General features: G+C 61.7%; 37 protein-coding genes and 2 pseudogenes (1 of these 39 only partly in view). 27 read left to right on the top strand and 12 right to left on the bottom strand.

What is annotated here, in order from left to right; translation table 11 throughout:
* Positions 1-606: 606 nt before the first annotated feature.
* The 7 genes from rpmH to ggpS all read left to right on the top strand — a co-directional run bounded on the left by rpmH (position 607) and on the right by ggpS (position 9631).
* Positions 607-741: a 50S ribosomal protein L34 gene (gene rpmH, locus R5R73_RS19240; RefSeq protein WP_019019264.1), complete on the top strand. Its 135-nt coding sequence runs from the start codon at positions 607-609 to the stop codon at positions 739-741.
* An 11-nt stretch (positions 742-752) separates the two neighbouring features.
* Positions 753-1136, top strand: a complete 384-nt coding sequence (gene rnpA / locus R5R73_RS19235) for a ribonuclease P protein component (protein WP_083387420.1) — start codon at positions 753-755, stop codon at positions 1134-1136.
* A 105-nt stretch (positions 1137-1241) separates the two neighbouring features.
* Positions 1242-2930, top strand: a complete 1689-nt coding sequence (gene yidC / locus R5R73_RS19230) for a membrane protein insertase YidC (protein ID WP_071232453.1) — start codon at positions 1242-1244, stop codon at positions 2928-2930.
* 133 nt (positions 2931-3063) lie between these two features.
* Entirely contained in the window at positions 3064-4434 is a 1371-nt protein-coding gene (gene mnmE / locus R5R73_RS19225; RefSeq protein ID WP_322528411.1) for a tRNA uridine-5-carboxymethylaminomethyl(34) synthesis GTPase MnmE, read from the top strand.
* A gap of 188 nt (positions 4435-4622) precedes the next feature.
* The gene (locus R5R73_RS19220; protein WP_322528410.1) at positions 4623-5702 is read left to right on the top strand and encodes a biotin/lipoate A/B protein ligase family protein; all 1080 of its coding nucleotides are present in this window, start codon (positions 4623-4625) and stop codon (positions 5700-5702) included.
* 208 nt (positions 5703-5910) lie between these two features.
* The gene (locus R5R73_RS19215) at positions 5911-7206 is read left to right on the top strand and encodes an MFS transporter (protein WP_110634862.1); all 1296 of its coding nucleotides are present in this window, start codon (positions 5911-5913) and stop codon (positions 7204-7206) included.
* A 142-nt stretch (positions 7207-7348) separates the two neighbouring features.
* Positions 7349-9631: a glucosylglycerol-phosphate synthase gene (gene ggpS, locus R5R73_RS19210; protein WP_322528409.1), complete on the top strand. Its 2283-nt coding sequence runs from the start codon at positions 7349-7351 to the stop codon at positions 9629-9631.
* Positions 9632-9736: 105 nt separating this feature from the next.
* Here the strand turns inward: ggpS and R5R73_RS19205 are convergent, their stop codons facing one another.
* From R5R73_RS19205 to rdgB, 4 genes are all read right to left on the bottom strand, one after another.
* Positions 9737-10591 carry a 23S rRNA (adenine(2030)-N(6))-methyltransferase RlmJ gene (locus tag R5R73_RS19205; protein WP_322528408.1) on the bottom strand — a complete coding sequence of 285 codons (855 nt, stop codon included), beginning with the start codon at positions 10589-10591 and terminating at the stop codon, positions 9737-9739.
* An 87-nt stretch (positions 10592-10678) separates the two neighbouring features.
* Positions 10679-11356: an OmpA family protein gene (locus R5R73_RS19200; protein ID WP_322529626.1), complete on the bottom strand. Its 678-nt coding sequence runs from the start codon at positions 11354-11356 to the stop codon at positions 10679-10681.
* Positions 11357-11433: 77 nt separating this feature from the next.
* Positions 11434-12645 carry a radical SAM family heme chaperone HemW gene (hemW, locus tag R5R73_RS19195; RefSeq protein WP_416221205.1) on the bottom strand — a complete coding sequence of 404 codons (1212 nt, stop codon included), beginning with the start codon at positions 12643-12645 and terminating at the stop codon, positions 11434-11436.
* Positions 12642-13274 (bottom strand): RdgB/HAM1 family non-canonical purine NTP pyrophosphatase, encoded by a 633-nt coding sequence (gene rdgB / locus R5R73_RS19190; protein WP_110636449.1) that lies wholly within the window; start codon positions 13272-13274, stop codon positions 12642-12644. Before rdgB ends, hemW begins: the two co-directional genes overlap by 4 nt.
* A 438-nt stretch (positions 13275-13712) precedes the next feature.
* Between rdgB and R5R73_RS19185 the strand changes: the two genes are divergently transcribed.
* Positions 13713-14390 (top strand): LuxR C-terminal-related transcriptional regulator, encoded by a 678-nt coding sequence (locus R5R73_RS19185; protein WP_110636447.1) that lies wholly within the window; start codon positions 13713-13715, stop codon positions 14388-14390.
* 82 nt (positions 14391-14472) lie between these two features.
* Here R5R73_RS19185 and R5R73_RS19180 read toward each other — a convergent pair whose 3' ends face one another.
* From R5R73_RS19180 to R5R73_RS19160, 5 genes are all read right to left on the bottom strand, one after another.
* Positions 14473-16035 carry an AAA family ATPase gene (locus tag R5R73_RS19180; RefSeq protein WP_110636444.1) on the bottom strand — a complete coding sequence of 521 codons (1563 nt, stop codon included), beginning with the start codon at positions 16033-16035 and terminating at the stop codon, positions 14473-14475.
* 31 nt (positions 16036-16066) lie between these two features.
* Entirely contained in the window at positions 16067-17356 is a 1290-nt protein-coding gene (gene hemL / locus R5R73_RS19175) for a glutamate-1-semialdehyde 2,1-aminomutase (protein ID WP_110636441.1), read from the bottom strand.
* Between the two features lie 21 nt (positions 17357-17377).
* Positions 17378-18088 carry a thiamine phosphate synthase gene (gene thiE / locus R5R73_RS19170; RefSeq protein WP_110636438.1) on the bottom strand — a complete coding sequence of 237 codons (711 nt, stop codon included), beginning with the start codon at positions 18086-18088 and terminating at the stop codon, positions 17378-17380.
* Positions 18089-18090: 2 nt separating this feature from the next.
* Positions 18091-18918, bottom strand: coding sequence for a bifunctional hydroxymethylpyrimidine kinase/phosphomethylpyrimidine kinase (gene thiD / locus R5R73_RS19165; RefSeq protein WP_110636435.1), 828 nt, complete (start codon positions 18916-18918; stop codon positions 18091-18093).
* A 145-nt stretch (positions 18919-19063) separates the two neighbouring features.
* On the bottom strand, positions 19064-20815 hold the full coding sequence (locus R5R73_RS19160; RefSeq protein ID WP_244179953.1) for a chloride channel protein: 1752 nt from the start codon (positions 20813-20815) through the stop codon (positions 19064-19066).
* A gap of 285 nt (positions 20816-21100) precedes the next feature.
* On the opposite strand from R5R73_RS19160, the gene erpA reads away from it, so the two are divergent.
* From erpA to R5R73_RS19075, 17 genes are all read left to right on the top strand, one after another.
* On the top strand, positions 21101-21454 hold the full coding sequence (gene erpA, locus R5R73_RS19155; RefSeq protein ID WP_087720425.1) for an iron-sulfur cluster insertion protein ErpA: 354 nt from the start codon (positions 21101-21103) through the stop codon (positions 21452-21454).
* Between the two features lie 265 nt (positions 21455-21719).
* Entirely contained in the window at positions 21720-22481 is a 762-nt protein-coding gene (locus tag R5R73_RS19150; protein ID WP_244179952.1) for a transporter substrate-binding domain-containing protein, read from the top strand.
* A 140-nt stretch (positions 22482-22621) separates the two neighbouring features.
* Positions 22622-23290 (top strand): amino acid ABC transporter permease, encoded by a 669-nt coding sequence (locus R5R73_RS19145; protein WP_110636429.1) that lies wholly within the window; start codon positions 22622-22624, stop codon positions 23288-23290.
* On the top strand, positions 23287-24078 hold the full coding sequence (locus R5R73_RS19140; RefSeq protein ID WP_322528407.1) for an amino acid ABC transporter ATP-binding protein: 792 nt from the start codon (positions 23287-23289) through the stop codon (positions 24076-24078). The genes R5R73_RS19145 and R5R73_RS19140 overlap by 4 nt, the downstream gene beginning before the upstream one ends.
* Before the next feature lie 761 nt (positions 24079-24839).
* Entirely contained in the window at positions 24840-26735 is a 1896-nt protein-coding gene (mnmG, locus tag R5R73_RS19135; RefSeq protein ID WP_322528406.1) for a tRNA uridine-5-carboxymethylaminomethyl(34) synthesis enzyme MnmG, read from the top strand.
* Complete coding sequence (rsmG, locus tag R5R73_RS19130; RefSeq protein WP_322528405.1) at positions 26732-27379, top strand: 16S rRNA (guanine(527)-N(7))-methyltransferase RsmG; 648 nt, start codon at positions 26732-26734, stop codon at positions 27377-27379. The genes mnmG and rsmG overlap by 4 nt, the downstream gene beginning before the upstream one ends.
* Positions 27380-27507: 128 nt before the next feature.
* A complete protein-coding gene (locus R5R73_RS19125) occupies positions 27508-28275 on the top strand; it encodes a ParA family protein (RefSeq protein ID WP_071232470.1) in 768 nt (255 codons plus the stop codon).
* Positions 28276-28303: 28 nt separating this feature from the next.
* Positions 28304-29215 carry a ParB/RepB/Spo0J family partition protein gene (locus tag R5R73_RS19120; protein WP_322528404.1) on the top strand — a complete coding sequence of 304 codons (912 nt, stop codon included), beginning with the start codon at positions 28304-28306 and terminating at the stop codon, positions 29213-29215.
* Between the two features lie 232 nt (positions 29216-29447).
* Positions 29448-29858, top strand: coding sequence for a F0F1 ATP synthase subunit I (locus R5R73_RS19115; RefSeq protein WP_071232472.1), 411 nt, complete (start codon positions 29448-29450; stop codon positions 29856-29858).
* Between the two features lie 3 nt (positions 29859-29861).
* On the top strand, positions 29862-30728 hold the full coding sequence (atpB, locus tag R5R73_RS19110; protein ID WP_071232473.1) for a F0F1 ATP synthase subunit A: 867 nt from the start codon (positions 29862-29864) through the stop codon (positions 30726-30728).
* 73 nt (positions 30729-30801) lie between these two features.
* Positions 30802-31050 (top strand): F0F1 ATP synthase subunit C, encoded by a 249-nt coding sequence (gene atpE, locus R5R73_RS19105; RefSeq protein ID WP_011508579.1) that lies wholly within the window; start codon positions 30802-30804, stop codon positions 31048-31050.
* Positions 31051-31120: 70 nt separating this feature from the next.
* On the top strand, positions 31121-31591 hold the full coding sequence (locus tag R5R73_RS19100; protein ID WP_110636413.1) for a F0F1 ATP synthase subunit B: 471 nt from the start codon (positions 31121-31123) through the stop codon (positions 31589-31591).
* 11 nt (positions 31592-31602) lie between these two features.
* Positions 31603-32145 (top strand): F0F1 ATP synthase subunit delta, encoded by a 543-nt coding sequence (locus R5R73_RS19095; protein ID WP_322528403.1) that lies wholly within the window; start codon positions 31603-31605, stop codon positions 32143-32145.
* Between the two features lie 16 nt (positions 32146-32161).
* On the top strand, positions 32162-33706 hold the full coding sequence (gene atpA, locus R5R73_RS19090; RefSeq protein ID WP_322528402.1) for a F0F1 ATP synthase subunit alpha: 1545 nt from the start codon (positions 32162-32164) through the stop codon (positions 33704-33706).
* Positions 33707-33787: 81 nt separating this feature from the next.
* Positions 33788-34678, top strand: coding sequence for a F0F1 ATP synthase subunit gamma (atpG, locus tag R5R73_RS19085; RefSeq protein WP_322528401.1), 891 nt, complete (start codon positions 33788-33790; stop codon positions 34676-34678).
* 115 nt (positions 34679-34793) lie between these two features.
* A complete protein-coding gene (gene atpD / locus R5R73_RS19080; RefSeq protein ID WP_071232478.1) occupies positions 34794-36167 on the top strand; it encodes a F0F1 ATP synthase subunit beta in 1374 nt (457 codons plus the stop codon).
* Positions 36168-36194: 27 nt separating this feature from the next.
* The gene (locus tag R5R73_RS19075) at positions 36195-36620 is read left to right on the top strand and encodes a F0F1 ATP synthase subunit epsilon (RefSeq protein ID WP_322528400.1); all 426 of its coding nucleotides are present in this window, start codon (positions 36195-36197) and stop codon (positions 36618-36620) included.
* A gap of 266 nt (positions 36621-36886) precedes the next feature.
* Here R5R73_RS19075 and R5R73_RS19070 read toward each other — a convergent pair.
* A protein-coding gene (locus tag R5R73_RS19070) for an IS3 family transposase (RefSeq protein WP_416221204.1) occupies positions 36887-38016 on the bottom strand; the annotation gives its coding sequence in 2 pieces (ribosomal slippage) (positions 36887-37764 and positions 37764-38016; 1131 coding nt in all).
* A 73-nt stretch (positions 38017-38089) separates the two neighbouring features.
* Here R5R73_RS19070 and R5R73_RS19065 point away from each other — a divergent pair.
* A pseudogene (locus R5R73_RS19065) lies at positions 38090-38319 on the top strand (transposase); the annotation flags it as partial.
* A 366-nt stretch (positions 38320-38685) separates the two neighbouring features.
* Here R5R73_RS19065 and R5R73_RS19060 read toward each other — a convergent pair.
* Positions 38686-38887: pseudogene (locus R5R73_RS19060) on the bottom strand (IS3 family transposase); the annotation flags it as partial.
* 169 nt (positions 38888-39056) lie between these two features.
* Positions 39057-40055: a YeiH family protein gene (locus R5R73_RS19055; RefSeq protein ID WP_322528397.1), complete on the bottom strand. Its 999-nt coding sequence runs from the start codon at positions 40053-40055 to the stop codon at positions 39057-39059.
* Between the two features lie 121 nt (positions 40056-40176).
* On the opposite strand from R5R73_RS19055, the gene R5R73_RS19050 reads away from it, so the two are divergent.
* Positions 40177-40960, top strand: the 5' portion of a protein-coding gene (locus R5R73_RS19050) for a LysR substrate-binding domain-containing protein (protein ID WP_322528396.1). Its footprint extends 107 nt past the window's final position; the window shows 784 of its 891 coding nt (coding positions 1-784); its start codon is at positions 40177-40179; its stop codon lies off the right edge, out of view.

The raw sequence follows: 40960 nt of genomic DNA, 5'->3' as shown, positions 1-40960 counted from the left end.
ACGACCTCACCGAACGTTGAGAAAACGAGAATGGAAAAAACGGGCGCACATTGTAGCGTCGACCTGCCAGGTTATCCACACGAGGGTAAATTCGAGGCAATTGTGGATAAGTTGCCGTCCTTCAGGCCGAAATCTGTGGATTTTCTGGTGATAGCTGCGAATAACCTGTTGCAGGCGCTTGCCTTCATCTTCGAAGGCATCCATCCCGCCCACCGCTAATGCGCAACTTCCCCACAACCTGAATCAACACATAGGCCTTTGTTATAAAGGGGAAAAAACAGCTTATCCACAAACATTATCCCCGTTGTTAACCACATGAGCGACAAGCCCACTTCGGAAACGGTCATCCACGGTACGCCTCCAAGGCCGATCATCGCGGGGTCGCCCAGTTCGGATCCGTTGCGGCACGAGTATCCGACCCGACACGTCAGGGCCCGCGCTCGACCCGTAACAGGGTGTGGATAATTCACGGAAAAATTGCACCGGCACCGCGGATTCACTAGAATTCCCGCTCTTGAGTCGAGTGAGCCCGCTTCCTGCAAACGTGTCGGGCACCCCGCTTCAACCCGTTTTCTTTAGAAATCAACTAATTGGGAATTAGCAGCTATGAAACGCACCTTCCAGCCCAGCGTTCTGAAGCGTAAGCGCGTCCACGGTTTTCGCGCCCGTATGGCCACCAAGAACGGCCGTCAGGTCATTGCTCGTCGCCGCGCCAAAGGCCGCAAGCGTCTCAGCGCCTGATCGGACGCCGAGTGTCCGATCAGCGTTTTCCCCGGCAGTTGCGTCTGCTGAATGCCGGGGACTACAAGCACGTTTTCGACCACGCTCCTTACAAGGTCCATGGTAAAGGATTGCTGGCGTTGGCTCGTCCCAACGCGTTGGGCCATCCGCGGATCGGGTTGATCTTCAGCAAGAAGAACGTGCGTCGTGCCGTCGACCGCAACCGTCTCAAACGCCTCGTGCGCGAATCCATCCGCCATCAGCAGCATCGTTTACCGGCCGTGGATATCGTGATACTCGCTCGGCGAGGGGTACACGAGTTGGACAACGCCAGCGTCTCTCGCCAGCTCAATGGCATGTGGAAGCGCCTGGAAAAGTCCGCTCGTCAGACGCGACAAGACGCTTCGTCATCCTGATCGGACTCCCCCGCGCCGAAAGCCGGGGCGTACCGGCGAATTTTGCCGGTCGACTGCCGATGCCCGGCGCCCACTGACCCATTCCCTTACCGGGCAGACCTCTATATGGATTTGAAACGACTCCTTTTCGTGATTCCGCTGGCCGTGCTGGCCTATCTGCTGATCATGCAGTGGAATCAAGACTATGGTCAGAACGTCGTGAACAACCCGGCGCCGGAGATGGCAGCGTCATCGGGTAACAGCGACAATGGTGAAGGCAGCGCCCTGTCCGCACCGACGGACAGCAACGGCAATGCCAAGCCGATCCAGGATGACATGCCCGCCGGCGCCGATCCGGCCCGAGGCAGCAACCTGATTCAGGTCCAGAGCGACGTGCTGGATCTGCGCATCAATCCCAACGGCGGCGATATCGTCTATGCCGCGCTGTTCGGCCATGATCAGGCGCTCGATTCCAATACGCCTTTCGTTCTGCTCAGCGACAACAACGTGCGCAGCTACGTGGCCAAGTCCGGGCTGCAGATCGAGGGGCATTCGGGTCGCATCCCGTTCACCGCCGATCAGAACAGCTACCAGCTCAGTGAAGGTCAGGACTCGATCAACGTCGATCTGCACGGTAGCGTCAACGGTGTCGACATCATCAAGCGCTTCGTCATCAATCGCGACGATTACGCCATCAAGGTCGAATATCTGATCGACAACGAAAGCCAGCAACCGGTCACCGCACGCTTCATCGGCCAGTTGGCGCGTGATCAGAGCGAAGACCCCACCAACGGCTCCGGCGTCGGTATGCATTCCTTCCTGGGTGCGGCGTTCTCCTCTCCGGACGAGAATTACAGCAAGGTCGACTTCGAAGACATTCGCAGTGGCAACTTCCAGAACCGTGACGTGAAAGGCGGCTGGGTCGCGATGATCCAGCACTACTTCACCTCTGCCTGGGTTCCGGACGCCGACCAGCAGAACCTCTACTACGGCAGCGTCGACAATCGCGATCGCACGGTCGCCGCCTTCGCCGGCCCCAACCAGACCATCGAGCCCGGCCAGCAGGCGACACTCGCCGCGACGCTGTTCGTAGGCCCGAAGGTGCAGGATCGCCTCGAAGCCGTGGCGCCTCATCTGGAGCTGACCGTCGACTTCGGCTGGCTGTGGTTCCTGGCCAATCCGCTGTTCTGGCTGCTCGAGAAGATCCATGGCCTGATCGGCAACTGGGGCTGGTCCATCGTCCTGCTGACCGTCTGCGTCAAGATCGTGCTGTTCCCGCTCGCCGCCAAGGCCTACAAGTCGATGGCGCGGATGCGCAAGATGGGCCCGGAGATGCAGCGGCTCAAGGAGCAGTACGGCGACGATCGCCAGAAGATGTCGCAGGAAATGATGAAGTTCTACCAGAAGGAGAAGATCAATCCTCTGGGCGGCTGCCTGCCGATGGTCATTCAGATGCCGGTGTTCATCGCGCTCTACTGGATGCTGATGGAGTCGGTCGAGCTGCGCCATGCGCCGTTCATGCTGTGGATCAACGATCTCTCGGCCAAGGATCCTTACTTCATCCTGCCGATCATCATGGGCGGCACCATGCTGCTTCAGCAATTCCTCAACCCGACCCCGCCGGACCCGATGCAGGCGAAGATCATGAAGATGCTGCCGATCGTCTTCACCTTCTTCTTCCTGTGGTTCCCGGCTGGCCTGGTGATCTACTGGATCGTGAACAACAGCATCTCGATCCTTCAGCAGTGGTTCATCACCAACAAGGTGTTGAAGGAAGACGCCGGCGGCGGCAAGGCCGTGAAAGCCAAAGGCTGACGCTGACGTTCGTCGCACTTCCAGACCCCCGCCCCGGCGGGGGTCTGGCGTTTTGATACCTGCCCCCGGACAATACTCGGCCAGGCTTGCCGAACGGCAATGGCCACCCTCGATCCCCCGACCGGAGACTGCCATGAACATGCCGCTCTACCGACAGGACACCATTGCCGCCCTGGCCACGCCGCCCGGACGCGGCGGCGTCGGTATCGTCCGCGTCTCGGGGCCGTCGGCCAAAGCCTTGGCGGAGACCATTCTCGGGCATCAGCCGACGCCTCGCTACGCGCACTACGGTCCGTTTCATGGCGACGCCAGCGTCATCGACGAAGGCATCGCGCTCTACTTTCCCGGCCCCCACTCCTTCACCGGCGAGGACGTGCTGGAACTTCAGGGTCACGGCGGCCCGGTGCTGATGGACATGCTGCTGGAACGCTGCGTGCAACTGGGCGCGCGGCTGGCGCGGCCTGGCGAATTTTCCGAGCGCGCCTTCCTCAACGACAAGCTCGATCTGGCCCAGGCCGAGGCGATCGCCGATCTGATCGATGCCAGCTCCCGCGCCGCGGCGGAAAATGCCCTGCGCTCGTTGCAGGGCGAATTCTCGCAGCGCGTTTCACAACTGGTCAGCGAGCTGATCGAACTTCGTCTTTACGTCGAGGCGGCGATCGACTTCCCCGAGGAAGAGATCGATTTCCTCGCCGACGGCGTGGTCGCCGCCAAGCTGGCGACATTGAGGCAGACGCTGGAGACCGTCCGCGCCGCTGCCAACCAGGGCGCGCTGATGCGCGAGGGCATGAGCGTGGTCATCGCCGGTCGTCCCAATGCCGGCAAGTCCAGCCTGCTCAACCGCCTGACCGAACGCGACAGCGCCATCGTCACCGAGATCGAGGGCACCACCCGCGACGTGCTGCGCGAGCACATCCATCTCGACGGCATGCCGCTGCACGTGATCGATACCGCCGGGCTGCGCGACACGCCGGACGCAGTGGAGAAGATCGGCGTTCAGCGCGCCTGGGCGGAGATCGAGAAGGCGGATCGGGTGCTGCTGCTGGTCGACGGTCGCGAGACGGAGTCGCTCGACCCGGTGGAGATCTGGCCGGAATTCGTCGAACGCTTGCCCGATCCCGGCCGGCTGACCCTGGTGCGCAACAAGATCGACCAGAGCGGCGAAGGCAGCGACTTCGACTTGTCCACAACGCCTCCGGTCATCCGGATATCGGCGGAAACCGGCGCGGGTGTGGATAACCTGAAATCCCATCTGAAGGCGGTGATGGGCTTCGATGCCACCACGGAGGGGCGCTTCTCCGCCCGCCGCCGCCATCTCGACGCACTGGAACGCGCCGCCCAGGCCCTGGCCAACGGCACCGCACAGCTCGAAGGCGCCGCCGCCGGCGAACTGCTCGCCGAAGATTTGCGCGAGGCCCAGCAGTCCCTCAACGAGATCACCGGCGAATTCACCGCCGACGATCTGCTCGGGGAGATCTTCGGCAGCTTCTGTATCGGGAAATAAAGCCGCAGGTTGGTCGAATCCAGCTCGGGGCAGGCGGAAAGCCGGCCGATCCGCCTGCCCGGGCATCGAACCGTCACCCGGGCCCAACGTGAGTCCACCACCTTTCTGACAACGAGCGCCGTCACGTCAGGCGCCAGATACCTTGTGGCTATACTGTCGATATCGAACAGCTTGGCCCAGGAGACAGAATGGCGCAGTCGGATCATGATCGCGAAGCGATCCTTCATGGTGAATACAAGGTACCGGGCGGTAAATTGCTGGTGGCGGACGTCACCGTCCGAGAGGGTCGGTTGGCCTCGGTGCAGCTGTCCGGGGATTTCTTCCTCGAGCCCGATGAGGCGCTGGAGACGATCGATCGGGCGCTCGAGGGCGCGGCAATCGATGCCGATGCCAATACCCTGATCGCCAGAATCCAATCCGCGCTTCCGTCACAGACCGAAATGGTCGGGCTGTCCGTGCCGGCCATCGCTACCGTGATCCGTCGTGCCCTCTCGCGAACCTCGGATTGGCGGGATCACCGGTTCGGCCTGATTCACCGCGAGCCGGAATCACCGCTCCTTCACATGGCCCTGGACGAAGTGCTGACGCGCGAAGTGGCGGCGGGACGCCGTGGCCCGACACTGCGCGTGTGGGAGTGGGATCGCGCCGCGATCATCATCGGCGTGTTCCAGTCGCTGGCCAACGAAGTCGATCTCGATGCCGCGCGCGACGCCGGTATCGAGGTCGTTCGCCGTATCAGCGGCGGCGGCGCCATGTTCGTCGAGCCCGGCAATACGATCACCTGGTCGCTGATCGTGCCGGAAACGCTGGTCCAGGGGCTCACCTTCGTCGAAAGCTACGCCTTTCTCGACGATTGGGTCATTCAGGCGCTGGGCGACATGGGTATCAATGCCTGGTACGTGCCGATCAACGACATCACCTCGCCGGGCGGCAAGATCGCCGGTGCCGCCCAGAAGCGAATCAACGGCGCGGTGCTGCACCACGTCACCATGGCCTACGATATCGACGCCGACAAGCTCACCCGGGTGCTGCGGATTGGCCGCGAAAAGCTTTCCGACAAAGGCACCACCAGCGCCGGCAAGCGCGTCGATCCGCTCAAGCGCCAGACTGGTCTCGAGCGAGAGGAGATCATTCAGCGCATGATCGACTCGTTCGCCGCCCGTTTCACACTGATGTCGGAATCGCTCACGCAAGACGAGCTGGATGCGGCACACACCTTGGCGAAGGACACGTTCGCCAGCGAGGCGTGGACACGTCGCGTGTCTTGATTCGTCGCGGTCAGCACGGCGTCGGGCTGCTAAGCTGAATCGGGTCAGCTAGAGCGCACCATCCAGGTGCACGCCATCCAATAATATGGGTCATGGTTATAATCTTACTTCGATAATATCGTATTATAATAAATGTGATTTCCCCGAACGCCCCCGTGCCTGGCACGCTTACTGCATGGAATGACTCGGGCAACCGAAGGAGAAAGCCATGTGGTCGTTGTTACGACCCATCCGCGCGTTGCTGGGGAGCGTAGCGTTACTGCTGCTCGGCAACGGTCTGATCAATACCCTGTTGACACTGCGTGGCGCCGACGAAGGCTTTTCGACCAGCCTGATCGGCATCATCATGTCTGGTTACTTCATCGGCTTCATTGGCGGTACCTGGATCAGCGGCCGGCTGATCAAACGCATGGGCCACATCCGTACCTTCGCATTCTGTGCCGGGCTCTGTGCCTCGGCTGCGCTGCTTCACCTGATATTCATCAATCCCTGGGTGTGGCTGGGTCTCCGAGTGATCTATGGCCTTTCCTTCATCACCTTGATGACGGTGATCGAAAGCTGGCTCAACAGCCAGGCCGCCAGCCATCAGCGTGGCCGAGTGTTTGCCATCTACATGGTGGTCAACCTGGGCGCGCTGGCCATCGCCCAGCAGATCCTGCGCCTGGATAGCCCCGATGGCTTCCTGCTGTTCGCGCTCGCGTCGATACTGATCAGTTGGGCGCTGTTGCCGATCACGATCACCAAGCGCAGCCAGCCCGTCATCCCCGCCCGACCCAAGAGCAGTCTCAAGGCACTGCTGGGGTTCGCCCCGCTGGCCGTTGCTGCCTCGGCGATGTCAGGGCTTGCCATGGGCGCGTTCTGGACGCTGACGCCGGTCTACGCCCGCAGTGTCGGGTTCGATGTCGCCGGTGTCGGCGTGGTGATGAGCTGCGCCATCGTCGGTGGCGCCCTGCTGCAGATCCCCATCGGCCGGTTCTCCGATACTCACGATCGTCCCCGCGTCATGACCTATGTCGTGATGCTCGCCGCGATCGCTGCCGCTGCCATGCCGTTCGCGCCCAATCAGATAACGCTGCTCGGGCTATATTTCATCTGGGGCGGCTTGTCGTTCTCGATCTATCCGATTGCTGTCGCCCAGTTGATCGATCAGTTGCATCCCGACGAAATCGTGGCCGGCTCAGCTGATATGCTGGTCGTTCAGGGTGCCGGTAGCGCCGTCGCTCCGATCCTGGCCGGGGTGATCATGCACAACATCGGCGACCAGGGGTTACCGCTCTACATCGCCGCGATCATGGTTCTTCTCGCAGGCTACGCCATTTATCGCCGCCGCCGTGTTTCGGTTCTGGTCAGCGGCGACACGGCCCACTTCGAACCGATGACACCGACCAGTAGCCAGGCCCTGGAAATGATGTACGACGACATTCAGAAGGATCTGTTCGCCGACCCCAGCTTCTACGAAGAGCACGAACGCCAGCGAATCGTCGAGATGGCCGGCAAGGCCTGATCCTGAATCCAGGGTCTGTTGCCGTTTCATGCACGGTCGCGCCGGAACGGCGACAGACCCTATGCCAAGTCATTCGACGAACGCACGAACCGCTCGCGCAGGGAAAATCGCCCCGGCACCGAAGGCCGGGCAGGAGGAAAACATGCTACTTGCAACCGATCTCGACGGCACCTTTCTCGGCGGTGACGCCGAAGCCCGCCTGAGTCTCTATCAGACCATCGCCGCGCATCCGGACATCAAGCTGGCCTATATCAGCGGCCGCAGCCTGGAGGCGATTCTGCCGCTGTTGTCCGACCCCACGCTACCGCAACCGGACTATATCGTCGCCGACGTGGGCGCCAGCCTCTACTTCGGTGACAGCCTGCAGCCGATCCAGCCACTGCAGAACGAAATCGAAACCCGCTGGCCGGGCGAATCACGTGTCGCCAGCGCCATGCAACGCTTCCCGGACGTGGTGCGCCAGGACGAGCCACAGCTGCGCCGCTGCTCCTATTACTGCCCACCCGAGCGCGCCAGGGACGAAGCGCTGGCCGGGCTGGCAGCGGAACTGGGCTGCGAGATGCTCTACTCGGCCGGGCGCTATCTGGATTTCCTGCCCAAAGGCGTCAACAAGGGCAGCAGTCTGCAGAAACTGGTCGAATGGCTGGAGATCGACAGCGAGGATGTACTGGTCGCCGGCGATACCATGAACGATCTCGCCATGCTCACCGCCGGCTTCAAGTCGGTCTGCGTCGGCGGGTCGGAACCGCCCCTGCTCGAGCAGACACAGAATCAGACCCGCGTCATGCACGCCGAAAAAGCGGGCTGTGCCGGCATCATCGAAGCGTTCGCCCACTTCGGCTTCCTCGGGGCTCACGGCATGGCGGCGGAGAATCGTCGCGACGAGACGCAGACCGGCAAGGCCGAACTGGTGATGGTCTATCACCGGCTGCCTTACGAAGAGTACCGGGTCGATGGCAAGATCCAGCGCCGTCGCCCGACTTCCCCCAACGGCATCATCCCGACGCTGCTGAGCTTCTTCGCCAATCAGAGGGGCTCGTGGATCGCCTGGTCGATCCACGAGGAGGACGATGCCGAGGATTTCGTGACCCACACCAGTGTCGACGCCAAACAGTACCCACTGCTGACCGCCGCCCGCGTGCCGCTGACCAAGGTCCAGGTCGATACCTTCTACAAGCGCTTCTCCAAGGAGGCGTTCTGGCCGACGTTGCACACGTTCTGGGAACGCGCGCATTTCCGCGAGGATGACTGGGAAGTCTATTGCGAGGTCAACCGCGCCTTCGCCGAACGCACTGCAGAAGAGGCCGCCGAGGGCGCGCTGATCTGGATTCACGACTACAACCTGTGGATGGTGCCGGCCTATCTGCGCGAGATGCGTCCCGACCTGCGCATCGCCTTCTTCCATCACACCTACTTTCCTTCGGCGGATGTCTTCAACGTGCTGCCGTGGCGCCGCGAGATCATCGGCAGCCTGCTGCAGTGCGACTATGTCGCCTTCCATATCCCGCGCCAGGTCGAGAACTTCGTCGATGTCGCCCGCGGTGTCGTGCCGCTGAGCACGCTGTCCCGACAGAGCTGCGCGCCGCGGTTTCTGACCTACGGCTGCGCCGTCGGCCTCGAGACCATGACCACGGCCGTAGATACCGGCTCCCGCGTCGTCCGCCTGGGCGCGCATCCGGTCGGGCTGGATATCGATCGGATCAAGAATGCATTGAATCAGGAAGGCGCCAGCTCGCGCATGGCCGAGCTGCGAGAAGAGTTCAGCAAGGTCAAGCTGATCCTGTCGGTGGAACGACTCGATTACACCAAGGGCATCCTCGAGAAACTCCAGGCCTACGAGCTTCTGCTCGACGAGAACCCCGAACTACGCGGCAAGGTGACGCTGGTCAGCATCTGCGTGCCTGCCGCCCGGGAAATGACCATCTACAACGAGCTGCAGACCCAGATCGAGCAGACCATTGGCCATATCAACGGCCGCTTCGCCGACGTCGGCTGGACCCCGGTGCAGTTCTATTTCCGCGGCTTCCCCTTCGAGGAGGTGGTCGCCTGGTACGCCATGGCCGACGTCATGTGGATCACCCCGTTGCGTGACGGTCTCAACCTGGTGGCCAAGGAGTTCGCGGCGACCCAGGGGCTGACCCAGGGCTGTGGCGTGCTGGTGCTGTCGGAATTCGCCGGCGCAGCCGCCGAGCTGAAAGGCGCCATTCTGACCAACCCGCACGATCTCCACGATCTGGCCCGGACCTGTTATCTGGGCCTCAACCTGCCTCGCGCGGAGGCGGAGGCGCGGCTACGTCAGTTGAACGATATCGTCAGCTACAACGATATCCGCCGCTGGGGCAACGAATTCATCGCTGCCATCAAGGGCGAAGAGCCGGCGGGCACCGAAAGTCCGGTCAACCCCACGACTACCGGCCTGGTCTGACGCACCGCGAGCCGCGAAAAAACGGTGATCGCCACTTGCTGTCAATGCAAGTGGCGCCCATAGCCCGTAGCCCGTAGCCCGTAGCCCGTAGCCCGTAGCCCGTAGCTAGGAAGTCTCGGCCGTCCACCACTCGCCATGATGCCTAGCGCCATCGGCGAGCATCGGGGCCAGCGTGGAAAAGGCGCGATCAAGCTCCCGATCCAGCTGCCACGGCGGATTGAGCATCAGCAGGCCGCTGCCATACATGCCGCGGTCGGCGATCGGTTCCCGGATCTGCAGTTCGCTACGCCAAAGCTTGGGAATGCCAGCCTCTCGCAGTGTTGCCAGCATCGTCTGGTGGCGCCCCGCCGGCAATAGCGGATACCACACCAGCACCACCGCATGACGTACCTTGCGTACCACCTGGCGCAACGTCTCGGCGACCTCGTCATACTCCGCCTTGCGTTCGTAGCTCGGGTCGATCAGTACGCACAGCCGCGGCGTGGAGACCGGCAATCCTTTCACCAGCCCCTTGAGGCCATCCGCCTGCCGCCGCTGCACGGCGCTGTCGGTCGCCAGGGCCTGATCGGCCAGGTGCTGGTGTTCACCCGGATGCAGCTCGAACAGCGTCAGCCGATCCTGCGGACGTAGCGCCGAACCCAGCCACCAGGGCGAGCCGGGGTATCGGCTCAGCTCGGCACCTGGCTGCAACGTCGCCAGCGCCGCCAGCCATTCACCCACCGGCGAACCGGCAGGAATACCGCGACGACGCTGCCATAGCCGTTCGACGCCCTGGCGATATTCGCCCAGTTTCTGCGTCTCCGGCGCGGCCAGCGGATAGAGCCCCCGGCCGGCATGGGTATCGACGAAGCTGATGGCGGAAGACTTTTTCATCATGGCCAGGACGAGTTGCCGCAAGCCAAGGTGCTTGTGGACGTCGGCGAAATTGCCGGCATGATAGGCGTGCTGGTAGGCAAGCATGGGGATCCATCCATCAAAAAGGGCGTGGCTGTTGGCCACGCCCGGATTCGAGACCGATCATCGGCCGTCTCGGGACGGCCTTGGGTCTCAGGACTGCTGTGTCGGCGTCAGCGTGATCTCGACGCGACGATTCTGGGCACGGCCCGCCTCGGTGTCGTTGCTGGCGACCGGGTTCGACTCGCCGTAGCCGACAGCGTTGATGCGCCCGCCATCGACGCCACCCTGTTCGAGATAGGTCGCCACCGACTGCGCACGCCGCTCGGACAGCTTCTGGTTGTAGCTGTCGGAGCCGGTGCTGTCGGTATAGCCTGCCACGTTGATGCGCGTTTCCGGATAGGAGCGCAGCACCGCATTGACATCGTTGAGCGCCTGGCGTGCTGCCGTCTTCAGATCGCTGGCGTCGACGTCGAAAGTCACGCTGCTCGGCATGTTGAGGATCAGATCGTTGCCGTTACGCTCGACGCCGATGTCCGTACCGTCGAGGCGATTGCGCAGCTCTTTCTCCTGGGAATCCATGTAGGCGCCGACTCCGCCGCCGATCGCCGCACCGGCCGCCGCACCGATCAAGGCGCGATCCCGGGTGCTGCTGCCGCCGTCGCCGGTCAATGCACCCGCGACCGCCCCGGCGACCGCCCCAATGCCGGCACCGCTCCAGGTCTTGGTGTTGCCGCTGCTCTGCTGCTGGCCATCGGTACCGGTGGAAGCACAGCCGGTCACACCAACCGCCATGGCGAGCGGAATGGACAACCAGAACGTCTTTTTCATCATCTTCATGCTTGAGGAGCTCCTTGCTGGCAAATCATCACGTCTTACCTGTCGCCAGAAACGTGACGACGAATCCATCACTGCTCGGCCCTCGTTCGAGGATCGACGCCGTTGGTCGAATGCGCTTCATCGAACAGCGCGAGCAGGTCGTTCAAGAATAACAGGCCTTGCGGGGTCGCTTGCAGACGCGACGGCGTCTCCATCAACAGTCCTTTCTGTCGCGCCGGCTCCAGGCGAGGCGTCAGTTCAGACAATGCCCGACCGGTATGGTTTACCCAATCCTCGGCACTCACGCCTTCGGTCAGGCGCAAGGCGTTCATCAGAAACTCGAGCGGCAGTGCCTGGTCGTCCACTTCCTGACCACCGGCCACGAAGCCGCGCGGGTCGTCGAGACGGCGCAGGTAGGCGTCGGGCTGGCGCGTTTTCCAGCGACGTTCGATACGCCACTTCCCTGCCGAGTCGACCCGGGAAAGTTTGCCGTGCGCACCGGCGCCGATGCCGAGATAGTCGCCGAAACGCCAGTAATTGAGATTGTGGCGCGCCTGCCGCCCGGGCCGGGCGTAGGCGGAAATCTCGTAGCGGGAGAAACCGGCTGCCTCGATCCGTTCGTGGCCGGCGTCCTGGATATCCCACAGCCGCTCTTCATCGGGCAGCGCCGGCGGATGGGAGAAGAATTCGGTATTGGGCTCCAGCGTCAGCTGATACCACGACAGGTGCGTGGGCTCGAGCGCCAGCGCCGTCTCGATATCCCGCAGCGCCGTCTCCAGCGTCTGCCCCGGCAGGCCGTGCATCAGGTCCAGATTGACGTTGTCGAACCCGGCATCCCGAGCGCTGCGCATTGCCCGCACCGCCTCGTCACCATTGTGAATGCGACCCAATGCTTCGAGCTGTGCGGCGGCGAAACTCTGCACGCCGATGGATAACCGATTGATTCCCGCCCGGCGGTAGCCCTCGAAGCGGCCCTGCTCCACTGTGCCGGGGTTGGCTTCCAGGGTGATTTCGATATCCGAAGCGAAGGCCAGCCGCGCGCGCAGGCCATCGAAAAGGCGCTGGTAGGCCGCCGGAGAGAGCAGGCTTGGCGTCCCACCGCCAATGAAGATACTGACGATCTCGCGGCCCTGAACCGCCGGCAGGTCGTGATCGAGATCCGCCAGCAGCGCTTCGACGTAACGGGACTCCGGCAGCGCCGCGCCGTGACCCACGCCATGCGAATTGAAATCGCAGTACGGACACTTGCGCACGCACCAGGGCACGTGGATGTAGAGCGCCAGCGGCGGCAAAGCCATCATTCCGAAACCTGTCCCGATTCCTTGAGCTGCGTGATCAGCGACTGCAGCGCACGTCCCCGGTGACTCAAGCGGTTCTTCTCCTCGGCGCTGAGTTCGGCGACGCTCATGCCACACTCGGGTATCCAGAAAAGCGGATCGTAGCCGAAGCCGCCATTACCCCGCGGATACGCCAGGATGTCGCCTTTCCAGTCGCACTGGACGATCAGCGGCACGGGATCGTCGGCATGCCGCAGATAGACCAGCACACACCAGTAACGCGCCGTGCGTTCCCCTTCGGGAACATCCTTGAGTGCCGCCAGCAGCTTGGCATTGTTGGCCGCATCCTTGGATTCGCCGTTGTTCGATTCCCCGGCATAGCGGGCCGAGTAGATGCCCGGCGCCCCTGCCAGTGCGTCGACTGCCAGCCCGGAATCGTCGGCCAACGCCGGCAACCCGCTGGCACGGGCGGCGGCTCGCGCCTTGAGGATGGCATTCTCGACGAATGTCAGTCCGGTCTCTTCCACATCGGTCACGCCGAAATCCGACTGCGGTTGGACACGCAGACCGAGCGGGCCTAGTAGCTGCTGGAATTCAGCCAGTTTTCCACGGTTGCCACTGGCTACGACCAGGTTATCAATCTGCACGCTCATGGGCTCCTGTCAGAGTCTCCTGCCAAAAGCGGTCATTCTACGGGGCGCGGCGATCGGGGCATAGCGCCCCTTATTATTGCCATTGAAGTTCCCACTACCGCCGATGATGAGAAAACTCAAAAATTCGCCTATTGGTCATTCCTGTTTTGTAGAGAGGAAAGCGTGCTTTTTCTGGGAATGGAAACAATGTTTTTTAATTAATTGCCGCCAACATGACTATAAATCTATGATTTTTAGAGGAAATGTCAAAAAATTACAGAGTCCTTAATTGTTCCCGCGGTGTCACGGTTTGAAAAGTTAGATGCCCTATATTTACAACGCATGGGTTTTATTAACACTATTGGGCTCCAACAATCGCGGAAGGCAGTCGATTACCTAGCCAGGGATCACAACGAAAAGTGTAAAAGACTAATTAAAATCCTTCGAAGGGATCAGACCATGAACACTGAAAACACCGATATCGTACTTGTTACGGATTGTAACTCTCAGTCTGTACTATTTTTGGACTACATCCACCAGAAAACCGGCTGCCGTGTCTCGGCACTCAGCCCCCAGGAGCGTTTTCCGGTGGCTGAAGGGCGCCACGTTCTCGTCCTGTTGGATGGAGATCACGTTCAGGAAAAAGACTTACTGGCCTGGAATACCAGAGCCGAAGAAAATAACGCGATCATTCTGTCGGCCTTCAATGTTCGCGATAACAAGCAGGTCATGGAACTGTTGATCGGTATCCACCTGCGTGGCGTGTTCTACCGGCAGGACAATCTCGAGCTTATTTGTAAAGGTATTGTCAAACTAATGGAAGGCGAGCTGTGGATTTCTCGGCCGCTCTCCGCGATGTTGATAGACTTTTACCGTCGCCAGCAGGTCAATACCTATCGACCGGTGTGTGGCCTGACGCGACGTGAGCTGGAGATCGTTACCCTGCTGGTATCGGGTGCCAGCAATACGGAAATCGCAGAAAAACTGTTCGTGAGCGAACACACGGTCAAGTCGCATCTCTACAACTTGTTCCGCAAGATCAACGTTCACAACCGCATCCAGGCCACCAACTGGGCGCGACAGAATCTGGGCACGATTCCGGTCATGGCTTCACGTTACGCCAACGGACGCCGCTGAACGCAAGTAGCAATAGCAATAGCAATAGCAAGAACCTAATTTCAATCCACAGGGAAACCCTACCGGCTTCCCTGTGGATTTTTCAGTTCAGCCGCATGCGTTCCTGGATCAACGAAGCCAGCGTCAGATTGGCATCCGGCGCCGTCGTGTCGAGATGCACGAGATGGGTCGTCTCGTCGCTGGCAAACGGCTCGAAGCGTTCCAGTTGCTGTTCAAGAATCGCAAGGCTGCTTTCCGAAGGTTCTCCGCTACGTCTGGCACGCTTGACGATGCGAGCCCGCAGTGTCGCCCGATCCGCTTCAAAACTGACGATCAAGACGGGAAGCCCGCGCTTCTCGGCCTCGAACCGAAGCCGCTTGCGCTGTTCCAGCAACAGGCAGGTGGCATCGATACACGCCGGCAAACCGGCTTCGAGTACCGTGCCCGTCAATTCGGCGAGACGCCGATAGGTCTGGTCGGTGGCCTGCTCGCTGTAGACGGCGTCGGCATCGTCGGGTGCCGCCGTGAAGTCGAACAGACGCTTGCGCTCGACATCGGACCGGATCCGTACCCCGCCCAGACGCCTCACGATCTCCTCGGTGAACCGGCTCTTGCCACTGCCGGAGACACCGACCGCCAGGATCAGGTAAGGGAAGCGGAACTCGCTGTACTCCTGAGCCATGGACAGATAACGGCGGAAGACCTCGATGGGCTCGCCTCCGGGCAGGTCGTCGATCATGCCGGCGTCGTGATCCCTGACCAGTTCGATCCGTGCGCGCAACAGCGCCCGATAGCGCTTGTAGAAGTTGAGCAGGCGGACCGCCTGATAATCCCCGGACAGCTCGAGATATCGATTGAGCGCATAGTGCGCGAACTCGTTCTCGCCGCGGGCTTCCAGGTCCATGATCAGGAAGGCCAGTTCGCAGGCGACGTCGCACCAGCGCAGGCGATCGTTGAACTCGATGCCATTGAACAGGATCGCCTTGCCCTCGAAGCGGACCGCATTGCCCAGGTGAATATCACCGTGGCTTTCGCGAATGAAGCCGCCTTCCCAGCGTGACTCGAGAATGGGTTCGAGCCGCGAAAAACTCTCCAGCGTCAGTGTCCTGACCCTGGCCAGCTGCTCCTGATCCTGCGGCGATTCCAGCAGCGGCTCGATCGTCTCGAACTCGTTGACCAGCATGTCGCGAATGCTCGAAGGCGAGCCCAGCGGGTTATCGCCGGACACGCTGGGCGCCGACTCGTGCAGCGCCACTAGCTGATCGATCAGATCGTCGATCAGTTCCGCCGAGAGTTCACCGCTGGCCTGCAGCGAACTCAGCAGATGGCGGCTGCTGAACTGGCGCATCTTGACCGCGTACTCGATCGGCGCGCTGTCGTCGTTGACCCGCGGCGACGTCTCGGACCCCGAGATCGCGACGCAGCCGATATAGAGCGCAGGCGCCACGCGACGGTTCAGCGCGACTTCCTGCTCACAGAGGCGACGTCGCTTCTCCAAGGTCGAGAAATCGAGAAAACTGCCGTAATCCAGCGATTTCTTGATCTTGTAGGCGTAGTCGCCGGTCGATACCACCCAGGAGATGGGGGTTTCGAACACTTCGACGGCGCCGATCGGATGATCGAAACAATCACTCTCCTTGAGCGCCTGTATCAGCGTTCGGCTCATGCGTCGTCTCCCTGTCAGTCGCGTTCGTGTCTCATGGCTGACGCATGGCGGCGAACGCCCGCTCGCTGGCCAATAAGGTCGTCTGAATATCGTCGTGGGTGTGCGCGCTCGACATGAATCCGGCTTCGAACGCGGAAGGAGCCAGATAGACGCCGGATTCCAGCATGTGCGAAAAGAAATCGCGAAATGCCTGCGCGTCGCAAGCCATGGTCTGGCCGAAGTTGTCGACCCGCTGCTGCGCCGTGAAGAATAGCCCGAACATACCCCCGGCGCGCTGCGTGATCAGATCGATACCGGCATCGCGGGCACGCGCCTCGAGACCTTCACACAAGGTTTCCACGCGGGTGGAAAGCGCCTCGTGGAAACCGGGCTGACGTATCTTGCCGAGCAGGGTGATACCAGCCGCCATCGCCAGCGGGTTGCCCGACAGCGTGCCGGCCTGATACACCGGCCCCAGCGGGGAGATCTGCTCCATGATGTCGCGCTTGCCGCCGAAGGCACCGACCGGCATGCCGCCGCCGACGATCTTGCCCAGACAGGTCAGATCCGGCGTGATGCCGTAATGGGCCTGAGCGCCGCCCAGCGCCACGCGGAACCCGGTCATGACCTCATCGAAGATCAGCACGCTGCCGTGGTTGTCGCACACCTCGCGCAGCGCCTCCAGGAAGCCGGGCTGCGGCGGGATGCAGTTCATGTTACCGGCCACCGGCTCGACGATGATCCCGGCGATCTGCTCGCCGATGGCTTCGAAGCACTCGTGCACGGCTTCGATATCGTTGTAGGCCAGCGTGATCGTATGCTCCGCCAGCGATGCCGGCACCCCCGGGGAGCTGGGCTCGCCGTGGGTCAGCGCACCGGACCCCGCCTTCACCAGCAGCGAATCCGAATGGCCGTGATAGTTGCCCTCGAACTTGACGATCTTGTCGCGCCCGGTGTAGCCCCGCGCCAGGCGAATCGCCGACATCGTCGCCTCGGTGCCGGAGTTGACCATTCGCACCATGTCGATGGAGGGGATGATCTCGCAGATCAGATCGGCCATGGTGGTCTCGATCGCCGTCGGCGTCCCGAAGGAGAGGCCGTTGTCCAGGCGTTCGCGAACGGCGTTCAACACCTCCGGGTCGGCGTGACCGGTGATCATCGGCCCCCAGGAGCCCACGTAGTCGATGTAACGCTTGCCCTCGACGTCGAATAGATAGGCGCCCTGGGCGCGCTCGACGAAGACCGGTGGCTGCGCCATGCCCTTGAAGGCACGTACCGGGGAATTGACGCCGCCGGGGATATGCCGGCAGGCGCGTTCGAACAGTTCGGCGGATGTCGTCATGGTGTTCTCTCTAGCAAAGTTCTACTGACATCGATCGATGACAGGCTTTCCATCGATGGCGGAATTCGACAGGGGCGCCTCGGCGAGAATGGCATTGAGCTCCTGCACCGCGCGGGCAATATCCGGCGCACCGAAAATAGCATGGACCACCGCCAGCATCTCGGCGCCCGCCGCACGAGCCCGACTTGCGGTACCCGCATCGATACCGCCGATCGCCACTCGCGGCAACCCCAGTGGCGCGACTTCGTCGAGTATCGACAGCGGCGCTGGCGCCGCTTCCGGCTTGGTCCGGGAGGCAAAGAAGCGTCCGAATGCCAGATAGCTGGCGCCGGCATCGGCCGCCTTGCTCGCCAGCGTCGGCGAATCGTGGCAAGTCGCACCGATGATGGCGCGGCCGCCCAGCCGCTGTCTGGCAGCCGCCAGCGAGACATCCTCCTGACCGACGTGCAGGCCGATGACGTCTCCCCAGCGCTGCTGCAGTCGCAACGCCAACTCGAGATCGTCGTTGACGATCAACGGCACCGCATGGCGTTCGCAGAGTGCCGCCAGCGCGTCGCCCTGCCGCTGGCGCCGATTCGTGTCGACAGACTTGTCGCGATACTGCAGCAGCACGATACCGGCTTCCAGCGCCGCTTCGCAGCCAGCTAGCAGGGTTCGATCATCCGGCAGCAGATGGCTGTCGGTGATCGCGTAGAGCCCGTTCAGGGCCGATGGATTCGAGCGTGTCGGCATCATCATTCCAGCGTGGCATCGAAGTCGGGTGCGCGCCAGACCCGGTCCGGCAGATACTGGCCCTGGCCCAGCGCCAGACCGTTGTCCAGGGTATCCCAGGTGAACCGCTGAGCCTGGGCGCAGGCCGCTGCCAGACCCTCGCCGGCGGCCAGCCGGGTCGCCAGTGCCGAGGCCAGCGTGCATCCCGACCCGTGATAGTCGGCCGGCAGCCGCGGCCACTGCCACTGACGATTGAGCTCCGGGGTGTGCAGGGTATGCACCACGTTGCCCGCCGTCGCTTCCCCGTCCAGCGGATCGGTGCCGGTGACCAGGACTGCGGCGCAGCCCAGCGACATCACCTCCACCACCCGCGCCACTTCGTCGGCATCGGCGCTGGCGGAGAGCAGCGTCAGCTCGCGCCGGTTGGGCGTCAAGATATCCACAAGGGGTAGCAGCCGGTGACGAATCGGTTCGAGCAAACCGGGTGTGGATAACTCGGAACCGCCACCGCTGCGCAATACGGGATCGACGATCAGCGGCGTGCCGGGGCTCATCCGGGCGACATCGATCACCGCCTCCAGCACCTCGAGATTGGGAATCAGCCCCACCTTGATGGCCGCGATGCGGAAATCGTCGAACAGGGCGCGCGCTGCACGGCGGACGAAATCGCCGCTGCAGGGCTCGACGCTGATCACGTCGCGGGTCGACTGGACGGTCATCGCCGTGGGCACGGTCACCGGCCAGCCGCCGCAACCTCTCACCGCCTCGGCATCCGCGACCAGTCCTGCGCCGCCGCTGGGGTCGTGGCCCGCCAGAATCATCACCACGGGTTTGTCGTCGTAGCGAATCATGATGCCCTCCTCGGGACGTTCGTCACCGCTCGGGATCGTGTGGCGAGGCAACCTGTCGTTTCTCGCATGGGGTTCTCCTCATCGATCGCTTCGGTGTGTCCTGAGTGCCAGCGCCCGGCAGCGCCTAGACGGCCATCCCGCTACGTCAGCGCTTACGTCGATAATAGTTCTCGATCGCCTCGCGAGTGATGATACCGGAAATCTTGCGGATCATCGGCGCCGTGGTGTGTTCGACGTAGAGCGCGTCGAGACCGGATTCGTTGAGCGTGTCGTAGGCTTCGGACAGCGTCGCTTCCAGATGCACCGGCGCCAGATCGAGCCGTTGACCGGGCACTTCTTCGAGATCGATCTGCTCATGCTCCGCGAGCCACGCCTCGTCGTGGAGTACCCGCGCCAGATGGGCGGCCTTCATCGCCAGGGGCGGCTTGTCCCTGTCCTCCTGCATGATCACAAGCCAGGTCGGCTTGGAATCGAGCAGCGCCTTGGCCCGGTCGTGGTCGATGACCCGAGGCGTGCGCACCAGGTTACGCTCCATCACGGCCGGCACGGCGACCCGCGACAGCGCCTGCATTAACGGCTGCTGCAGCGGATGAAGCCCCTGCTGGTTGAGGCTGGATAAAAAGAATCCCTGGCAGCGGCAGAGCTGGCGTGCCGTGAGCACCGCCACCACCACCGCCAGCATGCCGGGCAACATGATCGCCGAATTGCGGGTCAGTTCCAGCAGCGCCAGCAAGGCGGCCAGAGGGGCCTGCAGCGCCGCCGCCATCATCGCCGCCATGCCGAGGACGGCATAGAGATTCGGCGTCGTGACCACGCTCGGCAGCAGGGTACCGCCGACCATTCCCATTACCGCGCCCACGGCAGCGCCGGACACCAGCATCGGCCCGATCACGCCTACCGGCACACCGCCGGCCAGGCAGATGCCCGTCAATGCCAGCTTGATCACCGCCAGCACCAGCAGCACGTCCAGGGCCATTGGCCCGTTGAGCATCTGTTCCAGGCTGTCGTAGCCGATCCCCTGCACCTGCGGATACCACCACGCCACGGCCCCGGTCAGCGAACCGACGATGGCCAGACGCAGAGCAAACGGGATTCGGGCAATCGACGCATGCCCCTGCGCCAGCCGCACGAAGCCACCAGCCAGCACGCCCACGACCAGCGCCGTCAACACGATCCAGGGCAGGTCCAGCAGCGAATTGAGCTGCAATGGCGGCACACTGAACGCGGGTTCGGCCCCGTAGACCGTCCAGGAGACCAGCGCGCCCATGGTGGCAGCGAGGATCACCGGCATGAAACCGGCAATGGTGTATTCCATCATCACCACTTCCATGGCGAAGATGACGCCGGCGATCGGCGTGTTGAACGAGGCGGAAATCCCCGCCGCCGTACCGCACGCCACCAGTACGCGAAGACTGTTGTGGGGCAGACGCAGACGCGAGCCGATCCAGCTCGAGGCCGCGGAACCGAGATGGATCGCCGGGCCTTCGCGGCCGGCCGACAGCCCGCCGATGACCGAGATGACGCCGACCCACCACTGATTGATCCAGTTGCGCAGCGGCATCTTGCCCTGATGGTAGGCGAGACGCTCGATGACGTGCCCGATCCCCATCTTCAGCGCGCGATTGGGCTGCGGCCACAACCAGATGCCGATCAGAGCGACGGCGATCAGCGGCAGGCCCGCGCGAAATGCCGGCGGCAAGGTTTCGAAGGCTTCCGGATTGTCGCCGGGGATGAAGAACAGCGCGCCGAATTCCAGCAACAGACGGAACACGACCATGACGGTGCCGGTCAGGATACCGGCGAGCGTCCCCAGCAAGCAGAGTTGCGGCATGGCATCGACGCTCGCCAGCTGGCGCCGAAAACGTTCGAGATTGAGGCGTGGGACGAACCGCGGCACGCGTGACAAACCCCTCTCCTTGCCCGATCCGGATCGCTCGTCTTTCGTGCGCGATACCTGTCCAGGCCGACAGCCACGCCGTGCGAGCGGTTAACGGGAATGACATCATACACCTATCCACATCGGACAGTGGAGGACGCCGACGGCGCTCGAATGCGGCAGCGCCCATTAGTTGACCCTTTTACTTGGTATTAACGATAATGGACATCAATCGGGCGAATTTCGCCCACGTCATTTTCGATAAGCCGGTCTCGGCCCATGACCGGCACGCACGGGAGCGTGACGATGAGCACAGTGGAGTCTTTCGCTCCAACCCCGATGTTCTTCACCGATGCCGCTGCCAAGCGGGTCAAGGCGCTGATCGCCGAAGAGAACAATCCAGCCCTGAAACTGCGGGTCTACGTGACCGGCGGCGGCTGCTCGGGGTTTCAATACGGCTTCGATCTCGGCGACCAGACCGCCGAGGACGATACCGTGATCGACAACGATGGCGTCAGCCTGGTGGTGGACGCTCTCTCCTATCAATACCTGGTCGGCTCGACGGTGGATTTCGAGGAAGGCCTGGCCGGTGCCCGCTTCATCATCAAGAACCCCAACGCCCAGTCTACCTGCGGGTGTGGCGCCTCGTTCTCGGTCTGAAAGGCCAGCCAGCACAACCGGGGTTTCAAGCCGATGAGTTCGAGCGCCGCTCGAACCGGAAGGCATGATCAAGGCGAAACCGAGAAAACGACTCGGACGCGGGTCCGAGTCCACGAGCCTCATGTCACGATTTTCACGCGTCCGGACGAACGCAGCCATTGTCGAACGACACCTAGGTCGACTTGACGTTGAGTAACAATTTTCCTCAAGGTAGTGGTCGATTGTCCAAATCGAACAATGACTAGAGGAACCTATGAAAAACAACATGACTCCGAGCCAATGGCTCGCCATTCCCGCCTTCGCCCTCGCCCTGGGTGCCTCCAGTCTGGCCTCGGCACAGGACACCACCCTCAAGGCCGTCACCGATCCCAGCTTCGTGCCGTTCGAAATGATGGATCAGGACAGCGGCGAGATGGTTGGCTTCGATATGGATATCCTGCACGAGATCGCTGACCGCGCCGGCTTCAAGGTCGATCTCAATACCATGGACTTCAACGGCATCATTCCCGCCGTGCAGACCGGCAACGTCGATCTGGCGATCGCTGGCATCACCATTACCGATGAACGCCAGGAGATCGTCGATTTCAGCGACCCGTACTACGATTCCGGGCTGCGAATCCTGGTATCCGACGGTAGCGACATCGACTCGCTGGACGATCTGGAAGGCAAGCGCATTGCCACCAAGATCGGCTCCACCAGCTACGACTATCTGCAGGAAAACCTTGGCGACGATGCCGAGATCACGCCCTATCCGGGCAGCTCCGACATGTACATGGCCCTGATGGGCGGCAGCGCCGATGCCGTCTTCTACGATGCGCCCAACGTCGGCTATTTCGCCAAAACCAAGGGGCAAGGCAAGGTCAAGACCGCCGGCCCGCTCTATGAAGGTCAGCAGTACGGCATCGCCTTCGCCAAGGGCAGCCAGTGGGTCGAACCTGCCAATGAGGCACTGAAGGCCATGCACGAAGACGGTACCTACGACAAGATTCACGAAAAGTGGTTCGGCGCAGCACCGGACGCCAAATGATCTATCGAACCTGACCCCGGGGCCGGCGCCACAAGCGCTGGCCCCGTTTTTTGTGGTTACCGTGACTGCAAAAGACATTCTGGAAGGCCTCATCGCAGGGCGGTGAGGTCTTTCATCTCGTTGCCAAACGGAGATACCCCGTGGAGTTCAACTTCCAGTTCGACTGGCAGGCGGCGATCGAATCCCTGCCCTTTCTACTCAAGGGTCTGCCCTACACCCTGCTCATTTCCTTTGCCGGTCTGGCGATCGGCTTCCTCATCGGCATTATTTTCGGATTGATGCGAATCGGCCCCACGCGCTGGCTCCGCTGGCCCGCCGTGGTCTATGTCGAAGTGTTCCGCGGTACGCCGGTGCTGGTCCAGGTGCTGTTCATCTTCTATGGCCTGCCCACCCTGCTTGGAGGCCCCATCAATGCGCTGACGGCGGGTATCGCCGCCATCGCCCTCAACGCCGGTGCCTACATCTCGGAAATCGTGCGCGGCGGCGTTCAATCGATCGAACGGGGGCAGCGTGAAGCCGGGCTGTCGCTGGGGCTGTCGCCACCCCAGACCTTTCGCTACGTGATCTGGCCTCAGGCACTGCGCCGCATGATTCCGGCACTGGGCAATCAGGGCATCGTCAGCATCAAGGACACCTCGCTGTTCTCGGTCATCGGCGTCGGTGAGCTGGTTCGCCAGGGACAGGTCTATATCGCCAATACCTTCACCGCGCTGGAGGTCTACTTCATGATCGCCCTGCTCTACCTGGCGATCACCCTGAGTCTGTCGTTGGCTCTGAGTCTGCTCGAACGCAAGGGGTTGGTGGGATGAACGATAGCGTAACCAGTCAAGACACCGACCGGGCGGCGGATGCGTCGCCGATCGTCCGGCTCGACAAGGTCGACAAGCACTTCGGCAACCTGCACGTGATGCAGGAGATCGATCTCAGCGTGGCCCACGGCGAAGTCGTGGTGATCATCGGCGCCAGCGGCTCGGGAAAATCGACCCTGATCCGCTGCGTCAACGGGCTCGAACCGTTTCAGTCCGGGCGTATCGAAGTCGACGGCAAGACCCTGATGCCCAACGGCGCCAGCGGCAAGTCCCTGCAGGCGGTGCGCACCGAAGTCGGCATGGTGTTCCAGCAGTTCAACCTGTTCCCGCATCTGTCGATCCGCGACAACGTCACGCTGGCACCGCGCAAGGTCCGCGGCGTCACGCGCGACCAGGCCAACGCCATCGCCGACAAGCTGCTCGAACGGGTCGGCATTGCCGATCAGGCCGACAAGTATCCGACCCAGCTCTCCGGCGGGCAGCAGCAACGCGTGGCGCTCGCCCGAGCGCTGGCCATGGAGCCGCGGCTGATGCTGTTCGACGAGCCCACCTCCGCGCTGGATCCGGAGATGATCGGCGAGGTGCTCGACGCCATGCGCGAACTGGCCAACGACGGCATGACCATGATGATCGTCACTCACGAGATGGGCTTCGCTCGCGAGGTCGCCGATCGTGTGGTCTTCGTCCACGGCGGCCAGATCGTCGAGCAGGGCCCGCCGGAGCAGCTCTTCGATCATCCCCGCCACGAACGCACGCAAGCGTTCCTTTCACGGGTACTCAAGCACTAGCCCGAACGCGGGCCGAGCGTTCCGAAAACCGCGGGCACCGGAGGCATTTCCGGTGTCCGCCTTCCTCGAGGTACGCTCTACCCGCCTCCAGCACGCTCAGCCCTTCCTGCACCGCGCTTCTTCATTTCCATCGCCATTCCGCCTGTCCTCTTCGCCGCGTCTTACCGCTTCGTCTCCTGGCTCGAGCGATAAACGCCGAGCCATCGGTTCGCCTCAGGGTCGAAAAATCGGGTCGGCCAAGGCCGATTTCGTCATTCATGGTTATCCCAGGCGCGTTTTTCCGCCTGTGGATAGTTTTTTCGCCTATCTGGCTGTAACCCTGCTTCGTCCGGCGCTGGCGAGGAATCCGCGGTTTGTTGACCATCGCGGTAACAGTTGGCGTATGCGGCGGTGGACAACCCGTGTGCGGCTGGCGATGTGTACAAAGCGATCTTCTGTCCACAGGAACCAACGCCGTTGTCAGCAGCCTCCCCAGTGCTTTTCAAACAATCGAATAACAATGCAAGTGGTTATCATCCATAGAGTAATTCGACTTATCCACTGAAAGCATCCACACCATTAGTTACTACCACAACAGAACTTCTTTATATATTTTTCTTTATTTAGTAATGACTCTGCTGGCTGGTGGGCTGAAGACAATCGGGTGTGGAAAACCCCTGACGGTTACCCACAGGAGGTTTATACTGGGCGGCTTTTCGAGATTCATTCACTGTCGGGTGCCTGTTCGAGCTACTCGTTTTCAGCACCTCGTGAGGTAAACCGTGGAGTATCCCGACCGTTTTCAGGTCATCGTGATCGGCGGTGGCCATGCCGGTACCGAAGCCGCTCTGGCAGCGGCACGTGGCGGTGCCCGCACCCTGCTGCTGACGCATAACATCGAGACGCTGGGTCAGATGTCCTGCAATCCCGCCATCGGCGGGATCGGCAAGAGCCATCTGGTCAAGGAGATCGATGCCCTGGGTGGTGCCATGGCACAGGCAACCGACCTGGCCGGCATCCAGTTTCGCGTGCTCAATTCCCGCAAAGGGCCGGCGGTTCGCGCCACTCGAGCCCAGGCGGATCGCGTGCGCTACAAGGCCGCCATTCGCGGCATCCTGGAGAACCAGCCGAATCTCACGCTGTTCCAGCAGGGTGTCGACGATCTGATTGTGGAAAACGACACCGTCGTCGGTGTCCGGACCCAGACCGGCATCCGCTTCATGGCGGATACCGTGGTGCTGTGTACCGGTACCTTCCTGGGCGGCGTGATTCACATCGGGCTGGATCATCATGCCGGCGGTCGCGCCGGCGATCCGCCGGCCAACGCGTTGGCGGAACGTCTGCGTGCGCTGCCGTTCCGGGTCGATCGGCTGAAAACCGGGACACCACCGCGGATCGATGCCAAGAGCGTCGATTTCTCCAGCCTCGAGCCACAGCCCGGCGACACGCCGTTGCCGGTAATGTCGTATCTGGGCAGCCGCGAGCAGCATCCGCGCCAGGTCGATTGTCATATCGCCCATACCAACGAGCGAACCCACGAGATCATCTTCGCCAATCTCGACCGTTCGCCGATGTATTCCGGCGTGATCGAAGGCGTGGGGCCGCGCTACTGCCCGTCGATCGAGGACAAGGTCCACCGCTTCGCCGACAAGACCAGTCATCAGGTGTTCATCGAACCCGAAGGTCTGGACACTCACGAGCTCTACCCGAACGGGATTTCCACCTCCCTGCCGTTCGACGTTCAGCTACAGGTCGTGCGCTCGATTACCGGACTGGAAAACGCGCATATCACGCGGCCCGGCTACGCCATCGAATACGATTTCTTCGATCCGCGTGATCTCAAGCACTCGCTGGAAACCAAATTTATCCACAACCTGTTCTTCGCCGGTCAGATCAACGGCACGACGGGTTACGAGGAAGCCGGCGCCCAGGGGCTCTTGGCGGGTATCAACGCCGCTCGCCGTGCCCAGGGGGAATCCGCCTGGTGGCCGCGACGCGACGAGGCCTATCTCGGCGTGCTGGTCGACGACCTGATCACCATGGGCACGCAGGAGCCCTATCGCATGTTCACGTCGCGGGCCGAATACCGGCTGCTGCTGCGCGAAGACAACGCCGACCTGCGCCTGACCCCCACCGGGCGCGAGCTGGGCCTGGTCGACGATCACCGCTGGTCGGCGTTCGCCACCAAGCGTGATCGGATCGAGCAGGAGAGCGCCCGGCTGCGTTCGACCTGGGTCCAGCCGAAAACGCCGGCAGCCGAGCGCGTGGCAGAGAAACTCGGACAGCCGTTGGCGCGCGAGTACAGCCTGATGGATCTGCTCAAGCGGCCCGAGCTCACCTACGCCGACGTGGCCTCGCTCAAGGGCGAGGCCGTCAGCGAAGAGCCCGTCGCCGAGCAAGTGCAGATCGAGGCCAAGTACGAGGGTTATATCGCGCGCCAGCAGGACGAGATCGATCGTCTGCGACGTCACGAAGCGACACCGCTGCCGGAATCGCTGGATTACGCCAGGGTCGAAGGGCTCTCCAACGAGATTCGCCAGAAACTCGAGCAGGCGCGGCCGCAGACGCTGGGCCAGGCCGGTCGCATTTCCGGCGTGACCCCGGCCGCCGTCTCGATTCTGCTGATCCATCTCAAGAAGCGTCGCCTGATCGACGACAGCCAGGCATTGAGCGCATGACACCGGTTTGTGAACGCCGGCTGGACGAGGGTCTGGCGGCACTGAATATCGAGATCGACCGCCGTCAGCGTGAGCGATTGCTGTCGCTGCTCGCGCTGTTGCACAAGTGGAATCGCGCCTATAACCTCACCGCAGTACGCTCGCCCGAGGCGATGGTCAGCCGCCATCTGCTGGACAGCGCCAGCGTGGCCTTTGCCGTGAGCGGCCCCACCTTGCTGGACGTGGGCTCCGGCCCCGGGTTCCCGGGGCTGGTACTGGCCATTCTGGATCCTGGGCTTCAAGTCACGCTGCTGGACAGCAACGGCAAGAAAGTGCGCTTCCAGCGTCAGGCGGTGATGGAACTCGGGCTCGATAACGTGCGCAGCGAGCAGGTTCGGGTCGAAGCCTTCGACGCCACGTTCGACCAGATCATCTCGCGCGCTTTCGCCTCGCTGGGCGATTTCATCGGGCTCACCGAGCCCTTGCTGGCCGAAGGCGGAGAATGGCTGGCGATGAAAGGGGGGCTCGAACCCCGAGAGCTCGAATCCGTGCCGGCCCATGTCGCGGTGCACGAGCGTCTCGCCCTGACGGTGCCCGGTGTCGACGACGCCGAACGGCAACTGCTTCGTCTCGGGCGGGTCGATGATGCAGGCCATCGTCGATAAGCGTCTCGTGAGATCGATGGACGCGTCATGAGCCGGGCATGAGGACAGCGGCGTCGATGCCAATGCCGATTTAGCGTTAGCGGATCGCTTGCGATCCACAGGATCAGTTTCGACGAAGGGAGTCGCCAGTGACCAGAATCATCGCATTGACCAATCAGAAGGGCGGTGTCGGCAAGACCACGACCGCGGTCAATCTGGCGGCTTGCCTCGCGGCACTCGATCGTCGCGTATTGCTGATCGATCTCGATCCCCAGGGCCACGCCACCATGGGCAGCGGGGTCGACAAGCACGATCTCGACGGCAGCGTGCTCGATGTGCTGCTCGGCGACAAGAGTGCCGCCGAGGTGATCGTCGACTGCGCCGTTGCCGGTTATGCGCTACTGCCGGGCAATGGCGACCTGACCGCTGCCGAGGTCGATCTGCTCGACCGCGATGGCCGCGAACGGGTGCTGCAAACCGCCGTCGGGAGCGTCGCCGAAGATTACGACGTGGTGATGATCGACTGCCCGCCGTCGCTCAACATGCTGACGGTCAACGCCCTGACCGCCGCCCATGGCGTACTGATTCCGGTGCAGTGCGAATTCTACGCGCTCGAAGGACTCTCGGCGCTGCTCGATACCGTCGAACAGATCCAGGAGAGCGTGAACCCCACGCTCGAGATCTTCGGCATCGTGCGAACCATGTACGATCCTCGCAACAGCCTGACGCGAGACGTCAGCAAGCAGCTCGGCCAGTATTTCGGCGATTCCCTGCTCAAGACCACCATCCCGCGCAACGTTCGCGTGGCGGAAGCGCCCAGTCACGGCGTGCCGGTCACCAAATACGCGCGGCTCTCGCGTGGCAGCCAGGCGCACCGTGTTCTGGCCAAGGAACTGATTCGCCGGCTGGCGCTGTAATGACGATGACTGCTGCGAGGAACACCCCATGACGACGCGCAAACGCCCCTTGGGTCGCGGTCTCGACGCTCTGATCGGGTCCAGTGCCCGTCGCCGCGACAGTTTGTCGCAGGCCGATTCGGATACGCCGTCACCCGCACAGGCGCCGCCGGAATCCCAGTCTGTCGAAGAAAGACTCGAGCGGTTGCCGCTGCGCCAGTTGACCCGAGGCAAGTATCAGCCACGACGCGACATCCAGCCCGAAGCCCTGGAAGAGCTGGCGGATTCGATCCGTGCACAAGGCGTCATGCAGCCGATCGTGGTGCGACAAATTGGCGCAGAGCGCTACGAGATCATCGCCGGCGAACGTCGCTGGCGGGCTTCTCAACTGGCCGAGCTCGATACCATTCCGGCAGTCATTCGCGAAGTCAGCGACGAGGTCGCGCTGGCGTTGGCGCTGATCGAGAACATTCAGCGCGAGAACCTCAACCCGGTCGAGGAGTCGATGGCGCTCAAGCGTCTGCTCGACGAGTTCGAACTGACCCAGCAGCAGGTCGCCGATGCGGTAGGGCGCTCCCGTGCCCAGGTCGCCAACTTGCTGCGTCTGCTGGCGCTGGAACCGCAGGTGTTGACGCTGCTCGAACGTGGCGATCTGGACATGGGACACGCCCGCGCCCTGCTCAGCCTGCCGGCCGCCAAGCAGCGGCACGCCGCGCACGAAGTCGTGGCGCGGGAGCTTACCGTGCGCCAGACCGAAGCCTTGGTGAAACAGATCGCCAGCGGCCAGAAAAAGGCCGATGACAAGCGACCACCGGCGGATGTCGGGCGGCTCGAGAATCGCCTGGCCGACCTGCTGGGTGCACCGGTCAAGATTCATCACAACAGTTCCGGGAAGGGGCGAGTCACCATTCGTTACACCAGCCTCGACGAACTGGATGGCATACTCGGCCACATCCGCTGAAGAGTGATGAATCGTCAACGCTTTCAGAGATTGAAAAAACGTTTAGCGCGTTAACGGAAATTGCGCACTTTTCGTGAACATTTAATCGGAAAGACGCCTCAGATCGGTGCAGGTTCGGTTGAAGCGGCATTGCCGCTTCTCTATAATCCGCCGAGATTTGCCAGGCTGATGCCGACGCAGACATCGAACATAGAAACAAGACCATTCCAGGATTCAAGGCGAGACCGACGCCATGCAACCAGCGGCACCGGCCAAGCTTCCAAGACCGCGAATCGCGGCATTGATCCTGTTACAGTGCGGTGTGGTGATGGGGCTGGGTCTCGTCGCCTGGGGTATTTGGGATCGCGGAACAGCGCTTTCCGCTTTGACCGGCGGCTTCGTTGCTGCCATCCCCAACGCCTTTTTTGCCTGGCGTGCCTTTCGCTATCAGGGCGCAGCGCAGGCAAGATACATCGTCAAGAGTTTCTACCACGCCGAGGCCGGCAAGTTCGGTTTGACGGCGGTATTGTTCACGCTGGTATTCGTGACAGTGCCCCCCTCAAACCCTGCTTTCTTCTTTGGCGCTTATGTGGTGACGCTGCTGGCGCACTGGTTGGGGCCCTGGCTCCTGCGCCGACCGTCACACATTCAATCTCGAGGCTGAACCATGGCTGGCAACAACATGACGAGTACGGAGTACATCCAGCACCATTTGCAGAACATGACGTTTGGTCTGCATCCGGAAAACGGCTGGTCCATGGCTCATTCCGCCGCCGATGCCAAGGCGATGGGATTCTGGGCCATTCACGTCGATACCATGCTGTGGTCGATCGGGCTCGGGGTACTGTTCCTGTATCTGTTCCGCCTGGTTGCCAAGCGCGCTTCCACCGGCGTGCCGACCGGGCTGCAGAACTTCGTCGAGATGATGGTCGAATTCGTCGATGGCTCCGTACGCGAGACGTTCCACGGCAAGAGCCGGCTGATCGCGCCGCTGTCGCTGACCATCTTCTGCTGGATCTTCCTGATGAACATCATGGACCTGGTGCCGGTGGACTTCCTGCCGATGCTGGCCCAGAAAGTGGGTGCCTGGTTCGGTGCCGACCCGGCGCACGTCTATTTCAAGGTTGTGCCCACCACCGACGTCAATGCCACGCTCGGCATGTCGCTGTCGGTCTTCGCGCTGATCATTTTCTATTCCATTCGTTCCAAGGGCCTGTCCGGTTTCATCGCGGAATTGACACTGCACCCGTTCAACACGCCCAACAAACTTGCCCAGATCTTGTTGATTCCGGTCAACTTTTTGCTTGAAATCGTTACCTTGTTGGCCAAACCGGTTTCACTGGCGCTACGACTGTTCGGTAACCTCTACGCCGGTGAACTGATCTTCATCCTGATAGCCATGGTCGGACTGTGGCAGCTCCCGCTGCACTTCCCGTGGGCGGTCTTCCACATCCTGATCATCACGCTGCAGGCCTTCATCTTCATGATGCTCACCATCGTCTACCTGAGTATGGCGACGGAAGAGCAGCATTGAGTAGCGTTCCCGTTAACCCCTGACCCTTAGTAAAACTCGACTGAGCAAGACTCGACTGAAACTGGAGAGAACCATGGAAGCACAAGTTCTGGGCATGACCGCAATTGCCGTTTCTCTGTTGATCGGCCTGGGTGCCCTCGGCACCGCCATCGGCTTCGGTATCCTCGGTGGCAAATTCCTGGAAGGCGCCGCGCGTCAGCCGGAAATGATCCCGCAGTTGCAGGTCAAGATGTTCATCGTCGCGGGCCTGCTCGACGCCGTGACCATGATCGGTGTCGGTATCGCCCTGTTCTTCACCTTCGCCAATCCGTTTGTCGGTTAACGGCACCGTTCGTGGCCCACGAGGCCTCCGGTGACCCTAACCCCAAACCCGTGACGCGAGAGGTGCTGGCGTGAATCTGAACCTTACACTGATTGGTCAGGCCATTGCCTTTGCAGTCTTCGTCTGGTTCTGCATGAAGTATGTATGGCCCCCGGTCATGCAGGCCCTGCAGGAGCGACAGAAGAAGATTGCCGATGGACTGGATGCAGCCAGCCGTGCGACCCGTGATCTCGAACTGGCTCAGGAAAAGGCCGAAGAGACTCTGCGGGAAAGCAAGGAACAGGCGCAGCAGATCCTGGAACAGGCCAACAAGCGGGCCAATCAGATCGTCGAAGAAGCCCGCGACAATGCGCGGGCCGAAGGCGAGCGCATCATTGCAGGCGCTCGCAGCGAAATCGATCAGGAGATCAATCGCGCGAAGGAAGAGCTGCGTGCCCAGGTATCGCTGCTGGCCGTCGCCGGTGCAGAGCGCATCCTGGAGTCCTCCATCGACGAAGCCAAGCATCGTGAGCTCGTCGACAAGCTCGCTGCCGAGCTCTAAGGAGGCGCACCATGGCTGAATCGTCTACCGTCGCTCGACCCTACGCCAAGGCGGCGTTCGAGTTCGCGCGCGATAACAAGGCGCTCCAAGCGTGGTCCCAGAGTCTGTCACTGGTCGCCCAGGCGGCCGGTGACTCCGATGTCCGTGAACGCATTCTCGGCAACCCGCGGCTGACCTTCGAGGACAAGACGCGTCTGCTGCTGGAAGTCTGCGGTGACGAACCTTTCGACGAAGGGGTAGGCAACTTCCTGCGCCTCGTCGGTGAAAAGGGGCGTCTGGCTGCGTTGCCCGACATCCACGCCGAGTTCGAGGCGCTGCGCGCCCAGCAGGAAAAGCGGGTCGATGTCACCATCGTCTCCGCCTTCGAGCTGGATGACGCGCAGCAGTCCGTGCTCGCCGAGGCTCTGAAGAAGCGCCTGAATCGTGAAATCTCCATTACCACTCAGGTGGACCGCGAGCTGCTAGGCGGCGTGATCCTGCGTACCGGCGATACCGTCATCGACGGTTCGGTACGCGGTCGATTGCAACGTCTGCGCGAAGCGCTCACCGCCTGAGTTCGAGGGACATGGCATGCAGCAACTGAATCCTTCCGAGATCAGCGACATCATCAAACAGCGTATCGAAAAGCTGGATGTCGCGTCCGAAGCCCGTAATCAGGGCACCGTCGTCAGCGTCGCTGACGGCATCGTTCGCATCCACGGCCTGGCCGATGCGATGCTGGGCGAAATGATCGAATTCCCCGGTGGCATCTTCGGCATGGCGCTCAACCTCGAGCGCGACAGTGTCGGCGCCGTGGTCCTGGGCGACTACCTGGAACTTGAAGAGGGCATGACCGCGCAGTGCACCGGTCGTATCCTTGAAGTGCCGGTAGGCCCGGAGCTGGTCGGCCGCGTGGTCGATGCGCTGGGCAACCCGATCGATGGCAAGGGCGACATCGACGCCAAGATGACCGACGCGATCGAGAAGGTCGCACCGGGCGTCATCACGCGTCAGTCCGTCGACGAGCCGATCCAGACTGGTCTCAAGTCGATCGACGCCATGGTGCCGATCGGCCGCGGTCAGCGCGAGTTGATCATCGGCGACCGCCAGATCGGTAAATCGGCGGTAGCGCTCGACGCGATCATCAACCAGAAGGGCAAGGGCGTCACCTGTATCTACGTCGCCATTGGCCAGAAGCAGTCGACCATCGCCAACGTGGTGCGCAAGCTCGAAGAGCATGGTGCCATGGGCCACACCATCGTGGTTGCCGCCGGTGCTGCCGACCCGGCCTCGATGCAGTATCTGGCACCGTATGCCGGCTGCACCATGGGCGAGTACTTCCGCGACCGCGGCGAAGACGCGATGATCGTCTACGACGACCTTTCCAAGCAGGCCGTCGCCTATCGCCAGATCTCGCTGCTGCTGCGTCGTCCGCCGGGCCGTGAAGCCTATCCGGGTGACGTCTTCTATCTCCACTCGCGTCTGCTCGAGCGTGCGGCCCGCGTCAACGTCGACTACGTCGAGAAGTTCACCAACGGTGAAGTGAAAGGCAAGACGGGATCTCTGACTGCGTTGCCGATCATCGAGACTCAGGGCGGCGACGTCTCCGCGTTCGTTCCGACCAACGTGATCTCGATCACCGACGGTCAGATCTTCCTCGAGACGAGCCTGTTCAACTCCGGCATCCGTCCGGCAATCAACGCCGGTCTATCAGTGTCGCGTGTCGGTGGTTCGGCGCAGACCAAGATCATCAAGAAACTGGGTGGCGGTGTCCGTCTGGCGCTCGCGCAGTATCGCGAGCTGGCAGCGTTCTCGCAGTTCGCCTCCGATCTCGACGAGGCGACCCGCAAGCAGCTTGAGCATGGCCAGCGTGTCACCGAACTGATGAAGCAGAAGCAGTACTCGCCGTTGTCCGTGGCCGAGATGGGCGTCACGCTTTACGCCGCCAACGAAGGTTTTCTGGACGACGTCGCGGTCGACAAGGTGCTGGACTTCGAACGTGCGCTGCACGACTACATGAAGTCCGAGCACGCCGATCTGCTCGACAAGATCAACCAGAGCGGCGGCTACGACGACGAGATCCAGAAAGGTCTCAAGTCGGGTCTCGAGTCGTTCAAGTCCACTCAGACCTGGTAAGTGGCGCGACCCGCTCCCTCGCGATGCGATGCGAGCGGGTCGCCACGCCCGACTGAGTGGCATGAATCAGGGTGATCCGAGATGGCAGCTGGAAAAGAGATCAAGTCCCAGATTGGGAGCATCAAGAACACGCAGAAAATCACCAGCGCCATGGAAATGGTCGCTGCGTCGAAAATGCGTCGGGCTCAGGAGCGCATGGCGGCCAGCCAGCCCTATGCCAAACTGATCCGCCGGGTGGTCGGGCACGTCGCCAAGGCCAATCCGGAATACCGTCACGACTACATGATCGAACGCGACGTCAAGCGCGTCGGTTATATTGTCGTTTCCAGCGACCGCGGGCTCGCCGGCGGCTTGAACGTCAACATGTTCAAGGCGGTGGTCAAGCATGCGCGCGACTGGGACCAGAAAGGCGTCGGTGCCGATTTCGCGGCCATCGGCAGCAAGGCCGGTGGTTTCTTCCGCAAGCGCGGCGGCAATCTGCTGGCAGCCAAGAAGGGCCTCGGCGATGCACCGGAAGCCCAGGATCTGGTCGGTAGCGTCAAGGTGATGCTCGATGCCTTCGATGAAGGCAGTCTGGATCGGCTTTACGTGGTGTACAACGAATTCGTCAACACCATGAGCCAGAAACCCGTCGTGCGTCAGCTGCTGCCACTCGAGGCAGTCGCGGACGAGAGCGAAGGGGAAGAACAACCCAGTCCCGGTGATACGCAGAAAAGCTGGGACTACCTGTATGAGCCGGATGCCAAGACCCTGCTCGATCATCTGCTGGTTCGCTACGTCGAATCTCAGGTGTATCAGGCCGTGGTAGAGAACGCGGCCTGTGAGCAGGCCGCGCGCATGATCGCGATGAAGAACGCGACCGACAACGCCGGCGATCTGATTGACGATCTTCAACTGGTGTACAACAAGGCGCGTCAGGCGGCCATTACCCAGGAAATTTCGGAAATCGTCGGCGGTGCCGCGGCGGTATGACGGTTCGTCGCCTGCGGGGCGGCGATCTCGAGTACGGCTTGGCCAAGCGTCGTGTGAATGAGTTCACTTCGCACGACGCCTACAGGTTTCATTTGCAGGTTTACGAGGAACCACTATGAGCGGACGTATCGTACAAATCATCGGCGCGGTGGTTGACGTAGAGTTTCCGCGGGACGACGTTCCCAAGGTCTACGACGCGCTGACGGTCTCGGGTAAAGAGGCCATTCTCGAAGTGCAACAGCAGCTCGGCGACGGCGTGGTTCGCGCCATCGTCATGGGCTCCAGTGAAGGTCTCCAGCGGGGCATCGAGGTGGTCAACACCGGTGCGCCGATTTCGGTGCCGGTCGGCAAGCAGACGCTGGGCCGCATCATGAACGTGCTGGGCGAGCCGATCGACGAAGCCGGCGAGATCGATGCCGAGCGCATGCCGATCCACCGTCAGGCACCCGGCTATGCGGATCAGGCCGCTTCCAGCGACCTGCTGGAAACCGGTATCAAGGTCATCGACCTGGTGTGCCCGTTCGCCAAGGGCGGCAAGGTCGGCCTGTTCGGCGGCGCCGGTGTCGGCAAGACCGTCAACATGATGGAACTGATCCGTAACATCGCCACCGAGCACAGCGGTTATTCCGTGTTCGCCGGTGTCGGCGAGCGTACTCGTGAAGGTAACGACTTCTACCACGAGATGCAGGAATCCAACGTTCTCGACAAGGTCGCCCTGGTCTACGGCCAGATGAACGAGCCGCCGGGCAACCGTCTGCGCGTCGCCCTGACCGGCCTGACCATCGCCGAGAACTTCCGTGACGAAGGTCGTGACGTCCTGCTGTTCGTCGACAACATCTACCGCTACACCCTGGCCGGTACCGAAGTGTCGGCACTGCTGGGTCGTATGCCGTCGGCGGTGGGTTACCAGCCGACCCTGGCGGAAGAGATGGGTGCCCTGCAGGAGCGCATCACCTCGACCAAGACCGGCTCGATCACTTCCGTCCAGGCCGTCTACGTGCCGGCGGACGACTTGACCGACCCGTCTCCGGCGACCACCTTCGCCCACCTGGATTCGACCGTGACCCTGTCGCGTTCCATCGCCGAGCTGGGTATCTATCCGGCCGTCGATCCGCTCGACTCCACCTCGCGCCAGCTCGATCCGCTGGTCGTCGGCGAAGAGCACTACAACACTGCTCGCGGTGTGCAGAACGTGCTTCAGCGCTACAAGGAACTCAAGGACATCATCGCCATCCTGGGGATGGACGAGCTGTCCGACGAAGACAAGCTGGCCGTGGCACGGGCGCGTAAGATCCAGCGCTTCCTGTCGCAGCCGTTCTTCGTCGCCGAGGTCTTCACCGGTGCGCCCGGCAAGTACGTTTCGCTGCAGGAAACCATTCGTGGTTTCCAGGGCATCCTCAACGGCGACTACGACGACATGCCGGAACAGGCGTTCTACATGGTCGGCACCATCGACGAAGCCGTCGAGAAAGCCAAGAGCATGAAGTAAGCCTGCAGACTCCCGGGAGATATCGCTATGGCCACATTTCAGTGTGACATCGTCAGTGCCGAGAAGGAGATCTTCTCGGGCAACGTCGAGCAGCTCATCGCTGCCGGCGTGGCCGGCGATCTGGGTATCCTGCGCGGTCACGCGCCGCTGCTGACCGAGCTCAAGCCCGGTCCGGTGCGCGTGATTCAGGAAAGCGGTGAAGAAGAGCTCTACTACGTCACCGGCGGCTTCCTCGAAGTGCAGCCGGACGTGGTCTCGGTGCTGGCGGATACCGCCACCCGAGCCAGCGATCTCGATGAAGCGGAAGCCGAGCAGGCGCGTCAGCATGCGCTGGCCTCGCTCAACGAAAAGCAGACCGAGCTCGACTACGCGCGCGCCGCCGCCGAACTGGCCGAAGCCACCGCTCAGCTGCGCACGCTGCAACAGCTGCGTCGCAGGGGTGGCCGCGGCTGACGGCACGCGCCGTGCACCGACGCAAGTACCCGTGCAGTACACGCTAGTGCGGTACCTGAAGGCGACTCTCCGGAGTCGCCTCAGATTGCTGATAAAGCTCTGGCGTTTTCGCTAAAGCTTGTTGTTATTGGTCACCCGTTTTCGCTACGGCTGCCGACATGCTCAAAGACCTTTCTCCGCAATAACTTAAACTCGAGATGGTCACTCGCGAAGAACTCATGCCTTCGAACCATCTCCTGTGCCGGATCTGACCTGCCACCGAACTTTCATCCAGCGGCCATTTGAGTCCAGTTAGTCTTCATGTCGATTCGTGCTGCTGTCAGCGTCTGCGCATAAGCCACCGGAGTTTGGTAGTCCAGAGCCGAGTGCGGACGTTCCGTATTGTAATCGTTCGCCCAGGCAGCGATGACAACCCGCGCGTGAGCCAGGGACCGGAACAAGGTCTCGTTGAGGAGCTCGTCCCGCATCCGGCCGTTGAAGCTCTCCACGAAACCATTCTGCATGGGTTTGCCCGGTGCGATGTAGTGCCATTCGATTCGATGCTCGGCGCACCAGCGTAGGATCGCGTTGGATGTCAGCTCCGTGCCGTTGTCCGAGACGATCATTCCGGGCTTTCCGCGTCGCTCGATTAGCGCCGTCAGTTCACGCGCCACTCGGCGCCCTGATATCGAGGTGTCCGGGATGGCGGCAAGGCACTCACGGGTGACGTCGTCGACTATGTTAAGCACTCGGAAGCGCTGTCCGTGGACCAACTGATCGTGCACGAAGTCCAGCGACCATCGCGCATTGGCGCGTGTCTCGACAAGCATGGGCGCCCGTGTTCCGACGGCTTTGCGTCGGGCTTTTCTCTTGCGCACCGTCAACCCTTCCTCACGGTAGAGCCGATAGATCCGGTTGATCCCGGATGTTTCGCCCTCGCGGCGCAGCAGAACGAAGAGCCGCCGATAGCCGAACCGTCGGCGCTCGTTGGCCAACTCTCGTAGTCGGTCGCGCAGCACCGAATCGGGAGCCCGCTGCGCCTGGTATCGGATCATCTGGCGATCCGCACCCGCAATTCGGCATGCCCGCCGCTCAGACAGCCCGAGCAAGGACTTCAGATGCGCGACCGCCTCGCGCTTCACGGCGGGCGTCACCACTTTTTTGAAACCAGTTCCTTCATCGCAGCCAAGTCGAGCATCTGCTCGGCCAACAGCTTCTTCAACTTGGCATTCTCGTCCTCGAGCGCCTTCAGCCGCTTCGCCTCCGACACCGTCATACCGCCGAACTTGGCTTTCCAGTTGTAGAAGGTCCCCTCCGACATGCCGTGCTTGCGGCACAAATCCGCACACTTCGCCCCCGCTTCATGCTCGGCCAGGATGCCGATGATCTGCTCTTCCGTGAATCTCGCTCGTTTCATTGTCCGTCCTCCGGTTAGGTCGGACTCTAATCGACGATGGAGGAAAAATCCCGTGGCAGGTCAGATCAATGCCGCGCTCGTTTTCGTGCTTCTTTTCAAGGTATTGTTCATTGGCTACCTGAACGGCGTTCGCGGCGAACACAACTGATGCGCGAGAGCCAGATCAACGTCGCCTATCGCTGGTTTCTGAGGCTGCGGCTGACCGACAAGATGCGGACGGACTCCTCGACCTTTAGCCAGAATCGGCGCCAACAGTTCCGTGACAGCGATATTGCGCAGCGGCTGTTCGACCATCTGACGCAGTAACCTGTCTGGCCGAGTTGGAAGATGATGTGATAGCTGCTCAGGAGGCTCAGCCGAGAAGCGTAGCCCGAGCCCGCCACCAAGAAGACCATTGATACCGACTCCGACTCCGACTCCGACTCCGACTCCGACTCCGACTCCGACAGCGGCTGCATGGTGTGGGGAAGGTAAACTCAAGGGCTTCTTCTTATTTGGATCACCGGTGAATAGCAGGCACGCCATCATTACCGATGTGCATATCACACCGCGAGCGTGCTCTACTTGGCGCGTCTGGAATGCCAACTCTACGGTGTGATCGGCTATTGCTCAGTAAACTAAATGGGTTTTCAGAAAGGCATACTCGTCACCTGCGTTCTGTGCCTTGAGCTGATAGTAGAACGTGCTGCGCGAGAGACCGGTGGCACGGAGTGACCATGTCAGTGGTTGCTCATGCCTTAATCCCTGGACGGTTTGCGCTTTTTGCCTCCCGCTCTTCCTGGATCAAGGCATCGAGCTTTTTTAGGTAGGCATTCTCTGCGCGCAGGTAGGCGAGCTCTTCCGCCATCTCCTGGGCGGTCATCTCATCCGGGCGATGTCGAGTCTGAAATCGGTCGTGTACTTGGTCATGCAAACCCCCTACGGCTGGATCGATGTTCAACTTTCGGGGGTCAGTTCATTTTTTATAGCGGGCGTTGCCATTGAAGTGGGGCACTTCCTAGGTTAGGTCAGTGGCTCAGTCGCCAAAGCCATAATCATTGTCATGTCATAATCAGAGGCGTGATCATCCATCCTCCGCCCAGCAGCAGCGCGAACAGGCACAGCGCCAGCAGGAAGGGCCTGATGCCCAAAGCCTTGAGCTTCTCCAGGCGCGTCTCGAAACCCAGCGCCGCCATAGCCATGGCCAGCGAGACCTGGCCCACCGTCACCAGCCCGGCATGCAGAGAATCCGGCAGGGCGACCACGCTATTGAACACGACCATGGTCAGGAAGCCGAACGCGAACCAGGGGATCACCAGCGCGGGACGTGCCGCGTTGTCATCGGTGGCTTGGGTATCGCGACGCAGCCACCACTGGCCGACGATCAGCAAGAAGGGTACCAGCAGCATCACCCGCACGAGCTTGACGATCACTGCGTTGGCCAGTGCGTGAGGGCCCACGGCGTCGCCGGCGGCGACCACCTGGGCGACTTCGTGGACAGTAGCGCCGATATAGATACCGTAGAGCCCTTCGTTCATGCCGGTCAGCGGATAGAGCAGCGGATAGAGCAGCATTGCCAAACTACCGAAAAGCACCACGGTGGCCACCGCCATGGCCGTCGCAGCGGGCTTCGAGCGGATGGTCGTTTCTGTTGCCAGCACCGCCGCGGCGCCGCAGATGGCGCTGCCAGCGCTGGTCAGCAACGCCGTTTCGGCATCCAGCTTGAGCACTCGTGTACCCAGCCAGTAGCCGATGACCAGTACTGTGGTGATGACCAGGGTATCCAGCACGATCACCTTAGGGCCGAGCCCGAGGATCTGCTGTAGGGTCAGCGAGAGACCGAACAGCACGATGCCACCGCGCAGCAGCCAGCGAGTCGCAAACTTAAGGCCCGGCTGGGCCGTGGTGATACGGCCGGCACCAGGTAGATTACCTACCACCAAACCCAAGAGCAGAGAGAATACCAGCGGACTGACACCACTTTCGGCGATACCCGGGAGATGGGTAAGCGCAAATCCGCCCAGGGTCAAGCCTGCACACAACACGATGCCCTGCCACATGAGACGCCTCCGTCGAACCTGAAAGGTTTGAATAGTCTCGATAGACTAATCGGCGATGGCGTTATGTGTTATTGAGTAATAACGATATGACTTTTAAGTAGAACTGATAAGTGAAACCGATATGTCGACGCATGTGACCTTTCGCCAGATTCAGGTATTCGTCGGTGTTGCACGAGGTGGCTCGGTAAGCGCGGCGGCTAAGCAACTCAGCCTGTCACAATCGGCGGCCAGTCAAGCTCTGGGCGATCTAGAGCGCCAATTAGGTGTGGTGTTATTCGAGCGGCTGGGGCGGCGACTCGAGCTCAACGATGCCGGTAGCCGCCTGCTAGCGCATGCCGAGCAATTGCTGCAGGGCATGACCGAACTGGTAGAAGCCGCCCGGGAGCCTGAGGGAGCACTACGCGGGACGCTGCACGTGACGGCGAGCGCGACGATTGGCACCTATCTGCTGCCGATGCTGGCCGGTCGCTTCAGCGAGCGCCATCCGGGGGTCGACTTGCAGTTGCGGTTGCGCAACACGCAGGAAGTCATGGGCGACATCCTGCGCTTTGACGCCGACCTAGGACTGATCGAAGGTCAGTGCACGGAATCGCGCCTAGTCAGCGAAGTCTGGCGCCACGACGAGATGGCGGTCATCGCCTCGCCCCAGCATCCGTTGGCCGGACGGGGACGGCTGGACAACGATGCATTGCAGTTAGCCCAGTGGATCCTGCGCGAGCCGGGCTCGGGCAGCCGGGCGATCTTCGAGGCGGCGATTCATCCTCATGTCGAACGTATTCAGGTGCGCATGGAACTGGACCAGCATGAGGCGATCAAGCAGGCTGTGCGGGCCGGATTCGGGCTGGCCTGTCTGTCGCGGTTGAGTGTCGCTGGCGAGCTTGCTCGTGGCGAACTGATGGCTCTGG

It is taken from the genome of Salinicola sp. LHM, from assembly GCF_034479735.1.
Taxonomy (GTDB): domain Bacteria; phylum Pseudomonadota; class Gammaproteobacteria; order Pseudomonadales; family Halomonadaceae; genus Salinicola; species Salinicola salarius.
This window is presented reverse-complemented; position numbering and strand designations above follow the sequence as displayed.

Excerpts from the sequence above, each read along its gene's own strand:
- R5R73_RS19205 (WP_322528408.1), bottom strand. The coding sequence starts at position 10,591 with ATGCTTGCCTACCAGCACGCCTATCATGCCGGCAATTTCGCCGACGTC.
- R5R73_RS19140 (WP_322528407.1), top strand. The coding sequence starts at position 23,287 with ATGAACGATAGCGTAACCAGTCAAGACACCGACCGGGCGGCGGATGCG.
- R5R73_RS19150 (WP_244179952.1), top strand. The coding sequence starts at position 21,720 with ATGACTCCGAGCCAATGGCTCGCCATTCCCGCCTTCGCCCTCGCCCTG.
- R5R73_RS19180 (WP_110636444.1), bottom strand. The coding sequence starts at position 16,035 with ATGAGCCGAACGCTGATACAGGCGCTCAAGGAGAGTGATTGTTTCGAT.
- thiD (WP_110636435.1), bottom strand. The coding sequence starts at position 18,918 with ATGATTCGCTACGACGACAAACCCGTGGTGATGATTCTGGCGGGCCAC.
- R5R73_RS19055 (WP_322528397.1), bottom strand. The coding sequence starts at position 40,055 with ATGTGGCAGGGCATCGTGTTGTGTGCAGGCTTGACCCTGGGCGGATTT.
- R5R73_RS19095 (WP_322528403.1), top strand. The coding sequence starts at position 31,603 with ATGGCTGAATCGTCTACCGTCGCTCGACCCTACGCCAAGGCGGCGTTC.
- atpA (WP_322528402.1), top strand. The coding sequence starts at position 32,162 with ATGCAGCAACTGAATCCTTCCGAGATCAGCGACATCATCAAACAGCGT.
- atpB (WP_071232473.1), top strand. The coding sequence starts at position 29,862 with ATGGCTGGCAACAACATGACGAGTACGGAGTACATCCAGCACCATTTG.
- rdgB (WP_110636449.1), bottom strand. The coding sequence starts at position 13,274 with ATGAGCGTGCAGATTGATAACCTGGTCGTAGCCAGTGGCAACCGTGGA.
- R5R73_RS19220 (WP_322528410.1), top strand. The coding sequence starts at position 4,623 with ATGGCGCAGTCGGATCATGATCGCGAAGCGATCCTTCATGGTGAATAC.
- atpG (WP_322528401.1), top strand. The coding sequence starts at position 33,788 with ATGGCAGCTGGAAAAGAGATCAAGTCCCAGATTGGGAGCATCAAGAAC.
- hemL (WP_110636441.1), bottom strand. The coding sequence starts at position 17,356 with ATGACGACATCCGCCGAACTGTTCGAACGCGCCTGCCGGCATATCCCC.
- hemW (WP_416221205.1), bottom strand. The coding sequence starts at position 12,645 with ATGATGGCTTTGCCGCCGCTGGCGCTCTACATCCACGTGCCCTGGTGC.
- yidC (WP_071232453.1), top strand. The coding sequence starts at position 1,242 with ATGGATTTGAAACGACTCCTTTTCGTGATTCCGCTGGCCGTGCTGGCC.
- erpA (WP_087720425.1), top strand. The coding sequence starts at position 21,101 with ATGAGCACAGTGGAGTCTTTCGCTCCAACCCCGATGTTCTTCACCGAT.
- atpD (WP_071232478.1), top strand. The coding sequence starts at position 34,794 with ATGAGCGGACGTATCGTACAAATCATCGGCGCGGTGGTTGACGTAGAG.
- rsmG (WP_322528405.1), top strand. The coding sequence starts at position 26,732 with ATGACACCGGTTTGTGAACGCCGGCTGGACGAGGGTCTGGCGGCACTG.
- R5R73_RS19200 (WP_322529626.1), bottom strand. The coding sequence starts at position 11,356 with ATGAAAAAGACGTTCTGGTTGTCCATTCCGCTCGCCATGGCGGTTGGT.
- thiE (WP_110636438.1), bottom strand. The coding sequence starts at position 18,088 with ATGCCGACACGCTCGAATCCATCGGCCCTGAACGGGCTCTACGCGATC.
- mnmE (WP_322528411.1), top strand. The coding sequence starts at position 3,064 with ATGAACATGCCGCTCTACCGACAGGACACCATTGCCGCCCTGGCCACG.
- R5R73_RS19120 (WP_322528404.1), top strand. The coding sequence starts at position 28,304 with ATGACGACGCGCAAACGCCCCTTGGGTCGCGGTCTCGACGCTCTGATC.
- rpmH (WP_019019264.1), top strand. The coding sequence starts at position 607 with ATGAAACGCACCTTCCAGCCCAGCGTTCTGAAGCGTAAGCGCGTCCAC.
- R5R73_RS19215 (WP_110634862.1), top strand. The coding sequence starts at position 5,911 with ATGTGGTCGTTGTTACGACCCATCCGCGCGTTGCTGGGGAGCGTAGCG.
- ggpS (WP_322528409.1), top strand. The coding sequence starts at position 7,349 with ATGCTACTTGCAACCGATCTCGACGGCACCTTTCTCGGCGGTGACGCC.
- atpE (WP_011508579.1), top strand. The coding sequence starts at position 30,802 with ATGGAAGCACAAGTTCTGGGCATGACCGCAATTGCCGTTTCTCTGTTG.
- R5R73_RS19185 (WP_110636447.1), top strand. The coding sequence starts at position 13,713 with ATGAACACTGAAAACACCGATATCGTACTTGTTACGGATTGTAACTCT.
- R5R73_RS19075 (WP_322528400.1), top strand. The coding sequence starts at position 36,195 with ATGGCCACATTTCAGTGTGACATCGTCAGTGCCGAGAAGGAGATCTTC.
- R5R73_RS19115 (WP_071232472.1), top strand. The coding sequence starts at position 29,448 with ATGCAACCAGCGGCACCGGCCAAGCTTCCAAGACCGCGAATCGCGGCA.